At 69.3% G+C, this 46,358-nt stretch carries 43 protein-coding genes and 7 pseudogenes; 26 read left to right on the top strand and 24 right to left on the bottom strand.

What is annotated here, in order from left to right:
* Together EFK10_RS06575 and EFK10_RS06570 are read right to left on the bottom strand one after the other, a co-directional pair.
* Positions 1–248 (bottom strand): annotated as a pseudogene (locus EFK10_RS06575) (discoidin domain-containing protein); the annotation flags it as partial.
* Between the two features lie 70 nt (positions 249–318).
* Entirely contained in the window at positions 319–1,974 is a 1,656-nt protein-coding gene (locus EFK10_RS06570; protein WP_127354802.1) for a lectin, read from the bottom strand.
* Positions 1,975–2,357: 383 nt separating this feature from the next.
* Between EFK10_RS06570 and EFK10_RS06565 the strand changes: the two genes are divergently transcribed.
* Together EFK10_RS06565 and EFK10_RS06560 are read left to right on the top strand one after the other, a co-directional pair.
* Positions 2,358–2,855 carry a GNAT family N-acetyltransferase gene (locus tag EFK10_RS06565; RefSeq protein WP_127354801.1) on the top strand — a complete coding sequence of 166 codons (498 nt, stop codon included), beginning with the start codon at positions 2,358–2,360 and terminating at the stop codon, positions 2,853–2,855.
* 280 nt (positions 2,856–3,135) lie between these two features.
* Positions 3,136–4,497, top strand: a complete 1,362-nt coding sequence (locus EFK10_RS06560; RefSeq protein ID WP_127354800.1) for a discoidin domain-containing protein — start codon at positions 3,136–3,138, stop codon at positions 4,495–4,497.
* A 17-nt stretch (positions 4,498–4,514) separates the two neighbouring features.
* Here the strand turns inward: EFK10_RS06560 and EFK10_RS06555 are convergent, their stop codons facing one another.
* The 9 genes from EFK10_RS06555 to EFK10_RS06515 all read right to left on the bottom strand — a co-directional run bounded on the left by EFK10_RS06555 (position 4,515) and on the right by EFK10_RS06515 (position 12,467).
* A complete protein-coding gene (locus tag EFK10_RS06555) occupies positions 4,515–5,300 on the bottom strand; it encodes a FadR/GntR family transcriptional regulator (RefSeq protein WP_240677033.1) in 786 nt (261 codons plus the stop codon).
* 74 nt (positions 5,301–5,374) lie between these two features.
* Positions 5,375–6,091, bottom strand: coding sequence for an enoyl-CoA hydratase/isomerase family protein (locus EFK10_RS06550; protein WP_164835853.1), 717 nt, complete (start codon positions 6,089–6,091; stop codon positions 5,375–5,377).
* Positions 6,088–6,417 (bottom strand): Dabb family protein, encoded by a 330-nt coding sequence (locus EFK10_RS06545; protein WP_127354798.1) that lies wholly within the window; start codon positions 6,415–6,417, stop codon positions 6,088–6,090. Before EFK10_RS06545 ends, EFK10_RS06550 begins: the two co-directional genes overlap by 4 nt.
* Positions 6,418–6,428: 11 nt before the next feature.
* Entirely contained in the window at positions 6,429–7,334 is a 906-nt protein-coding gene (locus EFK10_RS06540) for a cupin domain-containing protein (protein WP_164835852.1), read from the bottom strand.
* Between the two features lie 2 nt (positions 7,335–7,336).
* A complete protein-coding gene (locus EFK10_RS06535; protein WP_127354796.1) occupies positions 7,337–8,254 on the bottom strand; it encodes an NAD(P)-dependent oxidoreductase in 918 nt (305 codons plus the stop codon).
* 64 nt (positions 8,255–8,318) lie between these two features.
* The gene (locus EFK10_RS06530) at positions 8,319–9,203 is read right to left on the bottom strand and encodes an NAD(P)-dependent oxidoreductase (protein WP_127354795.1); all 885 of its coding nucleotides are present in this window, start codon (positions 9,201–9,203) and stop codon (positions 8,319–8,321) included.
* Between the two features lie 15 nt (positions 9,204–9,218).
* On the bottom strand, positions 9,219–10,526 hold the full coding sequence (locus EFK10_RS06525) for a M24 family metallopeptidase (RefSeq protein WP_127354794.1): 1,308 nt from the start codon (positions 10,524–10,526) through the stop codon (positions 9,219–9,221).
* A 101-nt stretch (positions 10,527–10,627) separates the two neighbouring features.
* Positions 10,628–11,632 carry a transketolase family protein gene (locus EFK10_RS06520; protein ID WP_127354793.1) on the bottom strand — a complete coding sequence of 335 codons (1,005 nt, stop codon included), beginning with the start codon at positions 11,630–11,632 and terminating at the stop codon, positions 10,628–10,630.
* Positions 11,625–12,467 carry a transketolase gene (locus EFK10_RS06515; RefSeq protein ID WP_127354792.1) on the bottom strand — a complete coding sequence of 281 codons (843 nt, stop codon included), beginning with the start codon at positions 12,465–12,467 and terminating at the stop codon, positions 11,625–11,627. Before EFK10_RS06515 ends, EFK10_RS06520 begins: the two co-directional genes overlap by 8 nt.
* Positions 12,468–12,653: 186 nt before the next feature.
* Between EFK10_RS06515 and EFK10_RS06510 the strand changes: the two genes are divergently transcribed.
* Positions 12,654–13,133, top strand: a complete 480-nt coding sequence (locus tag EFK10_RS06510) for a DUF6328 family protein (RefSeq protein ID WP_127354791.1) — start codon at positions 12,654–12,656, stop codon at positions 13,131–13,133.
* Here EFK10_RS06510 and EFK10_RS51905 read toward each other — a convergent pair.
* The 3 genes from EFK10_RS51905 to ctaD form a co-directional block, all read right to left on the bottom strand.
* Positions 13,108–13,695, bottom strand: a complete 588-nt coding sequence (locus EFK10_RS51905; RefSeq protein WP_127354790.1) for a hemerythrin domain-containing protein — start codon at positions 13,693–13,695, stop codon at positions 13,108–13,110. The two genes, EFK10_RS06510 and EFK10_RS51905, sit on opposite strands and share 26 nt — an antisense overlap.
* 196 nt (positions 13,696–13,891) lie before the next feature.
* Positions 13,892–14,248 carry a hypothetical protein gene (locus EFK10_RS06500; RefSeq protein WP_127354789.1) on the bottom strand — a complete coding sequence of 119 codons (357 nt, stop codon included), beginning with the start codon at positions 14,246–14,248 and terminating at the stop codon, positions 13,892–13,894.
* Positions 14,245–15,957 carry an aa3-type cytochrome oxidase subunit I gene (gene ctaD, locus EFK10_RS06495; RefSeq protein ID WP_127354788.1) on the bottom strand — a complete coding sequence of 571 codons (1,713 nt, stop codon included), beginning with the start codon at positions 15,955–15,957 and terminating at the stop codon, positions 14,245–14,247. The genes EFK10_RS06500 and ctaD overlap by 4 nt, the downstream gene beginning before the upstream one ends.
* A gap of 288 nt (positions 15,958–16,245) precedes the next feature.
* On the opposite strand from ctaD, the gene EFK10_RS06490 reads away from it, so the two are divergent.
* Positions 16,246–17,496: a ThuA domain-containing protein gene (locus tag EFK10_RS06490; RefSeq protein ID WP_127354787.1), complete on the top strand. Its 1,251-nt coding sequence runs from the start codon at positions 16,246–16,248 to the stop codon at positions 17,494–17,496.
* Positions 17,497–17,981: 485 nt separating this feature from the next.
* On the opposite strand, the gene EFK10_RS06485 is transcribed toward EFK10_RS06490, so the two are convergent.
* The 5 genes from EFK10_RS06485 to EFK10_RS06465 form a co-directional block, all read right to left on the bottom strand.
* Positions 17,982–18,644, bottom strand: a complete 663-nt coding sequence (locus EFK10_RS06485) for a biosynthetic peptidoglycan transglycosylase (RefSeq protein ID WP_164835851.1) — start codon at positions 18,642–18,644, stop codon at positions 17,982–17,984.
* A gap of 549 nt (positions 18,645–19,193) precedes the next feature.
* Positions 19,194–19,808, bottom strand: a complete 615-nt coding sequence (locus tag EFK10_RS06480; protein WP_127354806.1) for a GOLPH3/VPS74 family protein — start codon at positions 19,806–19,808, stop codon at positions 19,194–19,196.
* Positions 19,809–19,959: 151 nt separating this feature from the next.
* Positions 19,960–20,718: an SDR family NAD(P)-dependent oxidoreductase gene (locus EFK10_RS06475; protein WP_127354785.1), complete on the bottom strand. Its 759-nt coding sequence runs from the start codon at positions 20,716–20,718 to the stop codon at positions 19,960–19,962.
* Between the two features lie 84 nt (positions 20,719–20,802).
* The gene (locus tag EFK10_RS06470) at positions 20,803–21,228 is read right to left on the bottom strand and encodes a nitroreductase/quinone reductase family protein (RefSeq protein ID WP_127354784.1); all 426 of its coding nucleotides are present in this window, start codon (positions 21,226–21,228) and stop codon (positions 20,803–20,805) included.
* 32 nt (positions 21,229–21,260) lie between these two features.
* Positions 21,261–21,803, bottom strand: coding sequence for a nuclear transport factor 2 family protein (locus EFK10_RS06465; RefSeq protein ID WP_127354783.1), 543 nt, complete (start codon positions 21,801–21,803; stop codon positions 21,261–21,263).
* Positions 21,804–21,851: 48 nt separating this feature from the next.
* Here EFK10_RS06465 and EFK10_RS06460 point away from each other — a divergent pair, with 48 nt between their 5' ends.
* Together EFK10_RS06460 and EFK10_RS06455 are read left to right on the top strand one after the other, a co-directional pair.
* Positions 21,852–22,373, top strand: coding sequence for a MarR family winged helix-turn-helix transcriptional regulator (locus EFK10_RS06460; RefSeq protein WP_127354782.1), 522 nt, complete (start codon positions 21,852–21,854; stop codon positions 22,371–22,373).
* Positions 22,374–22,610: 237 nt separating this feature from the next.
* Positions 22,611–22,955 (top strand): hypothetical protein, encoded by a 345-nt coding sequence (locus EFK10_RS06455; RefSeq protein ID WP_127354781.1) that lies wholly within the window; start codon positions 22,611–22,613, stop codon positions 22,953–22,955.
* 107 nt (positions 22,956–23,062) lie between these two features.
* Here the strand turns inward: EFK10_RS06455 and EFK10_RS06450 are convergent, their stop codons facing one another.
* On the bottom strand, positions 23,063–23,530 hold the full coding sequence (locus EFK10_RS06450; protein ID WP_206305330.1) for a hypothetical protein: 468 nt from the start codon (positions 23,528–23,530) through the stop codon (positions 23,063–23,065).
* A gap of 175 nt (positions 23,531–23,705) precedes the next feature.
* Here EFK10_RS06450 and EFK10_RS49630 point away from each other — a divergent pair, with 175 nt between their 5' ends.
* Positions 23,706–23,966, top strand: coding sequence for an AfsR/SARP family transcriptional regulator (locus tag EFK10_RS49630; protein ID WP_240677032.1), 261 nt, complete (start codon positions 23,706–23,708; stop codon positions 23,964–23,966).
* Complete coding sequence (locus EFK10_RS06445) at positions 23,903–25,507, top strand: BTAD domain-containing putative transcriptional regulator (protein WP_240677031.1); 1,605 nt, start codon at positions 23,903–23,905, stop codon at positions 25,505–25,507. The genes EFK10_RS49630 and EFK10_RS06445 overlap by 64 nt, the downstream gene beginning before the upstream one ends.
* Here EFK10_RS06445 and EFK10_RS06440 read toward each other — a convergent pair.
* Entirely contained in the window at positions 25,504–27,144 is a 1,641-nt protein-coding gene (locus EFK10_RS06440) for an IS200/IS605 family element transposase accessory protein TnpB (protein WP_127354780.1), read from the bottom strand. The two genes, EFK10_RS06445 and EFK10_RS06440, sit on opposite strands and share 4 nt — an antisense overlap.
* A pseudogene (locus EFK10_RS06435) lies at positions 27,137–27,712 on the bottom strand (IS607 family transposase). Before EFK10_RS06435 ends, EFK10_RS06440 begins: the two are co-directional and overlap by 8 nt.
* A gap of 80 nt (positions 27,713–27,792) precedes the next feature.
* Between EFK10_RS06435 and EFK10_RS06430 the strand changes: the two are divergent.
* From EFK10_RS06430 to EFK10_RS06415, 4 genes are all read left to right on the top strand, one after another.
* Positions 27,793–28,149: a hypothetical protein gene (locus EFK10_RS06430; RefSeq protein ID WP_127354779.1), complete on the top strand. Its 357-nt coding sequence runs from the start codon at positions 27,793–27,795 to the stop codon at positions 28,147–28,149.
* 9 nt (positions 28,150–28,158) lie between these two features.
* Positions 28,159–29,052 carry a bifunctional helix-turn-helix transcriptional regulator/GNAT family N-acetyltransferase gene (locus tag EFK10_RS06425; RefSeq protein WP_127354778.1) on the top strand — a complete coding sequence of 298 codons (894 nt, stop codon included), beginning with the start codon at positions 28,159–28,161 and terminating at the stop codon, positions 29,050–29,052.
* A 353-nt stretch (positions 29,053–29,405) separates the two neighbouring features.
* Positions 29,406–29,687: a hypothetical protein gene (locus EFK10_RS06420; protein WP_240677030.1), complete on the top strand. Its 282-nt coding sequence runs from the start codon at positions 29,406–29,408 to the stop codon at positions 29,685–29,687.
* A gap of 292 nt (positions 29,688–29,979) precedes the next feature.
* On the top strand, positions 29,980–31,746 hold the full coding sequence (locus EFK10_RS06415; protein WP_127354805.1) for a hypothetical protein: 1,767 nt from the start codon (positions 29,980–29,982) through the stop codon (positions 31,744–31,746).
* A 101-nt stretch (positions 31,747–31,847) separates the two neighbouring features.
* Here EFK10_RS06415 and EFK10_RS06410 read toward each other — a convergent pair whose 3' ends face one another.
* Positions 31,848–32,414 carry a hypothetical protein gene (locus EFK10_RS06410; RefSeq protein ID WP_127354777.1) on the bottom strand — a complete coding sequence of 189 codons (567 nt, stop codon included), beginning with the start codon at positions 32,412–32,414 and terminating at the stop codon, positions 31,848–31,850.
* A gap of 236 nt (positions 32,415–32,650) precedes the next feature.
* A complete protein-coding gene (locus EFK10_RS06405) occupies positions 32,651–33,271 on the bottom strand; it encodes a TetR/AcrR family transcriptional regulator (RefSeq protein ID WP_240677028.1) in 621 nt (206 codons plus the stop codon).
* Positions 33,272–33,501: 230 nt separating this feature from the next.
* Here EFK10_RS06405 and EFK10_RS06400 point away from each other — a divergent pair, with 230 nt between their 5' ends.
* The 14 genes and pseudogenes from EFK10_RS06400 to EFK10_RS06335 form a co-directional block, all read left to right on the top strand.
* Positions 33,502–34,065, top strand: a complete 564-nt coding sequence (locus EFK10_RS06400; RefSeq protein WP_127354803.1) for a 2Fe-2S iron-sulfur cluster-binding protein — start codon at positions 33,502–33,504, stop codon at positions 34,063–34,065.
* A complete protein-coding gene (locus tag EFK10_RS06395) occupies positions 34,062–35,054 on the top strand; it encodes an FAD binding domain-containing protein (protein WP_127354776.1) in 993 nt (330 codons plus the stop codon). Before EFK10_RS06400 ends, EFK10_RS06395 begins: the two co-directional genes overlap by 4 nt.
* The gene (locus EFK10_RS06390) at positions 35,051–37,189 is read left to right on the top strand and encodes a xanthine dehydrogenase family protein molybdopterin-binding subunit (protein WP_127354775.1); all 2,139 of its coding nucleotides are present in this window, start codon (positions 35,051–35,053) and stop codon (positions 37,187–37,189) included. The genes EFK10_RS06395 and EFK10_RS06390 overlap by 4 nt, the downstream gene beginning before the upstream one ends.
* The gene (locus tag EFK10_RS06385) at positions 37,182–38,330 is read left to right on the top strand and encodes an XdhC family protein (RefSeq protein ID WP_127354774.1); all 1,149 of its coding nucleotides are present in this window, start codon (positions 37,182–37,184) and stop codon (positions 38,328–38,330) included. Before EFK10_RS06390 ends, EFK10_RS06385 begins: the two co-directional genes overlap by 8 nt.
* A 246-nt stretch (positions 38,331–38,576) precedes the next feature.
* A pseudogene (locus EFK10_RS49625) lies at positions 38,577–38,798 on the top strand (carotenoid oxygenase family protein); the annotation flags it as partial.
* 305 nt (positions 38,799–39,103) lie between these two features.
* Positions 39,104–39,571 carry an RICIN domain-containing protein gene (locus tag EFK10_RS06375; protein ID WP_164835849.1) on the top strand — a complete coding sequence of 156 codons (468 nt, stop codon included), beginning with the start codon at positions 39,104–39,106 and terminating at the stop codon, positions 39,569–39,571.
* 326 nt (positions 39,572–39,897) lie between these two features.
* Positions 39,898–40,779, top strand: a complete 882-nt coding sequence (locus EFK10_RS06370; RefSeq protein WP_127354772.1) for an NAD(P)-dependent oxidoreductase — start codon at positions 39,898–39,900, stop codon at positions 40,777–40,779.
* Positions 40,780–41,181: 402 nt separating this feature from the next.
* Positions 41,182–41,631 (top strand): helix-turn-helix transcriptional regulator, encoded by a 450-nt coding sequence (locus EFK10_RS06365; protein ID WP_127354771.1) that lies wholly within the window; start codon positions 41,182–41,184, stop codon positions 41,629–41,631.
* A 5-nt stretch (positions 41,632–41,636) separates the two neighbouring features.
* Positions 41,637–41,708, top strand: a pseudogene (locus EFK10_RS06360) (VOC family protein); the annotation flags it as partial.
* Between the two features lie 169 nt (positions 41,709–41,877).
* Positions 41,878–42,234, top strand: a complete 357-nt coding sequence (locus EFK10_RS06355; protein WP_127354770.1) for a VOC family protein — start codon at positions 41,878–41,880, stop codon at positions 42,232–42,234.
* A pseudogene (locus EFK10_RS06350) lies at positions 42,235–42,708 on the top strand (pyridoxamine 5'-phosphate oxidase family protein).
* Between the two features lie 149 nt (positions 42,709–42,857).
* Entirely contained in the window at positions 42,858–45,251 is a 2,394-nt protein-coding gene (locus tag EFK10_RS06345; protein ID WP_127354769.1) for an ATP-binding cassette domain-containing protein, read from the top strand.
* Positions 45,252–45,390: 139 nt separating this feature from the next.
* Positions 45,391–45,567: pseudogene (locus EFK10_RS06340) on the top strand (helix-turn-helix transcriptional regulator); the annotation flags it as partial.
* Positions 45,568–45,628: 61 nt separating this feature from the next.
* Positions 45,629–46,358: pseudogene (locus tag EFK10_RS06335) on the top strand (RNA-guided endonuclease InsQ/TnpB family protein); the annotation flags it as partial.

Below are 46,358 nucleotides of genomic sequence, written 5' to 3'. Positions count from 1 at the left end.
GTGGCCTTGCGATACGACGCCTCGTCAGCCAACTGGCCCTGAGTGTAACTCGGGCCGATGACCGAACCGTTGGTGGCGGAATTCTCCGCCTGCACCTCGACGTACGGCAGGCTCGCGCCGCTCCCACCGGTGGCGGTCGCTGCCGACGCCGACGGGGTGACCACAGCGAAAGCGCCGGCCGCAGCCAGCAAACCTGCGCTGACTGCGAAGACGATCGCTCGCCTCGGGGATCGGATGGACTGCAACACCTATTGCTCCTTTTCGGCACCGCAAGAGATTGATGGCTGGCCCGGTGGTGGTTCCCCTTGGTGGCCGGGACTAGGCGGTGGCCACGGTGAACTGCTCCCACGTCCCGATCGAGGTCCGGTTGGCGATCAGCGGGGACGTCCCGGTGTTGTCCGCGCAGACGTACTGGTTGTTGGCCAGGGCCTTGAAGCTGACGGTGCCGTTGGAGTTCTTGATCAGCTGGAAGCTTTCCCATGTGCCGACGCTCGTACGGTTGGCGATCAGCGGGGACGTCCCGGTGTTGTCCGCGCAGACGTACTGGTTGTTGGCATGGGCGAGCAGCGCGACGTTGCCGCTGCCCGCGTCGACGAGGGTGAACTGCTCCCAGGCGCCGACGCTCGTACGGTTGGCGATCAGCGGGGACGTCCCGGTGTTGTCCGCGCTGACGTACTGGTTGTTGGCCAGGGCCTTCAGCGAGATCACCGAGCCGACGCCGGGCGTGCTGCTGGAGAGCATCGGCTGGGTGGGACGGGTGGCGGTGAGGGCGATCTGCCCCTTGAGCATCTTCCCGCCGTCACCGGTGAGCCGCAGGTAGTAGTCCGAGGAACAGGCGGTGCCGTCCTCGTCGAGGGCCAGCATGCCGCCGTTGGACGGTGTCCAGGCCTGGGACTCGGCGGTTTTGGCGATCTGGTTGCCCTCGTTGTACTCGTCGTACATCGAGATGTAGATGCCCTGCACCCCGGCCCGCACCATGTTGTAGAACTGCCGCCACATGAAGTCGCCGTGCGCCCGCTGCCGCGCCGAGACGTCACCGGGCAGGACGCACGGCTGGTAGTCGATGCCGTGTGCGGCGCAGTCGGCGACGTCGGGCACGGTCGCCACGTTGTAGAAGTTGTCGGCGTCGCTGATGGTGCCGATCCGGCCGACCATCCACGGGGAGATCATGTTGAAGGCGTGGTACGTGTCCAGGAACCCGGCCTTGGAGTCGTTGTTGCCGGTGCGCCACCAGGTCGGCACGCCGCCGATCACGTAACACCCCTGGGCCTTGAACCAGTTGATCACGTCCAGGGCGGCGGCCGCAGTGGCCGGGTGGTTGTTGTCGTTGAAGCCGAAGCCCCATATGCAGACGACCGGCTTGCCGTTCTGCTTGGCGTACGCCGAAGAAGCCGTGTGCGCGGCCATCTTGTTGGTCCAGTCCGTCTTGATCTCGGACTGCATGTTCGTCCAGCCGGACACGTCGTACATGATGTAGAACTTCCGGCCGTACGCCTCCGCCGCGCTGCGCACCTTGGTGGCCATCGCATCCCGGGTCGGGCCCTCGCTGCCGGTGGGGTTGAACCGCTGCAGGGCCGCGGTGTCGATGTTGTTCTGCTGCATCCACAGGAAGTGCGTGTTCACCGTCTGCTGGTCGTACGACGAGAACAGCGTCGCCGGCTGGCCGTTGCCCAACGCGGCGAAACCGGTCTGGTAGGTCTTGGTGTACTCGCGCATGTCCGGCCAACACTTGATGCCGTTGTTCGACGGGGAGGGCGCCTGACCGGAGTTGGGGCTCCAGTGCCACCAGGCGTTGATCGGCGCACCGTCCCCGATGCAGGCGAACCAGCCCTGGTACCCGACCGTGATCTTCCCGACCACATCTCCCGGCGCACTCGCCGCATATGCGGTCGGCGCCAGACCGAGCGCGGCAAGCCCCACGGCCGCCGAACCGCCGACCGCCGTGGTCAGGAACGTACGACGTGACACACCCATGGTTGACTCCGATGTTCAACAGCTGAACTCGGCGTCCCTGACCGTAAGCGGGCGCAACGGCCCGCAACTCCATGCAAGATTTCCGCTGTATTTGCACTGGCTTGCGGTGGGGGAGGTGCGGGCCGGTCCCGGCGCACACCACGCTGAGCACTACTGCATCTGCGGTTTGAGGTCTGCGGGGATTCAACTGCTGAATCAAACATGCCGTCAAGAGGTCTGGACCAACAGGTTTCTTCGTCCTCGCCACCTAGGAATTTCCTGTGAAGCGCGGGCTGTTCGTGCGACCGTTTCCTAGTGAAAGGTCGGATGGCTGGCTTCACAGGTTCAATACATGGTGAAGATCTCGGTTCTTACTCCGGCTGCATAGAAGTACAATGCTTCGGATGAATATGCGACCTGTCTCCTTCGGACACCCTAACGCCGTCAAGCTCAACCGTCGCGTGCAGCTCGAGTACGCCGAGCGGTACGGGAACGGCGGCGGGGGCGACGTCACGCCCCTCGACCCGGCCATGTTCGAGCCGCCCCAGGGTCTGTACCTGATCGTTTACGACGACCAGGACACCCCGGTCGCCACCGGCGGCTGGCGCAGTCAGGACGAGAACGCCCAGGGGTACGCGGACGGCGACGCGGAGATCAAGCGCATGTACGTGATCCCGGAGGCGCGCGGCCGCGGCCTGTCCCGACGCGTGCTGGCGGCCCTGGAGGACGACGCCCGTGCCGCGGGCCGCACCCGAATGGTCCTGGAGACCGGCACCAACCTGCCGGAGGCCATCTCCCTCTACACCTCCAGCGGCTACGAGCCCTGCGCCAAATTCGGCCCCTACCGCTTCGATGAGCTCAGCCGCTGCTACGCCAAACCGCTGGACAGAGCGGTGAGTTGAGCTGGAGTCTCGATGGATGGGCCGCGTGTTGTACCTGCTGGGTGGGCTGGCGTGTTCGGCGATTGCCGTGGGGATGGCGTTCTTCCTGCCTCCGGCGGTGGGGTTGCTCTACCACGTGGTCCGCTGAGATCGCTCCTGCTCGGCCCGCTGGGCCGGCGCCGAGGGCCTCTACAACATCAGCAGCATCAATGACAACATGGTCAACTCGGCTCCGGCTGCTGCGGTCTTCACCGCGTGAGGCAGCGTGAGCACCCCATCCGAGGGCCAAGGAGGCCAAGGCATGACTGTCAGGCGAACACTCGCGGGGCTGGTGGCCGGGTTAGTCGCGGCCGCGGCCGTGCTGTTCGGCAGCGGGATACCGGCGGCGGCGGCAAGCGGCAAGCGGGTCGTGGTCTATTACCAGACGCAGTACTACAACGGTTCCTACGTCTCCCCGTTGGGCCTGACCGATCACAGCACCGGGGCCACCGACCTGCTGGTCGGCGCCTTTCACCTCAACGGCGACGGCTCGGTCCATCTGAACGACAACCCGCCCGGCGACGCGAAGTTCGGTCAGATGTGGACGGACATCGCCGCGATGCAGGCCAAGGGCGTGCACGCTATCGGGATGGTCGGCGGGGCCGCCGCGGGCAGCTTCCAGCGGCTGGACACCGACTTCGCCACGTACTACCCGCTCCTGAAGAACGTGGTGTCGACGTACCACCTCGACGGCCTGGACCTGGACGTCGAGGAGTCCATGTCCCTGGGCGGCGTGGAGCGGCTCATCGACCAGCTTCACACCGACTTCGGCTCCGGTTTCATTGTGACCCTCGCGCCGGTGGCCACCGCGCTGAGCGGCGGCGGTAACCTCTCCGGCTTCAGTTACGACCAGCTCTATCGCGACCGCGGCAGCTCCATCGGCTGGTTCAACGCCCAGTTCTACTGCGGCTGGGGCTCGCTGAGCTCCACCAACGGCTACGACGCGATCATCAACCACGGTGTCGTCCCCGCCGACAAGGTTGTCGCGGGCACCCTCACCAATCCGGCCAACTGCGGCAGCGGTTACGTCGATCCCAGCACTCTCGGCAACACCCTCGCCGCGCTCACCGCCAAGTACCCCTCCTTCGGCGGCGTGGCCGGCTGGGAGTACTTCAACTCCGAGCCCGGCGGCACCAGCGCGCCCTGGCAGTGGGCCGCCTCGGTGAGCGCCGCGATGAACGGCAGCGGCGGCGGCACCGGCCCCACCGACCTCGCCCTCGGCAAGAGCGTCACGGGCAGCGCCCCGTGCAACAGCAACGAGACCCCCGCCAAGGCTGTCAACGGCAGTGTCAGCGGCGGGAACAGCGACAAGTTCTGCTCCTTCGCCTCCCCGTCACAGCTCACCGTCGACCTCGGCGCCGCATACTCCCTCACCGGCCTGGAGATCGACCACGCCGGCGCGGGCAACGAGTCCGCCGCCTACAACACCAAGGCGTACACCGTGCAGGTCTCCACCGACGGAACCACCTGGACCACCGTCGCCCAAGCCGCCGCCAACACCGCCAACACCACCACCCACACCCTCACCAGCACGTCCGGCCGCTACGTCCGGCTGAACGTCACCACTCCCACCCAGAGCACCGACCCCGCCACCCGCATCTACGAGCTCAAGGTCTTCGGCTGACGAAAGGCGTCTCGAGGTCAGCCGTCGGCTGCTGCCGCGGCTCTGCTCTGGCGTAGGTGCTCCAGCATTGCCTCGTGGTGGTGTCGCACCGCCTCCACCGCAGCCTCGGTGTCACCGGCCTCGATGGCGGCGACAATGGGTTCGTGCAGGGCCATCTGCGCCTCGGCCTGGTCGGGGCGCAGCCACTCGGGGACCTCGTTGTTCTCGACCCAAGGGCGGTACTCGAAGGCGATGAGCGCGGTGTGCACGCTCTCGTAGATCGAGGTGAGGTAGGGGTTGCCCGCGAGGGAGACGATGGTGGAGTGGAAGATGGTGTCGGCGGCGATCCAGGAGGAGGTCTCTCCAATGCTGGTGCGCAGCCTTTCCAGCGCGGCACGCGCGAGCTGCGTGGCGTCCGCGCTGGCGGCGGACGCCGACTGCCGGACGCCGAGCGTCTCCAGCCAGAAGCGGAAGTCGGCCAGGCGCGCGATGCTGCCGGCCTCGAGTTCGAGCATCAGGTTGACCGACGCCCGCATGGTGATGTCCGGCTGGCGCAGGACGTACGCGCCCGATCCCCGGCGGATCTCCACCAGGCCCATGAGCGACAGGGTCCGTAGCGCCTGGCTCACCGTGGGGCGGCTGGCGCCGAACTGCTCGGCGAGGACGCGCTCGGAGGGCAGCCGGGTGCCCTCCTCCAGGTTGCGCTCGAGGATGAACGTCCGGATCTTCTCGGCCACCTCGTCGGAGAGCCGCTTGACGACCACCTTGTCCATGGCACTGATGTCGACCGGCAGGTTCCCGCCCGGGGTGCCGTTCCCGCCCATCTTCGCCACGTGTGTTTCCCTTGGTCTTGTGTGCGGGAGTGAAGCCGGTGGGGACTCCTCCTTGGTCCTTGATCCTACTGCGGGCCGAAGGCACGGGTGAGTGCCTGCCGGGCTTCTTCCACGGCCTGTTCGTACGACTGCTCCCGGGACCGGTAGAAGAGCGGCCGGCCGGTGGCGACAGCGGATCCCGCGGCGGTCACCGCCCCTGCCCAGTGCCGCACCCGGGCATCGAACCGTGTCCGGGGCACCACCTCGTCGATGATGCCGAGCCGCAGCGCCTGCTCGGTGGTGAAGGGCTCACCGGTCAGCGCGTTGGTGAGGGCCGCCTTCTCCGGCACCCGGCGGATCGCGGGGACCTGGGCCAGCGCCGGCCAGGCTCCGTGGGCCGCCTCGTTCGTGCCCAGCCGTGCGCCCTCGGCCACGACCACCACGTCGCAGGCGCACATCAGGCCGAATCCGCCGGCCAGCGCGTCGCCGTTGACCGCGGCCACCAGGGGGGTCGTGGAGCGCGGGAGGAAGGCGAAAAGCCGGGCGACGGCGTCGGCGAAGGGGGCGGCGCGGCCCGAAGCCCGCACCGCCGCGGCGTCGGCGCCCCCGCAGAACACCCATCCGGCCCCGGTCAGGACGATCGCGGCGACGTCCGCGCGGGCGTCGAGTTCGCTCACGCTCTCGTGGAGCCGGACCGCCATCTCCTCGTCGATGAGGTTGGCCGGTGGCCGGTTCAGTTCCAGCACGGCGGTACGTCCTTCGACGCGCACGGTGACCGGGGTGGAGTGCGTCTGCCCGGTCACTGTTGCGCACCTCCTCTGACGACGTCGTCGGTGACGTAGTCGAGGGCGAAGCGGTCCTCGCACAGATCGTCGAGCTGTGCGAGGAGGCGCTGGTGGGCGGGGTGGATCCAGTACTCCTCGGTCAGGGAGTCGGGCGAGGTCAGCCGGGCGAAGCAGCCGTGGGTGTATCCGTGCCGCAGCCCCGAGGCGTTGGTGTTCGCGCCCCAGCTGAGTTCGAGCAGGCACGGCAGGGTGCCGGCCATACCCGCGGCGAAGGCGGCCAGGGCCTTTTCCAGTTCGTCGGCGCGTTGCGGATGCGGTTTGAAGACGACGTAGTGTTCCAGCATGGTTGCGCTCCTCACCTGCAGTTTTCCCGCTCGTAATGGTCCCAGTCAGCCGGCCAGCGGTAGGAGTGCCGGCTCGGGGGCACCGGCGCCTGGGTCTCTATCCAGCGGACCCGGCCGCCGTCGGTGTTGAAGCACGCGTGCGTCTCGCCGACGCCGGCCCACGCGACATCCCCGGCCGCGAGTTTGTGGACTGTCCCGTCGAGTTCGAAGTCGGTGTCGCCCCGCAGGAAGAAGTAGGTCTCCTCGAAGGGGTGGTCGTGCACCTGAGCGGCGCCGTTGACCTCGTAGTCCACCATGAACATCGTGAGCATGCCGGCCCCCCGGTGCTCGTCCACGAGCATCTTCACCGAGATGCCGCTGTAGGCCATGACGGCGGTGTCCATGCCCGCGGAGGATCGGCCGCGCGGATCGGCCGCGGTCGCCCGGCTGACGTGGTCGGGCTCGGTGCCGTCGTAGTGGCCGACGAGCACGAGGGTGGGGTCGGAGAAGTCCGGCGGTACGGCCTTGTGCAGGAGCTGCGCCGGGTCCCGGGGGAAGAAGGTGTCCCGGCGTCCGGAGGCTTCCCGGAGTGCGATGGGGCTGTTGACGTCCATCCAGCGCGCTTGCGTGCCGCCGGCGTTGCGGAAGCCGTGCAGCGAGCCGATGGGGAAGAAGGCGAAGTCGCCGGGGACCAGGAGGTGGGCGCGGTCGTCGATCTGGACGGCCAACTCGCCGTCGAGGACGTAGATGGCCTCCTCGTAGGAGTGGACGTGCAGGTCCGTGCTGCCCCCCGGCTGCAGGCGTCCGACGCCGAGGTCGGTGTGGACGCTGCCGGTGTGCGGGCCGATGAGGGCCAGCCGTTCGAAGCCGTCGGAGTGGGCTGCGAAGGGCCAGGGGACCTCCGCCTTGCTCCAGTCCTGTCGGGTCACTGCGGGCACGGTCACTCCTCGTCGGTGCTGCCGCCGGCCGGGCGGCCGGAGGGTGAGGTGTACAGGTCGTCGATGCAGGCGAAGTCCCGTTCGGCCCAGCCGCGTTGGTCGCACAGCCGGTACTGCTGCAGGGCCCGTTCGGTGACGGGCAGTTCAGCGCCCGCCTGTTGGGCGGCGTCCAGCGCCAGGTCGAGGTCCTTCGTCATCAGGGCGAGGCTGGCGGCCGGCCTGTAGTCCTGAGCGATCAGGGCGGGTGTCTTGGCCGCGAAGAACGGCGAGCCGAGTGGCGTTCCGGCGACCACGTCGAGGAACTGCTGCCGGCTGATGCCCAGGCTCTCGGCGAGGGTCACCGCCTCGACCAGCGAAGCCATCCCGATGCCCACCAGGACGTTGACCGCGATCTTGATGGCACGGGCCTCGTCCTGCCCGCCGACCCAGACATGGTTGCGCCCCATGGCCTCCAGCAGCGGCGTGTACTGCTCGTACGCCTCCTTCGGACCGGAGCAGAAGAAGCTCACCTGCCTGGTGGCGGCGGCCTGGGCGCTGCCACTGACGGCGACACGCAGGTAGCGCACGCCCTCCCGGCTGAGTCGTTCGGCGCAGGCGGCCGAGTCTGTCGTGGAGATCGTGCTGAAGTCGAGCACGGTCTGCCCGCTACCGGCGTCGGCCGCGAGATGTTCGGCGGCGAGGATCGCGTCCAGGTCCGCCCTGCTGCGAACGCAGGTCAGTACTGCCTCGGCGCCCTGGATCGCCTCGGCGGCCGTGTCGACGACGTCGATCCGGCTGCCCGTGAGCCTCTCGGTGGCCGCGGGGTCGGGGTCGTAGCCGGTGACGGGGAACCCGGCCGCCGCCAGATTCGTGGCCAGCGGTCCGCCCAGCCGGCCGAGGCCCATGAAAGCGACCTTGGTCCCGCGAGGTGTTTCGTCCATGACACTCTCCCTGAGCTCGATGCGATGGGGGGCTTCGCCGTGCCGGCCCGGGTTGCCGGATTGATCACGACTCGCCGGCGCCGGCGTTCCTGGCTTGCTGTTCGTAGAGCGAGAGGAAGTCCTCGCTGCGCCATCCTGCGCCGATCGCCGCCTGGATGAGCTGGTGCACGGCCGCGCCGACCGGCATCGGCACCTCGAGGGAGCGTGCTTCGGCCAGGCCGAGGTCGAAGTCCTTGCGCAGCAGTTCGGTGCTGAAGGTGGGCGTCCAGTCGCGTGCGGCGAGGGCCGGTGTGCGGTTGCGCACCCAGTCGGAGCTGACCACGGTGCCGTTGAGGAATTCGAGGAAGGCCGCGCGGTCGGTGCCGCCCTTTTCGGCGAGCGTGGTGACCTCGACCAGAGCCTGCACCATCATTCCCAGGTACAGGTTGTGGCAGAGCTTGACCAGCCGGCTCTGATCGGCGTCGCCGGCCCGTACGACGGTCTTCGCGGCCATCGCCAGGTAGGGCTGCACCCGCTCCAGGGCGGTCGGCGGCCCCGAGGCGACGATGCAGCAGCCGCCTGCGGCGACCACATCGGGGTTGCCGCTGACCGGGGCGGCCACGAACTCGGCGCCCCGCCCGGCGACCGCACGGCGCACTCGCGCCGAGACTTCGCCGGAAACGGTCGAGCAGTCCACCAGGACGTCCGGCACCGACGGGCCGCTGAGCAGTCCTTCCGGGCCGAGGACGACCTCTTCCAGGTCGGCAGGGGTGCTGACCATCGTGAAGACGACGTCCAGTCCGCCCAGTTGGGCCTTGCTGTCCGCGACGGCCGCGCCCCGGGCGGCCAGTGGCACGGTCTTGGCGGTCGTACGGTTCCACACCGTCACCTGCTGCCCGGCATCCAGCAGGCGGCCCGCCAGGGCGGCTCCCATGCGGCCGGTGCCGAGCCAGCCAATGCGATCAGTCATACGTCAGTCCTCGGGTCAGGATCCGCTCGGCGCCGGGCCGCGGTCACCGGGCTTCGTGCCGAAGTCAAATCCGTTCCAGTAGCGGGTGCCGGCCACGTAGAGCTGGTCGGCGGGGAAGCGGGTGATAATGCGCGGCCCGTCGGCCGTGACGACCACCTCCTCCTCGATACGGGCGGCCGAGGAGCCGTCCTTTGTCGGCCAGTAGGTCTCCAGCGCGAAGACCATGCCCTCCTCGATCGGCACAGGGTGCTCCAGCGAGTGGTACCGGCTGATCAGCGGCTGCTCCCACACCGACAGGCCTACGCCGTGGCAGTACTGGAGGCCGAACGCCTCCTCCTCGCTGGCGTAGCCGAGGTCGGCCGCGCTGGGCAGGGCCCGGGCCACGTCGGCGCTCGATGCGCCGGGGCGCACGGCGGCGATCGCTTCGTCGATCGCCGCCCGGGCGCGCTTGTAGGCGTCCCGCTGCTGGGCGTTGGAGCTGCCGACGTTGAGGGTGCGGTAGTAGCAAGTGCGGTAGCCGTTGAAGGAGTGGATGATGTCGAAGTACGCGGTGTCGCCGGGCCGGGTCGCACGGTCGCTGAAGACGTGCGGGTGCGGGCTGCACCGCTCGCCCGAGATGGCGTTGACCGCCTCGACCTCCTCCGAGCCCCTTTCGTACAGCACGCGGTTGACCAGCGCCACGGCGTCGTTCTCGCGGGTTCCGACGGTCAGGAAGCGGTACAGCTCGTCGTAGGCGGCGTCCACCATGCCGGCCGAGTGGTCGAGCAGGGCGATCTCGTCGACCGTCTTGATCCGGCGGGCCTGTTGCATGAGTTCCTGGCCGTTGACGATGTGCAGGCCCTCGGCCTCCAGAGCGCGCAGGACGGGGATCTCCACGACGTCGATGCCGACGGGCTCGTCCGCCAGTCCGTGCTCGCGCAGCAGGTCGGCGATGCGCCTGGCGTTGCCCGCCTCGACACCGACGTCCTCGGGGATGGAACCTCGCCAACTGGACAGTCCGGCACGCCAGCTGTCCTCGGGCAGCCAGGTGGCGTGCGCCTTGTGCTGGCGCGCGGCGGAACCGATGTCCCACAGGATCGGGTCGTGGCCCCGCATGAGCAGCGCGCAGCGGAAGAGCTTGTCCCGCGCCCAGTTTCCGATGTGGGTGGCGGTGGTGTAGCGGATGTTGTTCATGTCGAACAGCAGCAGCGCGCCGAGGTCGGAAGTCTCCAGGGCGGCGTTCGCCCGGGCGAGGCGCTCGGTACGCAGGCGTTCGAAGTTGACCCTCTCCTCCCAGTCGACGCCGAGGACGGCGCCGGGGGAGGCGATGCTGTTGGCGGTCATGGCAGTGGCTTTCTGTGGGGTGTGGCCGCGGTGCCCGGCCGGACGGTGGGAGGTGATCGCCGTACGCCGGGCTGTCCGGGCGCCGGCGGCGGGCCGGGAGGTCAGACGGGGGCGTACTCGCCCTTGTCGACCTGGAGGGTGCGCGTCTGCGGGGGGCGTCCGGGCCGTCCGAGGAGCGACCAGGCGGCGTCCACGACGTGCTGGGTGGACAGCCCGTACTTCTCGAACAGGTAGGGCCCGCTCTTGGCGCCCTCGGCGAAGGTGTCGGCGATGCCCACCCGCCGCAGCCTGGCGGGCACCCCCTCCTCGGCGAGGACCTCGGCGACGGCGGATCCGAGTCCGCCGATGATGCTGTGGTTCTCCACCGTGACGACTCCGGCCGCCCGGCGCGCCGCGCGCAGCACGCCGTCGCGGTCGAGGGGCTTGATCACCGGTACGTGGACGACGCCGACGTCGGCGCCCGCCTCGCGCAGCGTCGCCGCTGCCTGAAGGGTGACCGGCAGCATCATCCCGCTGGTGACCAGGACGACGTCTCCGCCGTCGGCCACGGTGTGCACGGCGCTCAGCGAGAGGCGGTGGCCGGGTTCGAAGACGGTGGGGATCTCCCCGCGCTTCAGGCGGAGGTACACCGGCCCCGGCAGGTCGGCGATCGCTGGAACCACCTGGGCGATCTCCTCGGAGTCGCCCACGTCGACCACGGTCATGTTGGGCAGCGCCCGCATCAGGGCGACGTCCTCGATGGCCTGGTGGCTGGGGCCGCCCGGCGACGAGACGCCCGGCATGAACCCGATGATGCGCACCGGGAGCGCCGGATAGGCGATGGCGTTGACGACCTGGTCGAGTGGGCGCCTGGTGGCGAACACACCGAAGGTGTGCACGTACGGGATGAAGCCCTGCCGGGCGAGGGCGCCGGCCATGGACATCATGTTGGCCTCGGCCATCCCCGCGTGGATGAACCGGTCCGGGAACCGCTCCTGGAACAGGTCGACTTCGCACTGCTTGGTGAGGTCGCCGGACAGGCACAGGATCTCCGGGCGCGCGGCGGCCAGGTCGACCAGGGCGCGGCCGTACGGTTTGAGGACCGTCGGGAAAGGGGGCTCAAGCACCTTGGTGCTCCAGTCTGTCGGTCAGCTCGGCCAGTGCCTTGGCGGCAAGGTCGGGAGGAAGTTTGATGAAGTGGCCGTCGGCGTCGTCGGGCAGGCAGTCCAGGCCGTGCACCGTCGAGGTGCGGCAGACCAGCACGGTGGGCCGGTCAGTGGTATGCGCGGCCTGGTCCAGAGCCGCCCCGATCGCGACGTCGTCGTGGCCGTCGACTTCGATCGCCCGCCATCCGAAGGACTCCCACTTGTCGGTGATCGGGTCGAGGGTCGTGATGGTGTCGACCGGGCCGTCGACCTGGGAGTTGTTGGCGTCCAGCAGGGCGGTCACCGCGCTGAGGCGGTGGTGGGCCGCGAACAGTGCCGCCTCCCAGAGCTGCCCCTCCTGCATCTCCCCGTCACTGAGGAGTGCGTACGTGCGGGCCTCGTTGCCGTTGAAGCGGTCGCCGAGTGCGAGGCCGACCGCGGCGGACAGCCCTTGTCCCAGCGAGCCGCACGTGTAGTCGACCACCGGTGACCGCTCGGTGCCGATGGCCTCGATGGGGGACCCGTCCTGGCCGTACCGGCCGAGGTCCGCCTCCTCCATCAGACCGAGCTCCACGGCGGCCGCGAACGGCGCGACGATGTAGTGCCCGGGGGAACAGACCAGCCGGTCGAGGCCGGGACGGGCGTGACCGAACACGGACGCCACCTGCTCGGCCGCGGACAGCGCCTGACCCAGGTAGCCGAATCCCTGCGGGGCGATCATCTGAACGGCTCGAAGCCTGATTTTGGTCGCCAGCGACGCAACATCGTCCACGACCCACGTGGTACCGGGATCGGAGAGGCGGGATGAGTGATCCATTCGGCCACCCTCCTTCATTGGCTAAGTGGCTAATTGGCTTTACCAAAACCACTGTAGTTCGGCATGCCTCGCTGTCAACCCTGCGAGGTCGGGTGCGTGCGAGGTCGCCCGGCCGGCACCGATGTCTCTTTACTCGCCCTTGGGGTACACGAGGGTCGTGATGGACCGACCGCGACGGCAGTGCGCGTGAGCACAACAGAGGTCAGCCGGGGGCAGGAGCCTCAGGAGGAGACCGAGGACGAGCGGGCCAACCGGCGCTGGCAGGAACGGATACAGGAGATACGCGTCACCCGGACCGGCGTGCAGATCCTCTTCGGTTTTCTGTTCCATACCGTCGTACGCGAGGCCATGGCAGCGGCCCTGGCGCCGGAAGCCGATCTCGCCGTGACCGGTCAGGCCGACTCACTCGCCCAGGCCCGCTCCGGCAGCTACAGCGGCGACCTCATCGCGGAGCTGCGCGACATCAACCCCCACGCCGAAGCCCTCATGCTCACCGCATCACGCGACCGCGCCGCCCTCGCCAAGGCGGTCGAGACCGGCGCCGCCGCCGTCCTGGACAAGACCGCCCAACTCCACCACCTCACCCGACCAGGCTTGTGGCCCGGCACCAGAAGGTGCCGGGCCACAGCCGGGGGAGGGGTCAGTTGCCGGGCTTGGCGGAGTTGATCGCGTCCTTGGCCCGGTCGAGGAGGGCGGCGAAGGGGCCGGTGGTCCACTGGGCGGTGGGGGAGCCGGCAGCTGTGGGGTGAGGGTGGGTGGGGGCCATCTTCTCGACGGCGACGAGTCGGCTGCCCAAGCTCTTGAGCTGGTCCTCGTCGCATCCGCGGAGTATGGCGGGAAACTCCTCCCGCTCCTCATGCTCGGCGTGGTCGATCACCGACTGCTCGAACTCGGCGAGAAGGGCGTCGAACTCCGCGCTGCCGATGTCCATCGTCTCCAGTTCGGCGAGGACCTTGTTGGCTTCCTCCTCCTCGTGGTTGCGGGCCTCGGCCTCCGCCTCGCCCGCCGCCTTCATCGCGGCCGGTCGCACGATCATCTCCTCGGCGGTCTCGTGCACGGCCAAAACGGCCCTCAGCTCGTCGAAGACCTGCTTCTTCTGATCGCCCCTGGCGGTCTTGACCTCGCCGAACAGATCCCGGATACGGGCGTGCTGCTGGAGAAGGATGCCTACGACGTCGCCCGACGGCAGTTTCGCCGCCTGCTCGCGTTCTGTCTTCGCGCTGCTCATAGCCTTGTTCTCCTTTCCCGGGGAGGAGGCTGGCTCCGTTTCCCCACAGAACGCCTGACCCCGATCGGATCACGCAAACCCGAAGGCCGGGCGGCATCAGCCCTCGGTCAGAAGGCCGCGTACGGCCTGCTCAACGGGCCCCTGGGCGGCCGGGACGCCGAAGGTTCCGTCGGCGAGCGCCCGCCGCCCCGAGCCCTCACCGGCTCCTCGCGAGCTCGACCACCAGGACGCACATCGCGGTGGCTCCCAGGAACGACGCGGTGGCCGTCTTCAGCAGGCGGTTGCGCAGGTGCGCGTAGCGGGCGCTGTACTCGGTGCGGAGTTGGTGGCAGCGCTCGGCCACGCGCCGCAGTGCGGCCGTGGAGTAGGCGATGCGGTCTTGCACGTACAAGCGGATGACCTCCTCGCGCTGGGCGGTGGTCAGCCATGGCATACGGGCGACGAACGCCTCGGCGTGGACCTCGGCCTCCTGCTGCTCGGCCCGGCGGAGCAGATAGCCCTCGAGCCGCGCGAGGCCGGCGGCCGCCTCCTCCCTGGTCGTACGGTGCCTCACGCGCGCTCCGGCCCACTCGGGGGCTGGGGATCGACGAAGTCCCGGCCGTCGTCCTGGCCTTTGTCGAGGGCGGCGATCTGGGGATGGTGGAGGTCGAAGGCGGGGGACTCGGAGCGGACGCGCGGCATGGTGAGGAAGTTGTGCCGCGGGGGCGGGCAGGAGGTCGCCCACTCCAGGGAGCGGCCGTAGCCCCAGGGGTCGTCGACCTCGACTCGCGGCGCGTACTTGGCGGTCCGCCACACGTTGTAGAAGAACGGAAATGTCGACAGTCCCAGCAGGAAGGCGCCGATGGAGGAGACGGTGTTGAGGGTGGTGAAGCCGTCGGCGACCAGGTAGTCGGCGTAGCGGCGGGGCATGCCCTCGGCGCCCAGCCAGTGCTGGATCAGGAAGGTGGTGTGGAAGCCCACGAACAGCGTCCAGAAGTGGATCTCCCCGAGGCGTTCGTCGAGCATTTTGCCGGTGAACTTGGGCCACCAGAAGTAGAAGCCGCCGAACATCGCGAAGACGACGGTGCCGAAGACCACGTAGTGGAAGTGGGCCACCACGAAGTAGGAGTCCGTGACGTGGAAATCCAGCGGCGGCGAGGCCAGGATGACGCCGGTCAGCCCGCCGAACAGAAAGGTGATCAAGAAGCCGATCGACCACAGCATCGGGGTCTCGAGGCTCACCGAGCCCTTCCACATGGTGCCGATCCAGTTGAAGAACTTCACTCCGGTCGGCACCGCGATCAGATACGTCATGAAGGAGAAGAACGGCAGCAGCACGGCACCGGTGGCGAACATGTGGTGGGCCCAGACGGTGACGGACAGCCCCGCGATGGAAATGGTCGCCGCGATCAGACTGACGTATCCGAAGACCGGCTTGCGTGAGAAGACCGGGATGATCTCGGTGATGATGCCGAAGAACGGCAGCGCGATGATGTACACCTCGGGATGCCCGAAGAACCAGAACAGGTGCTGCCACAGCAGCGCCCCGCCGTTGGCCGGGTCGTAGACGTGTGACCCGAACTTGCGGTCCGCCGCCAGGGCGAGCAGTGCGGCGGCCAGCACGGGGAAGGCGAACAGCACCAGGACCGAGGTCAGCAGGATGTTCCAGGTGAAGATCGGCATCCGGAACATCGTCATGCCCGGCGAGCGCATGCAGATGATGGTGGTGATGAAGTTGACCGAGCCGAGGATGGTGCCGAAGCCGGACATCGCCAGTCCCAGCACCCACATGTCACCCCCGATGTACGGAGCACGGACGGCGTCCGACAGTGGGGTGTAGGCCGTCCAGCCGAAGTCCGCGGCGCCTAGCGGGGTGAAGAAGCTCGCCATGGCGATCAGCGAACCGAACAGGAACAGCCAGTACGACAGCATGTTCAGCCGGGGGAACGCCACGTCGGCCGCCCCGATCTGCAGTGGCATGATCGCGTTGGCGAATCCGACGAACAGGGGGGTGGCGAACATCAGCAGCATCATGGTGCCGTGCATGGTGAACGCCTGGTTGTACTGCTCCTTGGAGACGATCTGCAGCCCCGGCCGCGCCAGTTCCGCCCGGATGACCATTGCCAGCACGCCCGCCACCAGGAAGAACCCGAACCCGCTGATGAGATACAGCGAGCCGATCTTCTTGTGATCGGTGGTGGTCAGCCAGGTGACGACCACCGCGCCTGGCTTTCTGACCGGGCCCGCAGCCCCGGTCTCCTGTGGTTCGACCTGTACCGCCATGCCTCGCTCCTAGCCTTGCCCGCTCCGGCCGACCACAGCCGGTTCTCCCCGGGTGCCGCATCCCAGCACCACGACGACCAACCGGCCTGCGTCATTGCTAGTGCCGGCGGCCGCGGGCGGCGCGTCATTGGTGCCTCGGTGGGCGTGGCCGACCGCATCCTCCTCGCGGACGTCGGAGCTCTCGCCGCGGAGCTTGGTTCGGACCAGAAGTCATTGACATGAACATCGTCTAGACCATTGAATGCGCACACCCGCACGTGGTCCGTCGCAACGAGGAGGCCCCCCCACATGTTCAGACCTCGCACCGAAAACCCCTGGTCCCGTACGCTGTTAAGGCTCTTCGCCCTGCTCGCCCTGCTGCTCGGCATACAGGCCGGGCCGGCGCACACCGCGCAGGCGGCGACCCCCGCCTTCAAAGTGATCGCCTTCTACAACGGCACGTACGACGCGGCTCACATCAACTTCGACCACGAGGCCAACACCTGGTTCCCGCAGCAAGGGGCGCAGTACGGCTTCTCGTACACCGCGACCACCGACTGGAACCAGCTCAACACCACGAACCTGGCCAACTACCAAGTCGTGCTGTTCCTCGACGACTACCCGCACACCGCCGCCCAGCAGTCAGCCTTCCAGACCTACATGAACAACGGCGGCGGCTGGATGGGCTTCCACGTCGCGGCGTTCAACACCAACTCCAGCGACTGGTCCTGGTACCACAACACGTTCCTGGGCACCGGCACATTCCAGACCAACACCTGGGGCCCGACGTCCGAGACGCTGAAGATCGACGACCCGAACCACGCGGCGACCGCAGGCCTGTCGTCGACGATCGCGTCCTCGGTCAGCGAGTGGTACAGCTGGCAGTACGACCTGCGGCAGAACCCGGCCATCGACATCCTGGCCTCGATGGACCCGTCCACCTTCCCGATCGGCACCGACCCCAACCAGACCTGGTACAGCGGCTACTACCCGATCGTCTGGTCGAACCGCAACTACAAGATGATCTACGCGAACTTCGGCCACAACGCGATGGACTACTCCACCAACACCGCCCTGTCGTCCACCTTCGCCAGCGCCCAGCAGAACCAGCTGCTGCTTCAGGGGCTGCGCTGGCTGGGCGGCCAGAGCGGGCCGGTCACCCCGCCGTCCGGAAGCCCCACCGGACCGATCCACGGCTACGGCGGCAAATGCGTCGACGTCGCGGGGGCCAACAGCGCCAACGGCACTGCCGTGCAGCTCTACGACTGCAACGCCTCGGGCGCGCAGACCTGGACGGTGTCTTCGGACGGCACGCTCAAGGCGCTCGGCAAGTGCATGGACGTCACCTCGGCGGGCACGGCGAACGGCACCACCGTCCAGCTGTACGACTGCAACGGCACCGGCTCCCAGAAATGGCAGCCCGGCACCAACGGCTCGCTGGTGAACCCGCAGTCCGGCAAGTGCCTTGACGCGACGGGCAACAGCTCGGCAAACGGCACCCGCCTGCAGATCTGGTCCTGCTCGGGCTCGGCCAACCAGAGCTGGACACTGCCCAGTTGATGGTGAAGCGCGCGGGACCCGGGACCCCGGGGGTGCTCCCGGATCCCGCGCGCCGATCCGGACGTACCCAGGGTCAGGCACCCGCGCCCCCGGGAGGGGCGGGTGGTTCCGGTCTCGGCCTCGCCGTCGTCAACGGCCTCGCCGTCGCCCACGGCGGCTCCGTCCGCGCCGAATCAGACCCCTCCAAAGCGCAAGGCGGCCTGGGCGGCGCGCGGTTGCTGGTTCCGGCTACTGCCGCGGAAGGAAGCTGATCCGGTCTCCCGTGGCGTCGAGACCATGAGGCGGCCGCGATGCGGAACGTTGGCGCAGGTGAGTTTAATGATCACCGACAAGGCCGACCGTCATAGCCCAACACGCGTGCCCCTAAGAGTTGTACCGTAAATGATCTTCCGGGGTGCCGCCGAAGTCGGTCGTGACATCGCCGGTGCGACTGCTGCCGGCCGTCGCACCGGCGATCGGGACAACCCCTGGGCCTCGCCCGGAGTCTAGGCGCCGGTATTACCGGCGACGAGGTGCAGCGGTGCTGCGGCAGCAGTGGCGGCCTCGGCTGCACTGAGGTGGCCGGTGGCAACCAACCGGTTCAGCACATGACTTTGGCGCGAGGCCGCGAGCGATGCGTGGTTGACCGGGTCGTAGGCCGACGGAGCTTGCACGAGCCCGGCCAGTAGTGCTGCCTGGCCCCAGGTCAAATGGTCCGACGACACCCCGAAGTAGCCGTGACTGGCCGCGTCCAGGCCGTAGTAGCCGTCCCCGAAGTACACCACTGCGGCGTACATCTGCAGAACCTGCCGTTTGCTGTAGCTGGCGTCGAGCTTGACCGCCAGCGTCGCCTGTCCGGCCTTTGCTGTCACGCCGCCGTCCTGGCCGCCGTAGTAGAGCTGTTTGGCAAGCTGCTGCTCAAGCGTGGCCCCGCCCTGGTCGACGCTGCCTATGAGCGCCGCCACCGCGGTACGCCCCGCGCTGAGGACGTCGATACCGGGATTGGAGTAGAAGCGGGAATCCTCGGTGGCGATGAGTGCGGCGGCGAATCGCGTGGGCACGGCGGTGGCGGGGCCTGCGACGTGATGGGTGCGGTCGATAGCGGCCGCTCGTTGCTCGGCGTCGCCCACGCCTGGTGTCAGTGCCGCCAGGGCGACGCATGCTGCCATTGCCACGACTCCGACCGCCAACAGGCTCTTCGCAATCAGACGCGGCCAACGGTGCCGGGCAGGCCGTCGAAGCGCGGCGCCACTGGATGTCGCGGTTACAGGTGCTGCGGAGGGTCCCCTATTGGGCGGGGCCGACGCAGACGGCCTCAACATATGCCGACCCTCGGCCGGCGGGGGCCATGCTGCCCGTCTGTCATCATCACGACATGTAGGACGTAGACCGGTTCGTCAGAGTTCCACCAGCTTTCGTTATTCGACGCACCACCCGTGAAAAGGACGTGGTACGGCCGGTCGCCTGTCGTGCCCGGTATTCAGACGATCCGCGAGACGCCTCACCCTGCACCTACCGCAGCGATGGCTCTGGCAGCATGTCTGGACGCAACTGCTCGACACCGTCCACGCGCCACCGAACCGGTCAGATCCTCCTGTCCATCCCATACGCAGACCGTCAGGGCCGCACTTTGACGACGCCCTGCTTTCGGACGGTGCGGCCCGGCCGGCGCGGATCGTCAGGACGGCGACGGAGCACCGGCACCGCGCGGGCGGTCGTCAGTAGCCTCGTCGGTAATTGGTCTTGGCTGCCTCGTCGCGCCTCTGGGACCGTCGTTGGCGTTCATCCGCCAGTTCGGCCAGGGCGTCGGTGACGGCGGTGAGCACGGTCATCACCGCGTCATCGGCCACGCTCGGTGAGTCTTCGGTCCGCTTGTCGCTGACGCCGATGGCCACCGCCAGGGCTGCGACGTCGGGCTCGTCGGCTGCCCAGCGGGCGCCTGCGCGCCGGCGAGCGGGTGAATCGACCAGCACCATCTCGCCGGCCCGGAACGGCATCCACCGATGGTGTCGTTGCCGGGTGAGCTGGCCTTCCGCCTCAAGGGCGGCCAGATACGTAGCGGACAGGCCACGGCCCCTGCGCCACAGCCAGTCGTCGACCGAGTCGTAGGGCTCCTGCTGGGCAAAGGAGGACGCTGCCTCATCCAACAGGTGATCATCGACCGACCGCCGGAGATTGGGCACGATGTGATCGCCGTCCAGCCTGACGGCGTGGGCGCCCAGGAGGTCGATCAGCTCGGCTCCCGCGAGCGCAAGCGACAGATCGCCTCGCTCGACAGAGCGACTGGACGGCCTGTCCATGGCAACAATCAGAAGGTCCCGCGGTGTAGTCATCAACGGCTCCACATCCGGGGCATCGGCAACCGGCCCGTCACCTCGATTGTCCCTCGCGGAGACCCCGCCCGTTGGTGAAGGACGCGCCACGCCCTGTTGCGGCTCGCTGCAGTCCGTAGTCGCGCTGCCGTATCCGAGGTCGAACAGCCGGTCAGAGCAGGACGGATCCGCCGGCGATGTCGAGAATGATGCCGCTGATCCACGAGGCAGAGTCCGAGGCGAGGTACAAAGCGGCCTCGGCGACATCCTCGGGGGTGCCAAGGCGCCTGATGGGATGGTTGGCGACCAGGGACTGCTGGACGTGTTCGGGGATTTCTTGCCTGTTTCGCTCAGTCATGATCGTTTCCGGGGCGATGCAGTTCACGCGTACACCGTGGGGGCCGGCCTGCGCGGCGAGGTCTTTGGTGAGCAGTTCGATGGCGGCCTTGGCTGCGGCGTAGGCGACGGGGGAGCCGGCGTTGGGCCGCCGGGCGGCGGCCGAGGACAGCGTGATGATGTTGCCGTGACCGCGCTGTTTCATGCCGGGCAGGTAGCTCTTGACGGTGAGGAAAGTAGCGGTGAGGTTACCGTCGACGGTGGCGTGCCAGTCCTGTTCGCTGATCAGCTCCACAGGTCCGGGGCGGACGGGGCTGCCCCCGGCGTTGGCGACGAGGATGTCGACCGGGCCGAAGCTTGCTTCGATACGCTCGCGCATCGCTTCGACCTGGTCGAAGCGGGTGAGGTCGGCGGTAACGGCCAGCACTTGTCCGCCAGCGGCCTCGATGCGCGCTTGGACCGTTTCGAGTGCCTTTGCGTCGCGTCCGTGAACGACGACGCGGGCTCCCTCGCGAGCGAAGAGCGTGGCGATGGCCGCGCCGATACCGCGCGAGCTGCCCGTGATCAATGCGACCTGGTCTCGCAGGCTGGTCATGGGGTGTCTCCAGTGTGAGCGTGTCTGTGGTGCGGGCGGCGCGGCCGACGCATCGGGTGGTCCCTGTGACCGTGGCGTTGGGCATCACTGTCGATCGTGGCCGGTGAGGGTGATCTGGAACGTGGGATGGTCGGCCGGATCGGGCAGGGCTCGAAAAGTTCGGGCGACGCTGGGCAGTTGGCCGAACTGGCGAAGATAGTCCTCGACGAGGGGCGGCAACTGGTCTGGCAGGACCTCGACTGCGGTGAACTGGTCGACTCGGCCGCGGCGGGTGAGGCGACCTGTACCGGACGCGCGGAGGTTGCGCGACCATTCGGTGTCCCCGTAGGCGGACAGCAGGTACTCCTGCCCGCCGTGCGTGAGAACGGCCACCGGCGTGGAGCGCCAGGTGCCGGTGGTGCGCCCGGGTACCGAGAGCAGGCTGACGACCTCGGGCTTGAACAGTCGTGCCATGCGCCCGCCGATAGCCCGCGCCGCCCAGGGCGGGCGCAGATAGTTCCTCGCGGTCATGTGCGTGTCCCCTTTCTCGAATAGGGCGGGGCTTATGCCGGCGGCGCACTGTGGGCGGGGGCGCCCGGTGGGGTGCGCAGGCTGAGGTGGACGGCGACCATCCGCCACTCGGGGTCGCCGGTGAAGACGAGGGTGACGCGGAAGGCGCCGTCGATGGACCGATCCTGATGGCTGCCTTGCTGCGTCTGTGTGCCGATCACGATGGCGTTGCCGCCGATGTACCTGGTGCCGTCGGGGGCAAACGCGAACGCCGTGTAGTTCAGGCCGTTGGTGAACCGCTGGAGCCATTGCTCGCGGTCGAGCAGGAATCCGAAGGGGCCTACGGCGACGAAGTCCGCGTGGAGCAGGGTGCCGAGGGTCTGCGCGTCACCGTTGAGTTCCGCGCGTGCCCAGGTGGTGAGTTGTTCGTCGAGGGTGGTCATGGTGCTCCTCCGTGGGGGAGTGGAGTGGGTGGGCTGGGCCGCAGCGGCAGTCGATGGGGCTTCCTCGATGGCGCGGCTGTTCACCATCACTCCTTCCGAGTTGCCGGCGACGGCGGACGACCCGACGACCGCTTTCACTGGAAGCATAGACATCTAATGATTAGACGTCAAATGGTTCGACGTCGATGCTAGGGTTTGCCCATGCAGTCGTTTCGTTCTCCCATCGGCCTCGAGCTGAGTCAGACCGCCCGGGTTGTCAGCCGGGCGTTCGACGACGCCCTCGATCAGGCCGGTGGATCGCTGCCCGTGTGGTTGATCCTGCTGAATCTGAAGATCCGCCGGCCCGGCAACCAGCGCGAACTCGCCGAAGCGGTGGGCGTACGCGAAGCGACCCTCACGCATCACCTCAACGCCTTGGACGCACGCGGCCTGATCACCCGCCGACGCGACGCCGTCAACCGCCGGATCCACGTGGTCGAGCTGACCCAGGCCGGCGAGGAGGCCTTCCTGCGCATGCGGGAGGCCGCCCTCGCCTTCGACCGCAGGCTGAACGACGGACTGACCGACGCTGACCGCGACAACCTCACCGGACTCCTGCACCGTCTCGCCGCGAACGTGGGCGCCGCCGAGAACGACTCCCCGCCATGGGCAGGTCTGGCGGAGCCGCCGCCGAAACCGGGCCGGCGCCCTACCGCCGCGCCGGGAACGGGCGCCGCCGAATAGCGACCGCTCACCTACGGCGCCGCTGTCAGGCCCTGGCGGTGCCGTACGGAGAACTGCCAGGTCGGAATTTTCTCGCCTCTGCGCCGCGACCACCGCCCCGTGCGGCTCTGCGGGGCCGGCCGGGCCGCCACCGCACGACCTCGTACCGCTCAGCGCCCCGAAGCGGGTACTGGAGATCCAGACCAAGCTGCACCGTTGGGCCGTAGATGATCCTCATCGAAGGTTCGACGACCTGATGTGGGATCGGGTTCGGAGCAACAAAGGGGCGAAGACCGCTGCACCGCCAACCCACACCTGATCGTCAACCAGCAGACCGCCACGACCACCAGGGCGGTCAGCGAGAACTGGCTGACCGAGACCTGCCGCGGCCTCACCGCCACCCTGGAACGCCTGCGAGTCGACCGCCAACTCGAGGAAGCCCTCACCCACGACGCCGACCCCCTACACCTCGCCGCCGTATTCGGAATCGACGACACCACCGCGATCCGCTACGCGACCATCGCACGACAGCTCCTGCAGACCCCCTCCGAACAACACGACCCCACCAGTTCCAACGAACCCAACGGCCCGAACCACCCATAGAACGCGACCAACCCCAGGTTCATCGCGAAGACCCCTCAGTTCGCCCGAACTCGGGGAAAACGCCGCACCCCCTCAGAACCGGACGTGCGGCGTTAACCGCATCCGGCTCAAGCAGGCCCTGAAGGCCCACGGGCAGCCAGAGTGGCTGGTCTCCGTGGTTCACTGCCGCCGCGCTGGCGGCGGCAGTGAACGTGGGTGAGTCGGAAGGCGACGGGATCGTCGGACTGGCTTCCGTCCGGTTCGGTGGTGAGCGCGTTCGCGCGTACCGCCGTCCGGATCGCCCGCAGCCACTGCTCCCATTCCTGGGGGCTCTGCGGCTGCTGGTCGGCGTGCAGGAGAAGACTTCCGCAGGGCGGGCACCGGCCGTGCTGCCCTTGGAGCAGACGTAGCAGGAGCGGGCTGAGCGGAGGCTTGTTCCTGTGTCGCCGCAAGGCCCAGTACTCGGTCAGCGCCGGGTCGTCCACGGACGCCCCTTTGGCGACGAGTTGATGTCTGACGATCCTGGTCCAGGCGAACTTGGTGAGATAGCGGCCGCTCTCGCGGTCGCCGAACACCCACCGGGCAGTGCTCCGCACCGCCGAGAACGCGTGGCCCGCCCCGGAAGATGCCGGCCGACCGGGCACAGGTTCGGAGGGGCTGCGGATCAGGGTTCTCGGCAAGGTGACCGCCACTCAGGACGGAGTGGTCCTCGACTTGGGCGGCCCCCGCCAGCGTGCGGTTCTGTCTCTTCTCGTAGTCGCGCACGGTGGCATGGTCACCGGTGATCAGTTGATCAACTCACTGTGGGCGGACGCACCGCCGCCGAGCGCGGTGGGCGCGCTGCAGGCATACGTCTCCCACTTACGGCGCCGGCTCGAACCCGGCCGGACGGCCAGGTCCGGGGGAGGTCCGATAGTTCACGAGGGTTCCGGGTACGCGCTTCGAGTCCCAGACGACGCCGTCGACGCCTGGCAATTCGAACGCTACGACACGCCGACACACTGTCAGCCCCCGCCACTGCCGCCACTCTGACCGAGGCCCTGGCACTGTGGTACGGGCCGGCGTTCGCCGAATACACGTCAGACCCATGGGCCCGGACGGAGGCGGACCGTCTTGCGGAATTACGGGAGGTGGCGCGTGAGCGACTGCTTGCCGCGCGCCTGGACTGCGGTGACAGCGCCGCGGCTCTCATCCCTGAGATAGAAGCGCTCGTGGCCGAGAACCCCCTGCGGGAGAAGCGCTGGCACCTGCTCACCCTCGCGCTGTACCGAACGAACCGCCAAGCCGACGCACGGGCAGCACTGCGGCGCGCCAGGCAGGTCCTGGCCGAGGAGCTCGGGGCCGACCCCGGTCCCGCCCTGCGCTTCCTGGAAGCAGAAGTACGTGCCCAGTCGCCCTCCCTCGACGCCCCGCCGTTCCTGCCGGCTTTGCTCCCGCTCCCCGAGGGAGAGCCGACGGCACGGGCACAGGCCACGGAACAGGCGGGGAAGGCGGTGCCGTCACTGGTGCCGGGCGATCTGGTCGACCGGGACTGGGAGCTCGTTGACTTACGTGACCACCTGTCAGCGGCCCTGGGCGGGCATGCCACCCTGGTGTTCGTGGAAGGTCCTGCCGGGATCGGCAAGAGCCGCTTGCTCGCCGAGTTACGGCAGTTGGCCGAAGTCGAGGACGTACTCATCCTGACCGCACGCGGCAACCGCCGGGAGCAGGACCACGGATTCGGCGTCGTACGCCAGCTCCTCACCGCACGCGGCAACCGCCGGGAGCAGGACCACGGATTCGGCGTCGTACGCCAGCTCCTCGAGCAGCAGGTCGTTGAACGCGGCGGCGAGTTACTGGCCGGCCCGGCGGCTCCGGCAGCCGCCGTCTTCAATCCGACGACCGCAGCGGGCAGCCGGCCGGACGGCTTCGCGATCCAGCACAGCCTCTACTGGCTCATCGTGAACCTGACCGCGGGACGCCCGCTCGTCCTGGCCATCGACGACCTCCATTGGTCCGACTCCGGATCGCTGCACTTCCTTGCGTACCTGGCACGCCGAATGGAGGGACTGCCGGTCCTGATCGCCGCCACCGTACGGACGGGAGAGCCGCATGACGAGGAGGGGCTGTTCGCCGAACTCGCGTCCGACCCCGCCACTCGACACATCCGGCCCGCGCCGCTGAGCACCGACGGCGTCGCGGCTCTCTTACGCGCCGGACTCGGCGCAGCCGTCGATGACGGGTTCGCCACCGCATGCCACCGCACCACAGCGGGCAACCCGCATCTGCTGTGCCGGCTGCTCCGCGCTCTGGAGGACGATGGCGTAGAGCCCACCGACGACCACGTCGACAGGGTCACGGAAATCGGCTCACGCGCGGTCTCCAGGGTGGTGCTCACGCGTCTTGCGCAGATGCCTGCCGCGGCTGTGGCCATCGTACGGGCCATCGCTGTTTTCGGCGACGGCGCGGCGCTCCCCGCGGTCGCGGCTCTCGCCGGATTGACCGAGGACGACGCGGCGGCCGCCATCGGGCCGCTGGTACGTGCCGAAGTGATCCGGGACCAATACCCGCTGAGCTTCGCCCACCGTTCCTAGAGACTGAGCGGGAGTGAGTCCTGTTGCCAGAACCCATGCTCAGCCGAACGTCCCGAACGGTGTTGGGCGTTCTGGTCCCCCGCGTTCGCTCCGCATTCGGCGCGCACGGATCGTGTCCGTGGTCCGGGGATGCGGGGGCGGGTTTCCTCGCGCCCTCGGGTGCCCGATGGGGCCTGGGCGGTCCGATGCCCACGACGATCGCTCTGGTCGTCGTGGGGCGGTGCCGTCCGTCGCCGGATCGGGTGCCCGAGGGCGCGCCTTCCGATCGCCACGGCGGCTGCGTCGTGGCGAGTGGTCTTCCTGGTGTTGCTGGTGAGGGGCTTCTGCCAGTGCTGGGCGCCCCACTTCGAGGTGTAGGCCGGGTCCACGGCCACGATCGCGAGACCCTGTTCGGCGGCCATGGAGACAAGGCAGGCCTTGACCTTGCCGGTGGGCATGCCGGAGATCAGCTGCCGGAACCGCTTGCGGCGGCCGTGCTTCTCGCGGGTCTTCTCCGCCGCGAAGTCAAGGTTCTCGATGGCGATCGCGTTCACGCTGCGGGCGCGTGCCCAGTGCAGCAGGCGGGTGAGGGCGTGGCGGATCTGCGCGTCCCGGTGCTGGGCGGTGCCGGTGAGGTCGTAGAAGAACCGGTGCGGGTCGCCGACCGGGTTGCCGTGCACGTCCAGCTTGTAGGTGGCGAAGTGGTCGGCATTGGTGTCCACGCCGATCATGCCGTGAGCGCGGGCCGCCTCCAGCGGGATCGTCTTCACGGCCGGCCGCTGCCAGGAGGCGGTCAGGTACCAGCGGTCGCGCGTGACGTCGTAGTGGATGCGGTAGGCCACCGCGCGGTCGGCCTCGACGCGGTCGGCCCACTCGGCGTCCCGGTGCGCGAAGCCGACCCGGCAGGCGAGCACGTACCGGCCATGTGGGGCGTTGGCGTGCCCGGCGAGCGGGGCGGGCAGCTTGATGCTGACCTCGCCGTCGGGGGTGACGCGGACGGTCTCGTTGCCGGACCTTTTGCCGGACTCGCCGTCCGCGGCCAGGAACCAGCGCTCGGCCTCCCACCGCCGCCGCCACTCGGCCTCGGTCAGCTGGGCGGCGTCCAGGTGGTGGCGGGTGCTCAGCAGGCGCCGGCCGCCCCGCACCACATGCACGCGGCCCGCCTCCCGCTCGGCGCGGGCCTGCTCAAGGCGGTGCTCAAGGACGTGCAGGCGGCGGGTCTTCGCGTGCCACTCCTGCCGGGTGCGGTAGCCGCCCGGCGCCTTCTTGGTGCCCTCCTCCCCGACCGGCTGGGACAGCCGGTGCATCAGCGTGCGCACGCCCGCTTCCAGGGACTGGATGTGCGCGAGCTGGCAGCGTCGGGCCAGCGCCCACTGGTCATGCGTGGCCTTCGTGATGCTCCCCGCCCAGCGGGAGGACGACTCGTTGGTCAGCTCCCGCTTGCGTACCGCCCACGTGTTGGTGGAGTGCTCCAGCCCGTCCCGGCACCGCACGGCCAAGTCACGGGAGGCCAGCCGTCCCAGGTGCTCGCCCGCCAGCCGCAGGACCTTCTCGTCCTGCGGGGTGAGGTGCCCCAGCCGGTCACGGATCGCTACACCGGTGGGGCCGAAAGCGACGAACGGCGCATCGAGGGCGCGCAGCTGCTTCTTCTCACTCACCGGCGGCCGCCGCTTCCAGGGCCTTCTTCGACCGGTTGCGCGCTGAGCGGCGCCCGTACAGGCGGGCGCAGAACGACGTCAGCACCTCCACCGTGTCCCGCACCAGGTCGTCCTCGACCTCGCCGGTATCCAGCACCACCAGCCGCCGCCCCGACGCCGACAGCGCCGCCTCGACCAGTTCGGTGTTCATCCGCCCCAGCCGGTCCTTGTGCTCGGCCACAACCGTGGTCACCGCCGTGTCGGCCAGCAGGCGGCGGACCTTGGTACGGGAGCCGTTCATGCCCGAGGCGATCTCCGCCTCCACCGCACCACCCGGTGCCCCGCCTGAGCGGCCCACTGCACAAGCCGCGCCGTCTGGCGCTCCAGGTCGGTCCTCTGGTCATGTGAGGAGACCCGGGCGTACAGGCACGCCCCCGGTGACCTGCGGAGCGGCGTTGGCCTCCACGTTCACCAGGATCGTGCGCAGGCCCACCCGCTCGGCGGGCACCGGCAGAGTTCCCTCACGGAACCACCGCCGCGCCGTCTGCGGGTGCACGCCCTGGGCCCTCGCCCACTCGGTCAGATTCACGCCCACGACAGTACGGGCCACTCACCCATGAATACTAACGATCGCTCATATATCACTAGAAAGAGTGCAGTTCTCACCCCTTGCTCGGTGATGCGATCTACCGCGACCTCCTCCCGGGAGAGCGTGAGCTGCGCCACGAACAGGCCGCCCGCGTCCTGCACGCCACCGGAGCCACCGCGGAGCAGGTCGCCGCCCAGCTGCTGTCCACGCCACACCGCGGCGACCCCTGGGTTGTCTCGGTGCTCCGCGCGTCCGCACGGGAGGCCACCCGCCGAGGGGACACCGACGCCGCCACGACCTACCTCATCCGGGCACTGCGTGAGCCACCGGCGCCGGAGGACAAGCCCCAGGTGGTGTTGGAGCTCGGCCGGTGCGAAGCCGTGCGCGACGGGCACGAGCCGCCGCGCGCGCTGGCCCCGTATCCATTCTCTGACTAAGGTCAGAGAATGGATACGGCACAGATCGACCAGGTGCGGCGGTTCAACCGCACCGTCACCGAACGCGTGGGCGTGCTCCACGACCACTACCTGGGCCGGGACCGGCCCATCGGCGAGGCCCGGCTGCTCTGGGAGATCGGCGAGCAGGGCCAGGACGTACGGCGGCTGCGCGAGCGCCTCGGGCTCGACTCCGGGTACGTCAGCCGGCTTCTGCGCTCCCTTGAGGCCGACGGCCTGGTGACGATGGAACCGAACCCCCGGGACCGACGGGTGCGCACCATCCGGCTCACCGACGCGGGCCGCGCGGAGCGAGCCACGCTCGACGGCCACAGCGACGAGCTGGCCGCCTCCTTGCTCGAGCCGCTCAACACCGCCCAGCGCGCCCGGCTGGTCGCCGCCATGGCCGAGGTCGACCGGCTGCTGACCGCCGCGACGGTCACCCTGGACGCCGTCGACCCGGACCACCCGGACGCCCAGCACTGCCTGCGGTCCTACTTCACCGAGCTCCAGCAGCGCTTCGAAACCGGCTTCGACCCTGCGCGGAGCCTCCTGCCCGACGCCGGCGAACTCCGCCCCCCGCACGGCCTGTTCCTTGTCGCCCGCCTGCACGGCGAGCCCGTCGGCTGCGCCGGTCTGAAGCTCCCGTCCGACGCCCCTTCCGAGATCAAACGCATGTGGGTCGCCCCCCAAGCGCGGGGCCTCGGCCTCGCCCGCCGGTTCCTCGCCGAGCTGGAATCGCGCGCCGCCCAGCACGGCTGCGACGTACTGCGCCTGGACACCAACAAGGCCCTCACCGCCGCGATCAGCCTGTACCACTCCTACGGCTTCCGCGAGGTCCCCGCCTTCAACGACGAGCCGTACGCCCACCACTGGTTCGAGAAGCGGGTCATCGCAGCGTCGTAGGGGTTCCCGGCGCAGTTCGGAACCCACGGCGGAGGTGCGGCCGCTCGCGTGTTCACCTCGGCGCCGCCCGCACTCCGACGGCCACAGCGACTGCCGCCGCGTCATCGCGCGTCTGCGACCCCGACCGCATCCGGTGACAGAGCTGTGACAAAAGGAACCACAACTCACGGGAGGGCTCCCTGGTCTCACCATTACGAGTGCGGAAACACCGCTTGTAACTGATAGATCAGCATTCGTCCATAATCATCACCACGGGGGAACACCATGAAGCTGTCTCGTTGCGTCGCGACCGCCACGACTCTCGCCGTCCTAGCCCTGGGCGGCGCGCTTGCCGCCGCTCTGGCTCCGCGGCCATGACCGCCCCGTACATCGGGGCCTGTGGCGAGGACTTCCGGGTCGTGGCGTCCACGCCGATCCGCTCCTCGCAGACCAGCGCCCTCCGTACGACCTACGTGACGTACAGCACCGGGGCGGACCAGATCTGCGCCGTGACGATCCGCAACGATCCGGGGCCCCGCACGTTCATGGAGGTCACGCTCGACACGTGGCCCACCGGCGGAAACCCGGCCCGGGACTACGAGTCCTTCACCACGTACGCGGGTCCGATGTACAAGGACGCGCCGAAGGCCGCATGAGCTGGAGCGGCATGGTTGACATTTACTACAATTCGGACATCCGTCTCTGCTCCTGATCCGAATTGGAACCGAGACACGGAGAAACAGGATTGATGCACCCGTGGGAGTCGCAGCGTCGAGCTGACTCCGCTGTGGCATGGCCAGCACTGGCGTTCTGATCTGGGGTGCAGCGCGTGGCCTTCCGTCGGTGGAACCTCGCAGGCGGAACTCTCCTCTACAAGAAGTAGTAGTTGAAGTGACCCCGCCGGCTGTCATCGTCGAGCGGCGGGGACGGAAGGTGGAGACGATCAACATGGCTGACGGCTTTCGCACCGGCGGCGCTATCTGGCTACGGCAGCGCGACGCGCCGGCCCTGGTGGAGCCGTCGGCGCCCCGGATACACGGTGTCTCCGACACCGCGCCGCAGCAGTTGCACCGGGGGATGACGCTGATCGCCACGATCAGCCTGTTCATCGGTACCCGCTCCGCCTGGACGACGGCGATGACGTCCCACTTGCCGGTCGCCGCGATCATCTCCGTCTGCTACGCGGGGATCCTGGTCTGCGCAGTCCTCGCTCTGGCTGTACGGGGCCGGCGGGCACTGGTCCGGGTGGATCTGGGCGTCCTGGTGCTGGCTGTCGTCCTGGTGGTCTGCGGTTACTGGCTCAACCACGCCGGCACCGACGAGGGCGTGCTCACCGCCCAGGCCGCGAGCGAGATCTTGCGCGGCCACCCCATCTACGGCCAGCCCTGGCCATGGCTCTTCGGCACCCCGTCGGTCGGGGTCACCAAGACCATGGCCGGAGGCGCGGACTACACCTACGGCTACCCACCCCTGACCGCCCTGCTCGCCGCACCCGTCCACGGCGTCGTCCACTCGACGGCGGCCGCCACCATGGTGACCACCGGCGCGCTGCTCGCGGGCACCGTCGTGCTGTGGCTGCTGCTCCCGGTGCCGTGGCGGCCGGCGGCCACCACCGTGTGCCTCGGCTTCGGCATCCTGCCCGGCTACGCTCGCTCCGGGTACCCGGCCATCGTCGCCCTCGCCCTCCTCATCCCGGCCGTGGTCCGCTGGCCCGCCACCGGCGCGGGCGGCCGGCTCGGACGCAACGGGGTGCTGCGGGCGGTGTGCCTCGGCGCCGCCTGCGCCGCCCAGCAACTCGCCTGGTTCCTCGCCCCGTTCCTGCTCATCGGCCTGTACGCCGTCCGGCGCGGCGAGCTCGGCCGCCGGCCGGCCCTCGCCGTGGTCGCCCGCTACACCGGCACCGCCGCCCTGACCTGGGCGGCCATCAACGCCTACTTCGCCGCACAGGACTTCCACGACTGGATGCAGGGGCTGTTGCTCCCCATCACCCAGAAGGCGATCCTGCATGGCCAGGGCGTCATGGGCATCTCGTACTACTTCACCGCCGGCAGCAGCCGCCTGGACTACTACTCCTACGGCAGCCTGCTGCTGCTCATCGGCCTGCTCGCCGCCACCCTGCTCTTCGTCCGGCGACTCGGCCCGGCCCTCACCGTCCTGCCCTGGCTGTCCTTCTACCTCGCCACCCGTTCCCAGGACGGCTACTTCCTGTTGATGACCCCACTGTGGCTCGCGGCTGCCGCCACCGTCCCCGGCTCCGCCCTGGCCAACGCGTGGCAGCCCCGCATTCCCCGCTTGACCAGCCACCGCGCCAAAGCCGCCCTCGCCGCAGGGCTACTCGCCCCCGCCGTCCTGTGCGTCGGTATCGCCGCCGCCAGCCCACCCCCACTGCACCTGAGCCTCGCCCCTCGCTTCACGAACCAGCCCCACCGCGGCATCACCACCATCGTGATTCACGCCGTCAACACCACCGGCACCACGTTCACCCCGCACTTCGCCAGCCGTTCCGGCCAGGGCGCCTCCGACTGGTGGTCCATCACCTCCGGCCCCGCATCCCTCGCCCCGCACGCCTCCTCCACGTACGTCGTGAGGCCACCGGGCGGCTTCCGATCGCTGCCCAGCGGCAAGCACCCCCTCTTCTACCTGATCGCGGTCACTGGCACGCCCATGACCATCACCACCGCGAGCATCCCGCTCACCGCTCAAGCGGCTCCCTGAGCGGTCTCCTGTACGAGCCGCAGTCAACCGGGCGATGGGGTGCGGAGATGGAGGAGACCACCGGGCATGGGGTGGGGTCTGCCCCCTGGATTCAGCGGCGTTCAGATGCGTTCGATCAACAGTGTTACCGCCGCCGTCTGCACCGCGTCCAGCCCTTTGCCGCGGACGTCGCCGACCAGCGCCCGTACACCGTGCGGGGTTTCCAGCACCTCGTACAGGTCACCCCCGATCTGCGCCGCGTCGGCCGCAGACGCGTAACGCACGGCCAGCCGCACGTCGCCCACGCTCGGCCCCGGCGACCGCAGCACCGCCTGCTGAGCCGCCTCGGCGACCGAGCGGACGGCGGCGAAGACGCGCCGGTCCCGCTCGTGCCGTCGGGCGATGTAGGTCGAGAACAGGGCGACCGTGACATACGCCACGAGTTCCCCCCACCGCAGCGTTGCGGTCTCCGGTCCTTGCGGCGCGTCAAAGGGCATGATCGCCAGCTGCAAAACAAGTCCGACCACGCCGACCAGCAGAGTGCGTCGCCAGTTCGTGGAGACGCTGGCCAACGCCGGGGCCATGACCATCATCGGGGCCAGAAACGTCTCGGGCCCCGCCAGTACGTCGGCCACGGAGATCACGACGATCAGCAGCAGTGGCAGCAGCATCCCGCCCCCGGCCGGCACGACGGAGTCCAGGACTCGAGCCTGGCCCCCCCGCTGTGCTGCTGTCGCTGGCGCCGAGAAATCATTTATCGAACATACGTTGACATAGCGGACTGTGGGAAGCGGCCATGGGTGCGGCGACGGCGCTGATCCCCGTACGAGGCGACCGGGCTGCGGGCGCGGGCGCTCAGCCTTCTGGGGCAGGACCGGGCCGCGTCTTGCCCGCCCCCGTTCCGTCGGCCCCGGTCCTGCCCGCCTCAGGGCCCTCCGGCCCCCGGCCCATCCGCCGCAGGCCCGCCCGCTCTGGACGCCCCCGCCCGCAGCCCGTCCATCACGAGGTCGAGCAGGCGCGTCGCACGCGGCTGCCAGTCGCTGTGCGGGTCGATCTGCCAGAGCCCGGCAATGGCGAGCACGAAGTCGTCGGGGGTCAGCCCCGGGCGGATGATGCCGGCCCTCTCGTTCGCGTTCAGCAGGAGGGTGACCGCCTGAGTCACCGGGCCGTGACCGAGCTGCGCCAGGCTGCCGTACTTGCTGGTGGTCTTGCGCAGCGCGTCGGCCAGGCCGGCCTTGGCCATGGCGTACTGGGCCAGGCGGTCCATCCACTCCCTCAGCGCCTGGTCAGGTGCGCGGGTTTGGAGCAGCTGGGTAGCGGTGTCGGCGACCTGCTGCATCTCGTAGCGGTAGACCTCCAGGACGAGGGCCTCGCGGTTGGGGAAGTTGCGGTAGAACGTCCCCTGCCCGACGCCCGCCTTCTTCGCGATGGCGCTCAGCGGGGCGTCCGCAGACCGCGTCAGCTCGGCCAGGGCGACGTCCAGGATGCGCTCGCGATTCCGTTGCGCGTCCGAGCGCAGAGTCGCGCTCTTCTCGTCCTGCCGCACTCGTCCTCCTTCCGGAATCACGTCCAAGCCGGCCTTGCTAACCGGACAGCTGTCCGCTAAGTTCGATGACTAGCGGACAGCTGTCCGCTTAGGTCCACCATAGCGGCAGATCCGGTCATTGTGGCCGACCGGTGCCCACAGTCACCGGTTCCTTCACCCGTATCGCCTCCGGACTGTCTGCCGGGATCGTCTCGTTCGACGCGCATCAGATATGCGAAAGAAGGCTGATCATGGCCCCATCGACGTCCAGCGCCATCACCCTGAACATCAATGGCGAGAAGTACACGCTGCCCGTCGACCATCGCACCACCCTGCTCGACGCCCTGCGCGAGCATCTTGATCTGACCGGTACCAAAAAGGGCTGTGACCAGGGCCAATGCGGTGCCTGTACGGTGCTGCTCGATGGGCGCCGGGCCGTTTCCTGCCTTCAGCTCGCGGTCGCCGCCGAGGGGCGCGCGATCACCACCATCGAAGGCGTGGCCGACGGCGAGCGGCTGCACTCGGTGCAGCAGGCCTTCCTCGACCTGGACGGCTATCAGTGCGGCTACTGCACACCGGGGCAGATCTGCTCGGCCCTGGCGGTGATCGAGGAGCATGCCGCGGGCTGGCCGAGCGCCGTGACCGACGATGTCCGGCCCGAAGCGGGAGTGCCTGCGCTCACTGCCGAAGAGATCCGTGAGCGGATGAGCGGCAACCTGTGTCGATGCGGCGCCTATGTGTCGATCGTGCAGGCGGTCGCGCGGGCGGCGGAGGCTCAGGCGGCAGACGCCGAGGTCAAGGAGGCGGCGGCATGAGGGAATTCGGCTACGAACGCGTCTTCGACGTCTCTGGAGCGGTCGCCCTGCTCGGCGCCGACCCCGACGCCCGCTTCCTCGGCGGCGGCACCAACCTCGTCGACCTGATGAAGGCCGGCGTGGAAAGGCCCGCCCGGCTCATCGACGTACGCGAACTTCCCCTCGACGGAGTCGAGTTCACTCGCGACGGTGGACTGCGCATCGGTGCGACTGTCACCAACAGCGATCTCGCGGCCCACCCCGAAGTACGACGCCACTACCCGGCCTTGGCGCAGGCCGTCCTGGCCGGCGCCTCGGGCCAGCTGCGCAACATGGCCACGGTCGGCGGCAATCTGCTCCAGCGGACCCGCTGCGGCTACTTCACCGACCTCAGCAAACCGTGCAACAAGCGGGCCCCCGGGAGCGGTTGCCCCGCCCTCACGGGCGAGCACCACAACCACGCGATCCTCGGCGCCTCCGAGCACTGCGTCGCCACCCATCCCTCGGACATGGCGGTCGCGCTCGCCGCCTTCGACGCGGTCATCTCGTACGAAACAGCGGACGGCCCGGGCGAGTTGCCGATCGCCGACTTCTATCTGCCCGTGGGTGACACCCCGCACATCGAGACCGCCCTTCCGCCCGGCGCGCTGATCACCGGCGTCACGCTGCCGCCGGCCCCGGTCGCCGCCCACTCGCGGTACCGGAAGGTGCGCGAGCGCGCCTCGTACGCGTTCGCGATCGGCTCGATCGCCGCCGCACTCGACGTCCAGGACGATGTCATACGCGAAGTGCGCCTCGCTTTCGGGGCGGTCGCGTCCCGGCCGTGGCGGGCCCGTGCGGCCGAGCGGGTACTGACCGGCGGCCCGGCGAGCGCGGAGGCGTTCGCCGCCGCGGCGGACGCCGAACTGGCAGGCGCTGAGCCGCTTGCGGAGAACGGATACAAGGTGACGTTGATACGCAACCTCGTCGTGGCCGTGCTGACCGAACTCACCGAGGAGGCCGACCGATGACCACGACGACCGGAATCGCCGCCGTGACCGGGGCCGTTGGCTCCGCCCACACCCGCGTGGAGGGCCGCGACAAGGTCACCGGGGCGGCCCGCTACGCCGCAGAAATACCCTTCGCCGAACTCGCCCACGGCTGGCTGGTGTTGTCGACCGTGGCCCGGGGCCGTATCCGCTCCGTGGACGACGCCCCCGTTCTGGCGATGCCCGGAGTCCTCACCGTGCTGCACCACAGGAACGCGCCGCGCGTCGAAACCGACTATGTGGGCATGCTGGGGCGGCCGAACCCGGTCCTCGGGATCTTCCAGCACGACCGGGTGCCCTTCGTCGGCTGGCCGGTGGCGCTGGTCGTGGCCGAGACCTCCGAGCAGGCCAGGGAAGCCGCCGAGGCGCTGGTGGTCCGATACGACGAGGAGCCGCACGACGTCGCGTTCTTCGCCGGGCATCCCGGTGCGTACACGCCGCAGAACAACCCGATGGTCCAGGCCGAGACGGAGAAGGGAGACCTAGAGGCCCAACTCGGCGCTTCCGCCGTCGTCGTGGACGAGGAGTACACCACCCCGGAGGAACATCACAACCCGATGGAGCCGCATGCGGCGACGGCTCGCTGGGACGGCGGCCGGCTCGACGTCGTCGACTCCAACCAGGGCAGCACCTGGGTGGCGAGCGAACTCGCGAAGCTCTTCTCCCTCGATCCGGCCTCCGTACGGGTGCGGTCCGAACACGTCGGTGGCGGCTTCGGATCGAAGGGTCTGAGCCCGCACCAGGTGGCCGCCGTCATGGCCACGACCGTCCTCCATCGCCCGGTCCGCGTCGTCCTGACCCGCCGTCAGATGTTCTACCTCGTCGGATTCCGCAGCCCCACGGCGCAGCGGATCAGGCTCGGCGCCGACGCCGACGGCCGGCTGCGCGCGTTCGACCACCAGGCGCAGAGTCTCACCTCGACGGTGCACGAATTCGTCGAGACGAGCGCCGTGCTGGGGCGCGTGATGTACGACGCCGACGCGCATCACACCCTGCACCGGCTCGTACGGCTCGACGTGCCCACCCCGGCCTGGATGCGCGCACCGGGCGAGGCACCGGGTTCCTTCGCCCTCGAATCCGCCCTCGACGAACTGGCCGAGAAGTGCGGCATGGACCCGATCGCGCTGCGCGCACGCAACGAACCCGAGACGGGTCCCGTGTCCGGGCTGCCGTTCAGCAGCCGCAATGTGCTCGCCTGCTTCGAGGAGGGCGCCCGCAGGTTCGGCTGGGCGGACCGGGACCCGCGTCCCGGACTGCGTCGCGAGGGCCGCTGGCTGCTCGGGACCGGCACGGCGGCAGCCACCTATCCCTCGGGAGTCGGCCCGTCCACCGCGGCCGTGACCGCGGAGGCGGACGGAACCTTCACCGTGCGGATCAACGCGGCGGACATCGGCACCGGGGCACGCACCGCGATGACCCTGGTCGCCGCGGACGCGCTGGAGGTCGATCCGGACCGCATCCGTGTGCGCATCGCGGACAGCGACTTCGGCCCGGCGATGTTCGCCGGCGGCTCGATGGGCACGCGCTCCTGGGCGTGGGCAGTGACGATCGCGGCCGACGAACTGCGGGAGCGACTGGCCCTGGGAGGCGCCATTCCGCCGGAGGGGATCACCGCTCGGTCGAACACCGCCGAGGCCATCGACGCCCTCGCGAAGAAGGAACGGCACTCCTTCGGAGCACAGTTCTCCGAGGTCGCGGTGGATGTCACCACCGGCGAGGTGCGCGTGCGACGGCTGCTCGGCATCTACGCCGCGGGCACCATCGTCAACCCGCTCACCGCCCGCAGCCAGTTCATCGGCGGAATGACCTGGGGGCTGTCCATGGCCCTCCACGAGGAGGCGATCAGGGACCAGGCCTCCGGCGGCCTTGTCGGCGCCGACCTCGCCGGCTATCACTTCGCCGCACACGCCGACGTGCCGCTCATCGAGGCGGACTGGGTGGACGACCCCGTCCCGGACGACCCGGTCGGCATCAAGGGCATCGGCGAGATCGGCGTCGTGGGCGTCGCCGCCGCGATCGCCAACGCGGTGTGGCACGCGACCGGCGTACGCCACCGGAACCTGCCGATCCGTCCGGACCGCGTCCTGCGGGCGGCGGAGGGAGCCCGGCGTGCTTGACATCGCCGAGGAACTGAACCGCTGGTTCGAGGAGGGCCGGGGCTTCGCCGTCGCCACCGTCGTGACCGTCGGCGGCAGCGCCCCGCGCGGTCCGGGCGCCGCCCTGGCCGTCGACAGCCACGGCACCGCCATCGGTTCCGTCTCCGGCGGTTGCGTGGAAGGGGCGGTGTACGACCTGTGCGTTCAGGCGCTCCAGGACGGCCGGACGGTGCGCGAACGGTTCGGTTACAGCGACGAGGACGCCTTCGCGGTGGGACTCACCTGCGGGGGCGTCATCGAAGTCCTGGTCACGCCGGTGCGCGCTGACACGCCGGTGTTCCGGGCAGGGGTGTCGGCCGCGGCCCGAGGAGAGGCGGCGGCGCTCGCCCGGGTGGCCCGGGGCCCGGGCGAACTGCTCGGCAGGGCGCTCCTCGTCCACCCCGACGGATCGTACGAGGGCAGCCTCGACGGGCAGCCGGAACTGGAGCGGACGGCGGCCGCGGAGGCCCGCGCGATGCTGGACACCGGCCGTACCGGCACCGTCGAGATCGCGGAGGACGGGTCGCGCTGCCCCGGCGGCGTGACGCTGTTCGTGGAGTCGAGGGTGCCGCCGCCCCGGATGATCGTCTTCGGCGCCGTGGACTTCGCGACGGCGCTCGTACGGGCGGGCAAGTTCCTCGGCTACCACGTCACCGTGTGCGACGCCCGGCCGGTCTTCGCCACCCGCGTCCGCTTCCCCGACGCCGACGACCTCGTCGTCGACTGGCCGCACCGCTACCTCCGGCGCACCGCGACCGACGAACGAACCGTCCTGTGCGTGCTCACCCACGACGCCAAGTTCGACGTTCCTCTGCTGGAGACGGCCCTGCGGCTGCCGGCCGCGTTCGTCGGCGCGATGGGCTCGCGCCGCACCCACGAGGACCGCAATCGGCGCCTGCGTGAAGTCGGCCTCACCGACCGCGAGTTGGCCCGCCTGCGCTCCCCGATCGGCCTCGACCTCGGCGCCCGCACCCCCGAGGAGACCGCCCTGTCCATCACCGCGGAGATCGTCGCGGCGCGCCGGGGCGGGACGGGCGTTCCGCTGACCGGTGCGGGGACGCCCATTCACCATGACGTGGACGCGGGGGAGAAGGGCGAGGCCCGCTCCCGAGCGGCGGCCTGACCCGGCTCGGGCCTCCTCGGGCGGTCAGGAACGCCGACCCGGCGCCGTTGGTGGGGCTGGCCACCGATGGGGAGGCGTGGTGGCCGTAGTGCCTTCCCGGGCGGGTGCGCGGGAAAGTCGGGGGAACGGCGCCGCCTCCGCGGCGACTTGGGGGGACCATGTGGGACGGGGAGTGGGAAGCATGATGGATGTCACCCGGCGGAACGTGCTGCGGGGCGCTGCGGTGGCCGCCGGCGGTGGCGGCCGGTCTTCCTGCCCCGGGAGCCGGAAGCGGACGAGGGCGGGACCGACCTGCGGCGGTGCGCGGAGGACGACGGCTACCTCCTGGCGTACGTCCACAACCCGGAGCGCGGGGCCGCTGACCTGATCATCCTCGCCGCCCAGGACTTCACGGCGGCGCCGCTGGCCCGCATCCACCTGCCCGGCCGCGTCCCCCTCGGCTTCCACGGCAGTTGGGTCGCCGACGCCTGCAGCCGACTCGGCGCTTGTCATCCCGGACTGGGATCGGCACGTGGCTGTAGGCAAGCCGTGGCGAGTTCTTTCGGCTCCGTGGTGAGGCCGTCCAGTGCTCCCGGCGCAGTGGCGGGAGTACTGAGCGTAGTCGTGTGACCCGGCCTACGGGCCTACGCCCCCCGTATGACTGTCCGAGCGCCTCGCGTGGAATGGCCCGACCAGTCATACGGGGGGACCATGGATCACACGGTTGGGGGCCGTGGCCGCGAGCCGGCCGGGATCAGCCCCCCCGTCACGGCCCCGGACGCCTCAGGGAGGCCATGATGATTCTCCGCCCGCTCTCCGGAACCACCGTTGCGGTGACGGCGGTGGCACTCGCGCTCGCCGGCCTGACCGCCGCCCCGGCTCGTGCCGCCGTCCCGGACAACCTGGCGACCTTCCTGAACCAGGGCACCTGGCTCTGCCTGGAAGGTCTGGGGTCCGGCGCCATGCGGACCAGCACGTGCGAGGGCGTGTCCACCCAGAAGTGGAGCGTTCAGGTCCGGTCGGACGGCACCCGTGAACTGAGGAACGCCAGGACCGGTCAGTGCCTCGACGACAGTGACGCATTCGGCCTGCGCACCCGCTCCTGCGACGGGCGCACCTCCCAGAAGTGGTTCGTGCACGGGCGGAACGACGGCACGCTCGAGCTCCGAAACCGGGAGACCCAGCGCTGCGTGGAAGCCAGCGCCGGCTCCGGAGCCCGTACGTCCCGGTGCGACGGCGGCATTTTCCAGAGCTGGTTCTGACCGGACAGTAACGGCCAACGGCGCCTCCAGGAGAGCGACCATGGTCACCAGAGCCGACCGGAACCCCCGTGGCGTTCACGTCGCGCCCGCCCCCGGGACTCCGGCAAGATCGGCGGGAACTTACGCCGACGGACGCCGCTACCTCTCCGCACCTGCCGTGTGACCGTGTGACAGCGAAATCTGGCGGCGTGTCACGCGGGTCCCTGCCGCCTGCTGCTCACGGCTTGACAAGCCAGGCCGCGGCGGGCTCTGCGTTCCCTTGCCAGGAAAAACTCGGGTTCCCGGCGGAACATGGATAAGGGAAAAGCAGACAAAGGGAGCCCCGCATGTCGCACACCTCCACCGTCGCTGTTCTCGGAGCAGGCGCACTCGGCGCCGCGATGGCGACACGGCTCGGGGAATCCGGCCACGAGGTCCGGCTGTGGAACCGTACGGAGGAGAGGGCTCGTGCGGTGGCGGAGCACGCTACCGGCGTCACGGCAGTGAGTGAGGTGGGCGATGCGGTCTCCGGTGCGTCCGTCGTCATCACTGTGCTCCGTGACGGCGCTGCGGTCGCGGAGGTCATGGCAGACGCCATCAACCGGCTCGACAACGATGCCGTCTGGGTACAGGCGAGCACGGTGGGCCCACGGAGCGCCGGTGCCCTGGCCGATCAGGCTCGTGAGCACGGTGTTGCGTTCCTCGACGCACCGGTCTCGGGAAGTACCGCTCCCGCCCGTCAGGGCAAGCTTGTCTGGCTGGTCGCCGGCCCCGAGGACGTCGTTACGCGGGCCTGTCCCGTGCTGGAGGATCTCGGCTCATCCGTGCTGCACGTTGGGACGGGGGTCGAAGGCAGCGCCGTCAAGCTTGCGGTCAACGCCTGGATGGCTGCCTCGACGGTCGCCATGAGTGACGTCCTCTCGCTGTGCGACGTGCTCGGCGTCGACCACACGACGTTCACCCGGGTACTCGAGGCGGGCCCGCTCGCCATGCCGTACGAGTTGCAGAAAGTAGCCGCCATGGACGCCGCGTCGTACGCGCCTGGATTCGCGGTGCAACTCGCCCTGAAGGACATCGACCTGGCCGCTGCAGCCGCCGCCCCCAGCCCTCTGCTCCAGGCCGTCCGCGATCGCCTGGAGGCGACCGTGGCAGCTGGGCACGACGATGACGACCTGGCCGCCGTCGACTACCTGAGAAGGGACGCTCCGGCGGCCCATCAGCCGAGGTGAGCCCTTCGACAAAAGACTCGAAGTCCGCAGCGAGGACGACTTTCATGTCCGCATCCGCGTCGAGCCACGTGACCGACGGTTCGCCCTGCCGACCGCAGACCCGGTAGTCCGGAATCGACGTCATCCGCTCGCGTCGGCCGATCCCCGTATGCGGGTGGGAAACGCGTTCCAGCGAGCCGACACCCCGCCGCCGTTCTGCGCCCGCATCAGAGCCAGAAGCGAGGCAGGGAGCGAGACAGCTACTGCTGACGAGACGTGTTGACGTGGGACGAGCGGCGGATACCGCAGGGCCTGCACAGGTCGAGGACGTAAGCAGAGCAGATCGGGCCAGAGCGGACGCGGAGTGGGGTGGGACGCCAGCGGCGCTAGGCACCTCCGGCGCGACGTGGCAGGATTTCGCAGGTGACCAGCAGACCCGCCGCGGCGCAGCACCTGCGCGACCTCGCGCGGCTGCGCCGCGTCCGCGACCGGATCGACCGGGAGTATGCGCAGCCGCTGGACGTCGAGGCGCTCGCCCGCGGCGCGCACATGTCGGCCGGGCACCTCAGCCGCGAGTTCCGGCTCGCCTACGGCGAGTCGCCGTACTCCTATCTGATGACGCGGCGTATCGAGCGCGCGATGGCGCTGCTGCGTCGTGGCGACCTCAGCGTCACCGAGGTCTGTTTCGCGGTCGGCTGCGCATCGCTGGGCACCTTCAGCACACGCTTCACCGAACTGGTCGGTGTGTCGCCCAGCACCTACCGGCGCCAGGCGGCGAGCGCGACGGCGGGGATGCCGTCGTGCGTCGCGAAACAGGTGACCAGACCGATCAGGAATCGAGAAGCGCGGGCCCCCGAGCCGCAGCTAGCGTGACCGCCATGGACATCACCATTCAGGGGAGCTTCCTCCCGCACGACGACCCGGACGCATCCCTGGCCTTCTATCGCGACCGCCCGGAGGTGGTCCCGGTGGTCCTCCTTTTCTTGCGGGCTGGACCCGGTTAAGACGAACGGCCAACGGCGAAATCGCCATCCGGGGTGATCGGGCTGTCGATTCCCGGACTTCCCGTTCGTCTTTAACCAGAAAATCCCGACCAGACCCACGACTTCAGGAGTGACCATGACCGGCTCTTCCACCCAGGGAATCAAGACCGTGCTGCATCCCGTTTCCGACCTGGCGACGGCCAAGGAGGTGTACGCCGCCCTGCTCGGCGTACCGCCGCAGACCGACGAGTCCTACTACGTCGGCTTCGAGGCCGCGGGCCAGCACATCGGGCTGGTGCCAGGCGGTGGACCGCAGGGCATGACCTCACCGGTGGCCTACTGGCACGTGCCGGACCTCGAGGCGAAGCTGGCCGAGGTGACCGCCGCAGGTGCCACCGTGAAGGAGCCCGCGCACGACGTCGGTGGCGGCCGCCTGGTGGCCACCGTCACCGACCCCGATGGCAACGTCCTCGGGCTGCTTCAGGACCGATGAGTGCCGACCCCCCGCTCCCGCGCTCAGCGTCGTCGCGACACCGAGCATCGGCTCACCCACGACATCGATGTCTGCGTGGCCAGTGCCTCGGCGGACGGTGCGCCGTATCTGGTGCCGCTGTCCTTCGACTGGGACGGCGAGGCGCTGCTGGTGGCCACGCCGACGGACAGCCCGACCGGCTGGGGGCACCTACCGGCAGAAGGCTGGGGGAGAACCTGGCTGCCACCCGAGCCGTTCGGCTGGGGCTGGGCCACACCCGCGACGTGTCCTTGATCGACGGCGAAGTCGAGGTCCTCGAGATCCACGCGCTGCCGCCGGGGTGACCGGTTCGCCGCGCGCACCGGCTTCGACCCGCGTGCGCCGGCCACGCCGTACCGCTGGTTCCGCGTCTCCCCGCGCCGCATCCAGGCTTGGCGCGAGGTGAACGAGATGCCCGACCGCGAGGTGATGCGCGACGGCCGCTGGTTGGTCTGACGCCTCGGCGGGCACGCCGCGTGGCCGGGGCCAGAGGCGCCACGGCCGAAGCGAAGGAGAACCACACGTACGCTCGAAGCTGGTCAGATCGAGCCAGGCGACGCCGACGGAGACCGCGAAGGCGGCCCCGCGTAACAGATGGAGACAAGATGAGCATGGCCACGAGGACGGACACGCAGTCGCCTGCGCTGCACGTTGCCGACAGCCACGACCTGATCCGCGTGCACGGCGCGCGCGTGAACAACCTCAAGGACGTCAGCATCGAGATCCCGAAGCGCCGGCTGACGGTGTTCACCGGCGTCTCCGGCTCGGGCAAGAGTTCGCTGGTGTTCAACACGATCGCCGCGGAGTCGCAGCGGCTGATCAACGAGACCTACAGCGCCTTCGTGCAGGGCTTCATGCCCACGCTGGCGCGGCCCGAGGTCGACGTACTCGAAGGGCTGACGACCGCGATCATCGTCGACCAGCAGCGGATGGGTGCCGACCCCCGCTCCACGGTCGGCACCGCCACCGACGCCAACGCGATGCTACGCATCCTCTTCAGCCGACTCGGGAAACCGCACATCGGCTCGCCTCAGGCGTTCTCCTTCAACGTCGCCTCGATCAGTGGAGCGGGTGCGGTCACCCTGGAGCGCGCCGGACGGACCGTGAAGGAGCGTCGCGACTTCAGCATCACCGGCGGCATGTGTCCGCGCTGCGAAGGCCGGGGCACGGTCTCCGACATTGACCTCACCCAGCTCTACGACGACTCCAAGTCGATCGCCGGGGGCGCGTTCACCATCCCCGGCTGGAAGTCGGACAGTTGGTGGACCGTGCGGACCTACGCCGAGTCGGGCTTCCTCGACCCGGACAAGCCGATCCGCAAGTACACCAAGAAGGAGATGCACGACTTCCTCTACCGGGAGCCGACCAAGGTGAAGGTCGAGGGCGTGAACCTCACCTACGAGGGTCTGATCCCCAAGATCCAGAAGTCGTTCCTCTCCAAGGACCGGGGGGCGCTGCAGCCGCACATCCGGGCGTTCGTGGACCGGGCGGTCACCTTCACCGCCTGTCCGGAGTGCGGCGGCACCCGGCTCAGCGAGGCGGCCCGGTCGTCGCGGATCGGCGGGATCAACATCGCTGATGCGAGCGCGATGCAGATCAGCGACCTGGCCGAATGGGTCGGCGGCCTCGACGAGCCGTCGGTGGCGCCGCTGCTCGCCACGCTGCAGCAGACCCTCGACTCGTTCGTGGAGATCGGGCTGGGCTACCTCTCGCTCGACCGGCCGTCGGGCACGCTGTCGGGCGGCGAGGCGCAGCGCGTCAAGATGATCCGCCACCTCGGCTCCTCGCTCACCGACACGACCTACGTCTTCGACGAGCCCACCATCGGCCTGCACCCCCATGACATCCAGCGGATGAACGACCTGCTGCTGCGGCTGCGGGACAAGGGCAACACGGTGCTCGTCGTGGAGCACAAGCCGGAGACGATCGCGATCGCCGACCACGTCATCGACCTCGGCCCCGGCGCCGGTACGGCGGGCGGCACCGTCTGCTTCGAGGGCACCGTCGAGGGGCTGCGGGCCAGCGGCACCATCACCGGCCGCCATTTCGACGACCGGGCCGCCCTCAAGGAGACGGTGCGGAAGCCCACCGGCACGCTGGAGATCCGCAGCGCGACGGCGCACAACCTGCTCGACGTCGACGTCGACATCCCGCTCGGGGTGCTTGTCGTCGTCACCGGCGTCGCCGGCTCCGGCAAGAGCTCGCTCGTGCACGGGTCGATCCCCGCCGGCGCGGATGTGGTGTCGGTCGGCCAGGGCGCGATCCGCGGCTCGCGACGGAGCAACCCGGCGACGTACACCGGACTGCTCGACCCGATCCGCAAGGCGTTCGCGAAGGCCAACGGCGTGAAGCCGGCGCTGTTCAGCGCCAACTCCGAGGGCGCCTGCCCCAACTGCAACGGCGCCGGCGTCATCTACACCGACCTGGCGCTGATGGCCGGCGTCGCCACCACTTGCGAGGAGTGCGAGGGGAAACGGTTCCAGGCATCGGTGCTGGAATACCACCTCGGCGGCCGTGACATCAGCGAGGTGCTCGCGATGTCGGTGACCGAGGCAGAGGAGTTCTTCGGCTGCGGCGAGGCGCGGACGCCGGCCGCGCACGCCATCCTCGACCGGCTCGCCGACGTCGGGCTCGGCTACCTCAGCCTCGGCCAGCCGCTCACTACGCTGTCCGGCGGCGAGCGGCAGCGGCTCAAGCTGGCCACTCACATGGCTGAGAAGGGCGGCGTCTACGTCCTCGACGAGCCGACCGCCGGCCTCCACCTCGCCGACGTCGAGCAGCTGCTCGGCCTGCTCGACCGGCTCGTCGACTCCGGCAAGTCGGTCATCGTCGTCGAGCACCACCAGGCGGTCATGGCACACGCCGACTGGATCATCGACCTCGGCCCCGGCGCCGGCCACAACGGCGGCCGGATCGTCTTCGAGGGCACACCCGCCGACCTCGTCGTCGCCCGCTCCACCCTCACCGGCGAGCACCTCGCGGCCTACGTCGGCACCTGACCGGGGCCCTCGCGGACACCGTGAGACGAGTTCTCTCATCTGTTCGGACTCGTCCCGACCGGTAAAGCGGCGTGTTCAACAGGGTCGAGTAGGCATTCATCCTGCTCTACATACAGTCGTATGTGGCAGGATTTCGCAGGTGACCAGCAGACCCGCCGCGGCGCAGCACCTGCGCGACCTCGCGCGGCTGCGCTGCGGCCGTGACCGGATCGACCGGGAGTATGCGCAGCCGCTGGACGTCGAGGCGCTCGCCCGCGGCGCGCACATGTCGGCCGGGCACCTCAGCCGCGAGTTCCGGCTCGCCTACGGCGAGTCGCGCGTCTGCCGACGACTGCCCGACACCCTTCGCTCACACGGGATCTGATAGAATGTGAGGCATGACGCAGCAGGTCAAGCGGGTTTTCAAGTACCGCTTTTACCCAACCGGCGAGCAGGCAGCGGAGCTGTCGCGCACGTTCGGATGCGTCCGCCTCGTCTACAACAAAGCGCTGGAGGAGCGCACCCGGCCTGGTACGGCGAGCAGCGCCGGGTGTCCTACGTACAGTCCTCCGCAGCCCTGACGGAGTGGAAGAAGACGGCAGACCTGGCGTTCCTCGCTGAGGTGTCCTGCGTCCCGCTCCAGCAGTCGCTGCGGCACTTGCAGACGGCGTTCGGGAACTTCTTCGCCAAGCGCGCCAAGTACCCGCGTTACAAGTCCAAGAAGAAGTCCCGCGCCAGTGCCGAGTACACCCGCTCCGCGTTCAAGTGGCGCGAGGGGGAGCTGACGCTGGCGAAGATGGCGGAGCCGTTGGACATCCGATGGTCGCGTCGCCTGCCCGAAGGCAGGCAGCCGTCCACGGTGACCGTGTCCCGCGACGCGGCCGGACGCTGGTTCGTGTCCCTGCTGTGCGACGACACGATCGCTTCGGCCCCGGCCACCGACAGCGCGGTCGGCATCGATGCGGGCATCACCTCCCTGGTGACCCTGTCCACCGGAGAGAAGATCACCAACCCGAAGCACGAACGCTGTGACCGGGCGCGCCTGGCGAAGGCGCAGCGGGAGTTGTCCCGTAAGGAGAAGGGATCGGCCAACCGGGAGAAGGCCCGCCGGAAGGTCGCCAGGGTCCA

This window comes from Streptomyces soli (assembly GCF_003999195.1).
GTDB lineage: Bacteria > Actinomycetota > Actinomycetes > Streptomycetales > Streptomycetaceae > Actinacidiphila > Actinacidiphila soli.
This window is presented reverse-complemented; position numbering and strand designations above follow the sequence as displayed.

Bases quoted from the DNA above. Each gene is read 5' to 3' on its own strand.
- EFK10_RS06485 (WP_164835851.1), bottom strand. From the start codon at position 18,644: ATGGCAGCATGCGTCGCCCTGGCGGCACTGACACCAGGCGTGGGCGAC.
- ctaD (WP_127354788.1), bottom strand. From the start codon at position 15,957: ATGGCGGTACAGGTCGAACCACAGGAGACCGGGGCTGCGGGCCCGGTC.
- EFK10_RS06470 (WP_127354784.1), bottom strand. From the start codon at position 21,228: ATGACCGCGAGGAACTATCTGCGCCCGCCCTGGGCGGCGCGGGCTATC.
- EFK10_RS06370 (WP_127354772.1), top strand. From the start codon at position 39,898: ATGTCGCACACCTCCACCGTCGCTGTTCTCGGAGCAGGCGCACTCGGC.
- EFK10_RS51905 (WP_127354790.1), bottom strand. From the start codon at position 13,695: ATGAGCAGCGCGAAGACAGAACGCGAGCAGGCGGCGAAACTGCCGTCG.
- EFK10_RS06560 (WP_127354800.1), top strand. From the start codon at position 3,136: ATGACTGTCAGGCGAACACTCGCGGGGCTGGTGGCCGGGTTAGTCGCG.
- EFK10_RS06570 (WP_127354802.1), bottom strand. From the start codon at position 1,974: ATGGGTGTGTCACGTCGTACGTTCCTGACCACGGCGGTCGGCGGTTCG.
- EFK10_RS06345 (WP_127354769.1), top strand. From the start codon at position 42,858: ATGAGCATGGCCACGAGGACGGACACGCAGTCGCCTGCGCTGCACGTT.
- EFK10_RS06530 (WP_127354795.1), bottom strand. From the start codon at position 9,203: ATGACTGATCGCATTGGCTGGCTCGGCACCGGCCGCATGGGAGCCGCC.
- EFK10_RS06465 (WP_127354783.1), bottom strand. From the start codon at position 21,803: ATGTCTATGCTTCCAGTGAAAGCGGTCGTCGGGTCGTCCGCCGTCGCC.
- EFK10_RS06555 (WP_240677033.1), bottom strand. From the start codon at position 5,300: ATGGGCGGGAACGGCACCCCGGGCGGGAACCTGCCGGTCGACATCAGT.
- EFK10_RS06525 (WP_127354794.1), bottom strand. From the start codon at position 10,526: ATGACCGCCAACAGCATCGCCTCCCCCGGCGCCGTCCTCGGCGTCGAC.
- EFK10_RS06475 (WP_127354785.1), bottom strand. From the start codon at position 20,718: ATGACCAGCCTGCGAGACCAGGTCGCATTGATCACGGGCAGCTCGCGC.
- EFK10_RS06490 (WP_127354787.1), top strand. From the start codon at position 16,246: ATGTTCAGACCTCGCACCGAAAACCCCTGGTCCCGTACGCTGTTAAGG.
- EFK10_RS06400 (WP_127354803.1), top strand. From the start codon at position 33,502: ATGGCCCCATCGACGTCCAGCGCCATCACCCTGAACATCAATGGCGAG.
- EFK10_RS06415 (WP_127354805.1), top strand. From the start codon at position 29,980: ATGGCTGACGGCTTTCGCACCGGCGGCGCTATCTGGCTACGGCAGCGC.
- EFK10_RS06420 (WP_240677030.1), top strand. From the start codon at position 29,406: ATGACCGCCCCGTACATCGGGGCCTGTGGCGAGGACTTCCGGGTCGTG.
- EFK10_RS06355 (WP_127354770.1), top strand. From the start codon at position 41,878: ATGACCGGCTCTTCCACCCAGGGAATCAAGACCGTGCTGCATCCCGTT.
- EFK10_RS06565 (WP_127354801.1), top strand. From the start codon at position 2,358: ATGAATATGCGACCTGTCTCCTTCGGACACCCTAACGCCGTCAAGCTC.
- EFK10_RS49630 (WP_240677032.1), top strand. From the start codon at position 23,706: ATGGTCACCGGTGATCAGTTGATCAACTCACTGTGGGCGGACGCACCG.
- EFK10_RS06460 (WP_127354782.1), top strand. From the start codon at position 21,852: ATGCAGTCGTTTCGTTCTCCCATCGGCCTCGAGCTGAGTCAGACCGCC.
- EFK10_RS06390 (WP_127354775.1), top strand. From the start codon at position 35,051: ATGACCACGACGACCGGAATCGCCGCCGTGACCGGGGCCGTTGGCTCC.
- EFK10_RS06425 (WP_127354778.1), top strand. From the start codon at position 28,159: ATGGATACGGCACAGATCGACCAGGTGCGGCGGTTCAACCGCACCGTC.
- EFK10_RS06480 (WP_127354806.1), bottom strand. From the start codon at position 19,808: ATGACTACACCGCGGGACCTTCTGATTGTTGCCATGGACAGGCCGTCC.
- EFK10_RS06545 (WP_127354798.1), bottom strand. From the start codon at position 6,417: ATGCTGGAACACTACGTCGTCTTCAAACCGCATCCGCAACGCGCCGAC.
- EFK10_RS06515 (WP_127354792.1), bottom strand. From the start codon at position 12,467: ATGGATCACTCATCCCGCCTCTCCGATCCCGGTACCACGTGGGTCGTG.
- EFK10_RS06535 (WP_127354796.1), bottom strand. From the start codon at position 8,254: ATGGACGAAACACCTCGCGGGACCAAGGTCGCTTTCATGGGCCTCGGC.
- EFK10_RS06375 (WP_164835849.1), top strand. From the start codon at position 39,104: ATGATGATTCTCCGCCCGCTCTCCGGAACCACCGTTGCGGTGACGGCG.
- EFK10_RS06395 (WP_127354776.1), top strand. From the start codon at position 34,062: ATGAGGGAATTCGGCTACGAACGCGTCTTCGACGTCTCTGGAGCGGTC.